We start from the raw sequence: 43545 nt of genomic DNA, 5'->3' as shown, positions 1-43545 counted from the left end.
GCCCCTGGGTGACAGCGACTTCTCAATGCGCAACAACAAGGTTTCATTAGATAATTTTTGGGAAGGCTGCCAAAAGGTTGGCCCCGGCTGCGACCACTGCTACGCCGAGACGCGCAACGCCCGCTTCGGAGGTGGCGTGGCCACGAACTGGGGACCCGGGGCACCACGGCGCCGCACTTCGGCCGCCAACTGGAGAAAAATGTTCCGCTGGAACGCCGCGCACGCAGCTTTCGCCGCCGTACACGGCCGACGGCAGCGCGTCTTCTGCGCGAGCCTTGCCGACGTCTTCGACAACGAGGTGCCGATCGAGTGGTTCATCGACATGCTGGACGTCTGGCGCCAAACGCCAAACCTCGACAAGCTGGTGCTGACCAAACGTATCGGCAACGCCACGAAGCGGATGGGCGAGGCTTTTAACGCCTTGATGGCGCGCGAGGATTTCGCCGACAACCCTCTCGTACCTTGGCTGGCGACCTGGATCGCTGGTAACGCCCCCGCTGATATCTGGCTGGGTGCAACGATCGTGAACCAGGCCGAGGCCGACCGGGACATCCCGAAGCTACTCCGTACACCGGCAAAGATACGCTTTCTGTCGATGGAACCGTTGCTTGGCCACGTGGATGTCTTCTCCACGGCCACGAGCGAGCTGCTGCATACATCGGGCAACGAGTATGACCCGGGCGCCATCGACTGGATCATCGCCGGGGGCGAGTCCGGGCCCGGTGCTCGCTACATGCTGCCCGCGTGGCCCCGCAGCTTGCGCGACCAATGCGCGGCCGCCGGCGTACCTTTCCTCCTGAAGCAATGGGGGGAATGGCACACGAACGCTGCGCTGACGACCACCGGTGAAGCCACTTTCCGGACCTTCGAGACGTTCGACCAATGGGTGAACAAGGCCGATACCTGGATTGCTGGCGGAAACTGCCTCGACACGCTCGGCCAGCAACTGACCAACGGGAAGGATTTCATGCAAGCCAGGGATGAAGGTCGCTTCCCTGTGACCGTCATGCACCGTGTCGGCAAGAAGGCGGCTGGCCGCCTCCTCGATGGGATCCTGCACGACGCGTTCCCAAGCCCTGTCGCAAGATCTGCCCTGACTTCGAATAGGAGCTTCGCCTGATGCACACAGTGGCATGCGCTTGCCCGCCGACGCCAGCGAATCCCAACTGGCGGCCCCGACAGCCACCCTGATAGCGCGTGATAGGCTTTGGTCCAACGAAGAGTCCAACGGAACTGCCATGAAGTTATTTACCGATGTCACCGCAGCCAAGTACGGCACGGCCGTGGCCGAGGCCATCTTCCCTGGAGATGACTTCCACTCCCAGCAACTCCGGGCGACGATTTTCGAGCTGTTCGATACGATGATTGACCAGAACATCGACCTCACACTGGTCAACATTGGAGACCATCTCTCCCAATTTGTCCCGATCAGGATCGCACAAACGACCCCTGATTGGGCAGTGCACGATGCCAAGCAATGGGGCTTCGAACGGGCTCGCATCTTCGATGCCCTCTCCGGGTACTTTATCGATGGAGGCCATGACGAACGCGCCAAAAAGCAACAGGCACTACTGGACACCATTGAGCTGGCAGGCGTCCGGATCGAGGGGCGCGAAGTGCTGAACGCCAGGTTGCCGTGGGCCGGCGACTGGCCGGCACTTCTCCTCAAGTACGCCACGACCGGACGACCACATGGCGTCCGCTTCCAACGCGAACATGCCAGTGTTACTGCACTGAAGGAGATCCTCTCTTCAGCCGGATTCACGCATGAACAACTACAGGTTTTCCTCGCTTCCTCATGGACGAGCGAAATCAAACCACCACCACAATGCACGACGAAATAGCCCAAGAGTATCCCGAGCCCGAAACCATCCTCGCCATTCGCGGCGCCATCTTCACTGGCCAGACCGGCGGGCCCATGGGCGAACCGGGCCACTGGCTCAACGAGTTCTGGCAAATCGGTGCCGCGCTACGGGATCATGCTGGAATGCTCCAAGGTTTCCAGACCACCGCGTGCAGGGATCTGCTGGACACAACAACCCAGTACCTCGCCGACGCCAACCGGTGATCGAACAGTCAAACACCCGGATTGAGCGGGTGCAGGCCGCCAGCGGGCATAATGCTGGCATTTTCAGCACCGAACCTTTGCTATGCCCAGCGGCCTCCTCCAATGCGACCATTGCGACGGCGCTCCCCTTTACATTGCCGGCCGGCTGCAGGCGGTAATCGTTTGTGAGGAATGCGGCATATCCACGCCGCCAATCCGAACGGACACGGAGAATGCGGATACCGCCTTTGCCCAGCTCAGTGCTATTTGGAACAACCGCGTCGAACACCGGCCTGCGGATCAGCAAGCCATTGCGATGACGGCGCGGCGCACGCTCACTGCATCCGATATCCCGTACTTCCTGAACCTGGTCGCTTCTACGAACACCGACTGGGAAACGAACGGCCCCAAGTTTGCCGCGATGGCCGCGGCGCTCGCTCAACCTGGCTATGTCTTTAAGCACGTCGACCCACCAGAAACCGTCGTCTCGCAGGCGGCCCGCTATCAGAAGCTTCTGAAGCACGCCAAGATTATCTACATCGATGGCGCACCGATGATCCGCTTCGACCATGTGCCCGCAATGTGCGCAGAGATTGCCGAAGAGTCGCTAGTCGACAAGGTTTGGCCGCTGCTGGACCTTCAAGAGTTCATCGGCAAGGCCATCGATGGCCTGCCGGATCATTGGCAACCTTGACTTTGTCGTGGTGCGGGCAAGCTAGAAGTGTCTCCCCTTCTCAAGGTACTTCCAGCATGATCCGCCATCTCGCAGTTGCACTCGCCCTGGCGCTCGGCACGACAGCAGCGTCCGCAAAGGACACTGCTCAGTGCGCGCACGTTCTCGCCGCCGGCACACCCTCGGTTGCCCAGGCAGCAAGCAATACCCGACTACTTTGCTATCGGGCATACGCAGTTCTCTATTCGAACCAGACCCGCACTGCCGTGTGGTCGGCCGAGCGCCTCACAGCCGCAGCCGTGGACGCCGCCCGCAAGCTGCCGCGAGACAGCGACTTCTACGAAGAAGATCGTCTGCCTGCTGCTGATCGGGCACGGCTGGCGGATTTCGCACGATCTGGCTGGGACCGAGGCCACCTATCGCCAAGCGGTGACTTTGCGGACAAGGCATCGCAGGCCGAGAGCTTCAGCCTGGCCAACGTCGTGCCGCAGAACAGCGCCTCCAACCGTCGCACGTGGAGCCACATCGAAACCTCGACGCGTCGGCTAGCGCGTCAATATGGCGCTATCCAGGTTGTCACCGGCCCGGTTTTCTCGCGCGATAGCGGGACCCTCAACGGCCGTGTGCGAATCCCCGATTTCCTGTGGAAGGCCGTCTACGTGCCAGGCGTCGGGGCCGCCGCCTACGTTGTCCGCAACGACGCAACGCTGGCATACAGCGCGATCAGCATCGACGAGCTGGCGCACTTCACTGGCGTCGATCCCTTCCCTGCGCTAACCCGCGCGCAGCGCGCTTCGGCACTCGATCTGCCAGCGCCGACGCCGCATCCGGGCGAAAAGACTTCCCGCCGCGTGGCCTTCGCATGGCTCGTATCCGGCGAATCTCTGAGGGACAGAACCGCCACACCGTCACTCAACCGCCTTGTCGGCGATGCCAGTGCGCTGGCCACGTTGGTACTCGCCTACGCTCGATAGACACCCACCGGCCGGTCGGGAGGAACATGTTCCTCTCTAAAACGACGAAAGGCACGCCCAGAGACGTGCCTTTCGCGCTATTGCTCCCGGTTTCCCCTTCAGCGGCGGGGCCAGAGCCACGTCCCGAGGCCGAAGTAGAACGACAGCGGGATACAAGCCCCGGCCAGCGAAGCAAGGATAAAACGAAGCCGGGAAGGACGGATGCTCGCCCGGGCTAGCTCTACGGCGCGCCAGCGGACGCTGTCCACCATGTCCCGTACCGCCTGGTCCACCAACGCCTCGTCGAAGCCCGCCAGCCATACCATGTCCGAGTTGTGGATTTCACCCACAAACAGGGAAATCTCGCTGGCCCCGAGCACCCGCGCCCGCTCCACTGCAAATTCAAGCATGAAGACGCTTCGCAACGGAATGTTCAGTTCGGGCTCGATCATGGCGAGCCAGCGCCAGTCCGGATCGGGAAACACTGGCCCGCTTCGGTCGCCCACACCCGCCCGGCGACGACAGTTTTCAACGAGATAGGCGTAAGGCTCGGGAAATCCGGCGAGCCTGCGGCGTTCATCGGGCGACAGAGCATGGAAGGCCGCAGATCCACCAATATCCTGCAGACGACGAACGCCATTCGTCCCGAAGCGATCCGTGGCTGTTCGCCGCTCGCGCCGCATGCCGGCAGCCACCATAAACATGCGCATCGGCGTTAGGGCCGCTTTGAACTGCATCCGGAAGGCATCGCGCAACGGGATCTCGGTCCAATCGTCCATCTCAACCTGGATGCCGCGGTACAGCTTCCCGAACTTCGTCTCGCCAAAAACGAGTTCCCCGGGAGCATTCTCGATTGCCTGCTCCACCAGAGACCTGTACTGCCGGTTGGTACCACCGGTCAGACCATGGAGGACGCCATACACGTGACAGATCACGCCTCGATAAGTGAGCGCCGTGGCGTCGATGCGCTGCTCGACCTCCGCTGTTTCGTTCAGCAGCTGGGCAATCGGAACGTATCGGGGCAACGATTTCGCCGCCGCTTCACTGCTCACCGGCGCCACCATTGACTGCGGCCTTGAAGCGCTGGCCTGCCTTGAACTTCACGGTCTTCGCTGCCTCGACCCGAATTTCTTCGCCCGTACGCGGGTTGCGCGCCGTGCGCTCTCCACGCTCGCCCTTGCTGAAGGCGCCGAATCCCACCAAGGTAAGGGTGTCGCCCTTGGCCACCGCGTCCATAATGGCATTCAGTGTTGCATTGAGCGCCTGCTCGGCCTTGGTCTTCGACAAGCCTTCCACGCCGTTAGCAATCGCGTCGATCAGTTCAGATTTGGTCATGACAGTAACTCCTTAGGGGTTGGACATGCTCGATATTCAAGCACGCTGTCCTGTCGAATGACCGGCAAAACGAACCGCCATAACCGCGTGCTTTCTCACCCAGAGCCCGCTTGGTTCGGTATTGGCCGAGTGGGCGCCTCAGAAAAGTCCTTCAGCCCTTCCAAATATGCAATGCCTTGGCACGCAATACAGAGATGCTCAACGTTGGCGCGCAGAATGGCCGTGCCGAGAGCCTTTCCCAAGCGCACACTCTGCGCCTCGTCGAGCGTTGGCACGGCAGACGACACGCGAAAGATCCGACCGCCCTCCTTGTCGTGGTTGTCGAGACACCAACCTGCACGGGACAAGGCACCACGAGTGATCCGCGCAAAATGCATTGAGACCAGGTCACTCAGAAATGTCCCCACGGTCGAGTCGCTTCCCCACAGCTTTCCAAGATCAAAGAAGGGGTCCTCACTGATATAGCCTTCGACCCCAACTTCCAGCGTTTCAAATTCCTCGTAGGTATAGAGTAGAAGCTTGCCCCAAAGCGTGCGAAAGCCCCGTCGACGAACAATCGCATCACCCTGACAAGGCGGCGACAACCACGGCCACTCCGCAGTAGCGCATGAGCCGACACCATTTACCAGCACCCGGCGAATGACATCGTCGGGATACATCTTGTCTACATACATATGGGATTTGGATGCCTATCCTTAAAACACGCTACGGAAATAACGTGTTACCGCGGAAATAGGTTGAGCATGCTCACACTATTTGCATGTGCCCGCAATGGGCACTCAGCTGGACATACTGTCTGCAGCCTCAATGCGACGGTATAGGCTTTGCCGGCTGATTCCCAACTCGGCAGCAGCCCTTGCTTTATTGCCATCATGTTTTCGCAGTGCTGCTTCGACCATGTGCCATGTGACTGTTGGCCTGTTCTCACGAGCCATGGCGACGAACGTCGAAAGGTATGCACCGCTTTTCGAAGCTCTGCTATGCCCGGCAGCGAGCACAACGGCCTGTATCGCTTGACGATGCGCTTCCAGATCCGCAGGTAAGCCACCTTTCACGGGTGCCGGAGTGCCGGCCAAATCTTCGTACATCTGGTGTATCCAGCCGTGTCGGAGGCCGTGGCTCGTCACCCCCAGGCCCTTCTTGCAGACGCCATGCTTACGTAGAACGGCGTTGTAGTGGTCACGCCATCGTTGGATGCTGTATGAGCCAGGGGTTGTCGAGCCACTTAGGGGATCAATAAGCTTCGCCGCCTCCTCCAGCACCTCGAGCCGCAAGCGAATGGGTACCTCGCGCGCTCTGCCGCCTTTCGTCCCATCCACGATGCGCAACGTATCGAGATTTCTTAATGCAGTCGCAATCTTCAGCGACCAACTTTCCTCAATTCGTAGCCCGAACGCTGCCTGCAGCTTTAGCTGGACTGCAACATGGGGGGCTTCCTTAGCGATGTTCGCAATGACGGACACCGCGTCGACGCCATTTCCCTCCCACGACTTGTCCCGTGTCGTCACATACGATCGAACCAGTCCCTGCGCTTCCCGATCGGCGTACTCGCCCAGCGGCCGGATCAAATCATGCTTACCGAGCCACCTGCAGAGTGCCTTCAGGTGACTAAGCTTGTTCTCAATGGTCCCACCGGTCTGACCCTCCTCTATCCATCGGTCCACAAGAGTCTGGATGTGCTTATGCCGAAGCGAATACGGGCTTTCGATCATGAGCTTCTGCTCACGCAGCTCCACGAAGGATCTGCAAATTGTGTACATCCGACGCTCTTGCGTTTTTAGCGAGGAGTGCTTGAGACTCTTCCTTGTCTCGCTAAGGACCTTTCTTAGGTTCTCAGCCAGGACTGCCGCCAACTCGGCTTTCATACGTGTGGGTAGATCGTACTTTGCCAGCAGCTCTGTGATGTTGAACACCGCGCCTTGCCGCATTTACTTCTCCATTCTCGAACTCGTTTTGGCGGCACGTTGGCCTTGGCGTTCCCCGTAACGCCCATAGGCCGCGTCCCGCGCGATTCTTTGCCGTTTAGCCATCGGCGATGGTCTTTCCCTTCCGGGTCCGTAAGCGATTCCCTTGGCTGGTCAGCCCTCACGTGGAAGAAGACGTGCATGACTGTCCCGACAGAGCCGATGCGCATTCGCGCAATCCGACTAGCCGGGCTACCCGGTTGCTGGAGGAACCGCTCTCCCGCACGAACGCATCCCGGTGCAAGCACCGAACTACGCCACCCGCGTAACTCTTGTTGCGCTGTTCTTTTCTACGGCCGCGCACGCCGTTCGATATGGTGTTGGAGCGTCAGGTTGATTCGTTCAACCTACGTCCTGCCCGTCAGGTAGTGACATCTAAACCGCAGCGTGTCGGGTCTAGCGTTCACGTACCCCGCTCTTCGCAGCTGGGCAAGTGTGATGGATGGAGGAGTGCATGTGTCCGGGTGTCCGGCCTGCACATGTCCTCATTCTGTGTCATTCCCCAAAACCGACCGCAAAGCCAATTGGTATCGCAGTGTCCGGGGTCCTCAGTGTGGGCCAGTATGTACTTGAGCCAGTTGAAAAAAATGCCGCGACATTGTGCGGCGTGGACAGTAGGCAGTGACCTGGCACTTGAATCTGCGTGCCGGCCGCTCCGGAGGGGCCACGAAATGTGGCAAGTCGATGCGTCGGGGACGCGGTAGGAGTTCACAGAATAGCCCATCGCCACAAAAATCGACAACACAAACATGCTGGATTTTGCGAGCGTTTGCGGACTTGACTTCAAATTTCCGCCGGTAGAGTTGAAGGCATAGGGAGGCATTTAGAGGCCCTCACGGTGACCATCTGTTAGTTACTCACCGTGAGTTAGACCGCCGAGCTGATCCCCTCTATCAGATTTCGGACGAAAGTTACCGATTCTGTCAGTTTGGGTACTTGGCGGGCTATGGCATCAGCTCCCTGCGAACATCACATCAACCATCGCAACATAGTGTGGGAGCGACATCATGCAACAGCAATTCGGCGAATCGACAATCGTGAAGGCATCGACGCTGGCGGTCGACGTGGGCTATGGCAACACCAAGACGGCGTTCGCCATGGGATCGGAGATCAAGACAGACATGTTTCCGTCTCTTGCGCCGCAAGCGGCCACCTCGAACCTGACACCTGAAACTGGTACCCCATTTCAGGCACGCAGGGTGGTCAATGTAGTAGTGGATGGCGCACGATACGAAGTTGGTCCCGGCGTCTCGCTCAGCGGCGCCTACAACACCGGCCGTGCCCTGGCGGAGGACTATGTCACGACGCCGAACTATGCGGCGCTACTGGCAGGCGCGCTCTTCTATTCCGGCGCCTCCGAAATCGATCGCCTCGTGCTGGGCCTACCAGTACACAACACGCAAAAGTATGCGGGCTATCTACGCGAACGCTTCACTGGCCAACTGGACTTTGGTTGGGGCCCCATTGAGGTCAAATCGGTAATGCCGTTGCCGCAACCGCTCGGCACACTGCTTACCTACATGCAGCAGAGCGGAAAGCAATATGATCCCGATAACTCGTACCTCGTCATTGATGTAGGCTACTTCACCACGGACTGGATCGTGGCGCGTGGATACACGATGGACGACACCCGAAGTGGTGGTGTGCCGGGAGGCGCTGCGCGCGTGTACCAGCAGATCGCCAGCCTCATCTCATCCGAACAGGGACAGCCGTTTGACGCCATCGAACGCGTCGACCACGCACTGCGCACGACTGGCTCGCTGCTGTTCTATAAACAGGATCTTGATTTGAACCGCTACCTCCCTGAGGCCATGGCGGTCACCCATCAGTCCATCAAGGAACTGCAATCGAAGGTGGGACGCACCGACGATATCCGCGCCATCATTCTCACCGGCGGCGGTGCGGCGCTTTACGCGCCTACAATTCGCGCAGCGTTTCCGCTGAACGATATCCATATGATGGACTCGCCGTGCTTTGCGAACGTTCGTGGCTTCTACACCATTGGAGCCGCACGACACAAGAATAAAGCTGCCGCATAACACGGGGAAAAAATGGACAAGCTGGAGATCAAGCTGACGTTGACAGCCGATTCCACGCCGGAGTTGCTGCGGTACTTGCGCGGTATCTCCAGCGCCCGGGATCGGGCATTCATCCTGAAGCGGCTGGCAACGTCTGGCCTTTCTACCTTGAACAGCGGGATTGGGGGAGATGCGATATTGCTTCCATCGCCGACTTCCACCAAATCGACTTCCCCGTCTGCGGGCGATTCTGCCGCTAACTTAGCGCCGACACTCACGCCGGCGCCTGAGTCCGCACCGACCGTCGTGCCGCTCCCCCCCGCGCTGGGACCCACAGCGGTCGTGGCCAGCGTCCCGACAACACCGCCCCCGCTCCAACGGCGCCAGGACGTTGGCCCGACAGCGCAGGCCGCCCCGTCATCAGGGTTCGAGTTCCTAGATCTTGACGCCCTCAATGCGGCCACGGCTCAGTTTGTGTAGTTGGTGACCTTGATGTCATCTCTTTTAAGGCAAACTGGATCCATCACTAAACACTACTGAGGAGCAATCAATGTTCGAGTACCTCTCCACCCCCGACGATGTCAGGCGCTTCATGCTCTACGTCGGCATTGGCTTCTGCGTTGTGCAGGCTGCTATCGAGATCTACAAGGCGGTCGACAGACGTGCCTGAGATTCAATTGTGTCAAGTCCTGAGATAGGTTGACAGGTTTTGATGGCGCCTACGGGCGCCTAGCCCGTCAAGGCAACAGACGCCCGATGAAGTTCATCGGGCGTTTTGTATTTCAGGGACAGATGGGGTCGTTCCTGGTTATAGATCCTTACGGACTCCCTCACCATACGAGCTGCCTGCTGCAGATCCTGCGGACGGTTCAAGAGGAACTCCCCTTTGAGGATGCCATTGATGCGTTCGGCCATGGCGTTCTGGTAGCAGTCATAGCCGTCGGTCATGGAGCAGGTCAGACCATGCCGTTGATGGATGGCCTGGTAGTAGGTGGAGCAGTATTGAACTCCACGGTCCGAATGATGTATCAGCGCCTGCCGCGTGCGTCGCGAGCGCAGCGCCATTTTCAAGGCTTGACTCACCTGCTCGGTCTGCAGGCTGTCGTGGACGTGGTAGCCCACGATTTTTCGCGAGTAGGCATCCGTGACCAGGCTCAGGTAGACCGTCTGCTGGGCGGTGGGCAAGTAAGTAATGTCAGCGACCCAGACCTGCTCGGCTGCGCTGGGCACTACCTTCTGCGGCCCGTCCTTGAGCAGGTTGGGATGGCGCCGGAAGCGGTGATGGCTGTGGGTGGTCTTGTGATAGGCCCGATGCGGCTTCACCAGCAGCCTGGCCGCACGCAGGATGTCGAACAGCCGGTCACGACCCACCTGAATATCCGCCTTCTCCAGCGGAGCTCGCAAGACGTGCTGCAGCTTGCGAGTGCCCATGCGTGGCTGGCGCAGTCGCACCTCTGCCACCAATGCGCAGATCCGGGCATCCCGGGCCGCTTGTCGAAGCTCGCTGTTGCAGCGCTTGTAGTAAGCCTGGCGGCTGATGCCGATGTAACGGCAAGCCCTGCTAACGCTTAGCCCTTGGACGAGCTCTTGCGCGAGGACTTGCCCAAAGGCTTTTTTACAATGCGAACCCCGTGCTCCTTCTGGATCACGTCGATCACCGCCTCAAACAACCGCGCTTTCTCCTGCGCCTCGCGCAACTGGACTTCTAGTTCCTTGATACGCTGCTCCGGTGTGCTGGGCTTGGCCTTCTCTTGATTTTTCATCCTGGTGTACCGGGCGCCCTGTGGCAAGGAGCCGCTCCAGTCCTGTAGTCCGTGCTTGCGTAACCATACCAGCACGGTCGACTTTCCCTGGATTCCATACTTGTCTTGCGCCTGCTTGTACGTCAGTTCGCCTTTTTCCACGTCCTCCACGACCGCTAACTTAAAGGCAAGCGTGTAGTCCCGTTGCGTTCGCTTTCGATCCATCTCCAAGGCACTCTCCTCATGACTGCGGGGAAAAGTGTCAACCTTATTCAGGACGGGTCATTGTTAAAAAAAAAAGCCCAGCAGATGCTGGGCTTTTTTTTTCAACGGAATGGGCGCCCGTCAGTGAAGCGTGCCAGGTGCAAGGCAGAAATCCACCGCCGAATCGTACGAGAGATTTCGTTCGAGCAGCGTCAAGCTGTCGCGCCCATCCTTTCTATAGACGTGAAAGAACTGCGCATCGGACTTCCATGCCTGCACATCCTGGGTAGGCGTGCTACGCATGGCGTGAATATGCAGTTTGTTGACGATCATCGTGAATCCTTTCTGTGGCATTGCTTTCTCCGTTGAGGCTGCCACAAGGGAACCCGCCCCTGTGGGCGAACCCACAGGGCAGAGGTAAAGAATTGCCGCTACATGCGGCGATGAAGAAACTAGGCAGCGACCGCCTGCTGCGATATCTCGCGCAACTGAAAGACCGTGCGCCATTCGTCGCAGAAGTCGCTGCCCCGAACCTTCGGTCGATGCAGCACTACGTTGAAGCCTTCGTGCCGCAGACGCTTTTGCAGCGTGAGCGCGTCGGCCATGCCAGGAGACTTCCCAGTCATCGCATCGACCTTGTCAAAGTCGGCGAAGATATGCACCGTGTGAATCCCCAGGTCGGGCGGTACCACGAACTTGCTCATCAGCACTCGGTTCAGGCAAGACCACGTCGGCACACGAAACAGCATGTACGCGGCGTAGGCATTCTCGATGCCTTCGGCTACACCGATCTCGCCATGGCGCGGCGACATCAATCGGACAGCACCACCATCCAGCGGAAGCGCACCTGTGTAGTTACGCTTGCTAGGCAGAATCTCGCCATCCTCCGACACGACCATCGCTTTCTCCGGCTTGTCCGGATGCAACGACGTACGATGCACAGTGGCGAGTCTGCCGTCAGCCAGCCGGTACTCGGCGACGATGGTCGGAAACTTCCCAACCACTTTTCGCTCGTGCCAATAGTCCTGCGCGGCGATACGTAGCGACTGCGGGATAGGAGCACGCAGGCCCGGCACCCTTGCCGCGAGGTAGCGCATGACTGCATCGCCGGGTTGAACCGGCTTCGATTTGCTGATTTGCTTCATGACGCGCCTCATCAGCTCACTTGGCGGCACGACTTCGCGTGCCGGCACCCGTGCCGCAACCGGTGGAAGCGGCTCGCTGCACTGTCCATTGAGCCGGCGCTTCAACTCCGAGTAGGACATGTTGGTGTATCGACGGATCAATTCCAGACCGTCACCACCAGCGGGGCTACCGGCATTGCATTTGCGACATACCCAGTCGCCGCGGCCGCGATTTCTGGTGTAGGAAAACCGGTCCTTGCCTCCGCATATCGGGCACGGACCAGGGCGACCGCGCCAGAAGGAATCCGTGAGGATGCCGGCTGGCAGATACTGAGCAATGAGGGCGTCCCACTGCTCTGCCTTCCAGCTCTTCACAATCTCACTGATATCTTGCATGGGATGACTCCTGAGGGAGTGGTTGGTCGATGCCTGAAACAGGCGAAGGAACGCTTGCTCAAAAGACATCCCGGCTTAACCAGAAGGTCTTTTCAGCATGGCGTCATGCGTAGTTGGAAGTTGGTGGATCGCGGCGAGGGCCGCACAGACAGGAGAGATGCCGCTACTTCTGCCGGATTCCGGCAGAAGTAGGGAAAAGATGTACAACGCAGCGTGAGCTGGAGGTCAAAGGGACTATCGCTCGCCCTTCGATCGGTGCGCCTTAGCGTCGGAAGGGAATTCCGTCGAGCGCCCTCCCCGAAAGGAACGGAATGTCGTCATCGAACCCGTCGAATCCATCACGCTGCGCGCCGCCACCGCCATAGCCGCCTTGTTGCGCATTGCGTGCACTAGCACCGCCGCTCGTCGAACGCTGCTGCTGACGTTGACCGTGCGACTGGTCTTCGCTAGCGCGACGGCCGGCGCCCTCGCTCGCGTCATCATCAGCAGATTGGCCGTTTTGGCGGCCGCCCAGCATCTGCATCTGATCAGCAACGATTTCGGTGCTGTACTTATCCTGGCCGGACTGGTCCTGCCACTTGCGAGTACGGATGCGGCCCTCGATGTAGACGGACGAGCCCTTCCTCAGATACTGGCCAGCGATTTCTGCCAGCTTGCCGAAAAATGCAATTCGATGCCATTCGGTTGCTTCCTTGAACTCGTTGGACTGCTTGTCCTTGTAGCGATCCGTGGTAGCGAGGCGAATGTTGGTGACAGCGTCACCACTGGGCATATAACGTGTTTCAGGATCGGCCCCGAGGTTACCTACGAGGATTACTTTGTTTACGGATGCCATGTTGCTTCCTTGTCAATGAATACGGTTGATCGACCAGACCCAACGGTCCCAGAGCTTTTGCTTACCGGTGTCTTTATCAATAATTTGACGACCGGTACTTTGGTCGAAAGCAGGAACTTTCTCTTTGTATAGGCGTTTGATGCCGACTCGTTCTCCGACCTCACAACGCGCTTCGGCCAGGACATCCTTGAGCCCTTCACCCTGCAGCGTCTTCATGCCGGAGTCCGTATCGAGCTTCACAGCAAACGACGTGTAGTTTGGTTTGCCGCCAGGCTTGCGGTTGGGGAACTGCATCTCACCCCATTCGACAAGCGTGCCTACAAGATAGGTTGACGATGAAGCTTCAGCCTGCGGTACCGCACGCGGAGTCGCCCTGTCATTACGCGCTACTGAATGTGCGCTCAGGTCCTGTGGATTGTGATCGACCCTTGACGCCTTGGGTGTTGCAGCAGCCGATTGTTGCCTGGCCTCGCGAACTACCTTTTCGGCAACAGACTGAGGCGTGTCGCCCTTGTCCTCATAAACGTTCACCTTGCTCCAACGCGGAACCACCTCAGGGAGGACCTTGTTGCCGAATGCCGTTTGCCGAATTTGCCGGTCAAACTCGGCTACGAAGTGGACGACGCGATCGCCTTCGTCTCGGAAAAGATGTGGGACGCCGTTGATGTAGATCTGAAACTCGTTGTCCGCGCCGGTGCCAACTTCGACCTTGTCTGCGCGTGAAGCGCGATCGTTGAGCCCGAATATGGAATCGGCCACGTGCTTGATGAAATTTAGCAGTGACATATGGAATTAGAGAAGAGAGCCGCAGCACTGCCGCCTGACCTCATAGAGATCGGCTTTCAAGCGGGCATTATTGAGGACCACGTCCTGCAGTACTTCGGGGCTGACCCCGCATACCGCACAAACGTATGTGTAGGGCAGTGCCCCATCCCAGTAACCGAATATCCAGCCGAGGGTCATGGAATACTCTTCCAGTTCAAGCGGCTTGTTTCGGATGCGGGCGCGCAGCAACTCTGCGCAGTCAATTAGCGATTCGGGCATGTTATCGCCACGACGGCTATCACAGGCCAGGCTGATGAGCGCATCAACCATCAACTCCCGAACCGACTCGCTCCATAGCGATGGGTCAGGCAGTGGTTCGACCTTTTGAGGAAGCACTACGATGGCGGCCGCTTCACCGAAGAAGTCCAGCTGCCATCCTGCTGTCTTTGTTTCCATGGTGGTCTCCGGAACGGATATCCGAAGACCCACCTGTCGGCGGGTATCGGATACCCGCGACAGGTGGAAGGAGCCGCCCGAGAAGTCGGGCGGCAATGGTTCAGGAACGATCGTACGTTCCTGATCGGCGAAAAGGCGTCACAACCGCGGAGCGTTCGTATTGCTGCTCGGGATGCTCTTCCGGTTGAGGCTCATGAGGCTTCGATTTAGACGTGTAGTCCGGCGTCGAGACCTTCGGTGCTGCAGGGACGGTGCGATTGAATGAGGCAACTTTTTGGTACAGAAATGAAGCTCCTACGATCGCTACGAACAGACCAACAACGAGGGACTTGCTCGCAAGATAGAGAACCATGCAGAGCAAAAGCAGTTTGATGGGACGCTTGATGAGGTCCGAAATGAATTCCACGGTTTCTCTCCAGAAACATTGCAAGGGGTTTCCCGGCGGATGCCAGGCGATTTTTCGATGCTCAAAGAGCAAGGAATCCGTGGAGGGCGCGCGAGAACGCGCTTGCGGCATGCCGATGCATGGCGCAAACACGCTGGCCTGAAGTGGGAATGAGAGATGGGCGGACAGCAAAGCCAATGGCTCTACTTCGCTGATCGATGCGCCTAGACGCGGGTGTATGTGGATCGTAACTGACGAAATATCCCACCGGCAGCCTGAAAGCTCATCAAAAATCTATGTCTTTTCGGGGAAATAGGCTGAGCATGCTCAGGCGGTTTCACGATATGGAAGCAGCGGAGAGATATAACTATTATCTACTTCTGACTTTACTTTTACTTAAATTGACCCCGTAGCGTAGGGGTAAGTACCTAAATTCCCTCCGGCCAGCCCCGATAACACGCACACAAGCAACCAGCTTTTCGCAGGGCCCGGCAAAAGCTACCCCAAAAAACGTAGCTTTCTGACCCCTCCAACCTTCGTGCGTTTCGTAATCTCCTGACTGAGACTTGACAACGCGTTCCGGTCGATACGCTGGTTGTTATGTCCTTGTTTGAGTGAGCGAAACATGCCTGAAAAGAAAAAGAAACAATCCAACGCACTGGTGCCTAACGCGGTGGCACCTAAAGCCGACATCGTCGACTTCCCTCTCCAGCCTGAAACGTCTCGCATGGAAGCGCGTCTGCGCGAAACCATGGGGTCCACCCTCAGTGAGGACCAGTTCAGCCGCCTCTGCGAGAACATCCGGAATATTCAGCGAACCCGCGAAAAGATCGAGCGGATGCTGCTGGACATGGGCGCCGATCTTCAGCATGTTCACGACCTGGCGATGGAATCAGCCATCAACGAGTTCGGCGAAACACGCGGGGCCCGCATGCGAGGCTGGGAGAGATTCAACCAGATGGCAGAGGAGCATCTCGGTCTGCATCCCAATCAAGCGAAGCTGTACCTCGGCCTTTATCGGCGTTTTCTCAGCCACAACGGCGCGCTCACTAAACTAAACATTGGCGAGTTGATGATTCTGCGGAGCAGCGACTACACCACTGAAGAGATCGATGCCGTCATCGAGTTCAAGGAAAACGATCCGTCTTACAGGAGGCAGAACATCCGGGACTACGTCGAACAGTTGCGAAAAAAGCAAGAGCAGGTGATTGACGTCTCCGCACGGCTCGATATGGCCACCTCTGAGCTCGCGACCACGGTCCAGGACAATGCGGACAAGGACATCGAGATTCGCCGGCTTACCGAAGAAGTGTCCAAGCTTTCGACAGAGCGCGACGCAGACCGAGAGGCACTGAGTCATACCCGGGAAGAGCTTACGCGGCATAACCACGCGCAAAGCATGCAACAGATGCGTATCCAGGATCTTGAACGCGAGACTCGCGAGTTGCAGGAACGTGTCGCTAACGCCCGAGCCAACGCCCGAACAGAAACGGTTGAAGTACCAACTATCCCACCCGGATACGCGACGTTGGAGGAAGCCCTCACAGCAAAGAACGTAGCACTCGACGCGGCCAGGGCCGAGCTGGCCGACATTGAAGGGCGACGCGCAGGCATCGAGCAGGAGATCGACGAACGGACGGCGGTCCTTGACCGACGCACTAAGGCCGGCGACGCCCTCTCAATGCTAGTTGACCAGTTCGAGAAAACGGTAGCCACGTTTGCGACTACGCAGATGGCGGTTCAGATGGACGGCAGCATCGAGCAATTCAAGTCAACTCTCACTGTCCTCGACAGCATTGTCGCGCGCCTGCATGCCGACATCCGAGCCGCCCTCCAATCTCGCTGATACCTATGACCATGCAACAACAATCCCTCACTGCTGAATTCGAACGCCTTCAACTGACCCGGATGACCTGCGACCGCATTCGGTCGGCCAATTATCACCTTACCGATCACCTTGCCGAAGCGCTCGGCGCCCACCCCCAGCTTGATGCAGTTCTGCAAATCGACCGAGCACACATCGACAAGATGCGCAAGGCTGTCGCCACACAACGCGATCTGATGGGCACGCCATTCCTCGTGGTCGTTCCCACACTTATGGACGTTCACGACTGGAAGTGCTTGACCGAGGGGACTACGACTACTGTCGCCGTGGACAAGCTTCGCGGCAAGCTGCCGGCATGGAGCAACGATGACAAGTTGCGACTGTTCTATAACAACCGTCACTACATCTGGCTGATGGTTGAACTACTGCATGTGAGCATTCTCGCTGCGCCCCTTCTTGGCATCAGCAAGGAGTTGGCGCTCTATCTACGTTCCCTCCCGCAGCACGTACTGGACATGGCCATCGCGAAGGTCGACTTCCCGATGTTCCGGTGGCGTTTGGATAGCAAACGGTTCTGGATCGACTTCGAGACTGCCCGCGTTTCTCCCGACGTTATTGGCCATCACTTCCTTGCAACCGTTCCAATGCGTGTGGATCGCATCGAGGCGAAGCAAAGCTGGTCCAACCTGCGCTTAGACCCACTCAAGAAAAAGGTCTACAGCGAGATGCTGATCCGGCAGTACTGCCGAGCATCGACCGTAACCTCACTGCTTGGTATCAACTCCACGAAGACTCGCCAGCTCTTCCAGGCAATCCACGGTTCGTCCTCGCCTACGGGCCAACTTCCGACATCGACGGTGTGGTACTTCGAGCAGCCTCTTCACCGGATGCAGGCAACGATGATGGTTACTCTCTATCGTGTCGGTCTAGCGTTCGGCGCGAATGTCCCCGAGGCGTTTATTGCTGCCTACGACATGTTTGAGAAGTTCTTTGGCCCGGACTCGCGCATTACAGCTGATCGGGCATGCCATCTCTGCAGGTCGATGTCGACGGACGCGCAACTGGATGTCGCGCCATGTCGAAGCTGCCGTACACCCTACCTCATCGCAAACACCGCGCCGAAGATCGAATTGAGCCAAAACTTCTCATGCCCTGGTTGCAGCGGCGCTCTGGGTAACGTCCAGCTCGGCCGGCGTCGCAAGCAGTAACGGAGGCCCACTCAATGTTGTTCGCTTTCAAGAAATTTTTGGAAATTGCCATCCTGCACGTACTGCCCTGCTACTTAGCCTTTCGCTGGGCCAACAAGGTGAACAAGAACCCGTGGAAGTGGGCCACGATTTGCTTCCTGCTTTCGTACTTTGGCTTGCTGATGTTTGGCTACTTTCTCAACCGGAAGGGCCTGGTCACATTCGAGCAATACGCTCGTGACAACCCTGCCCACGCCGGTCGAAATGGCGTCGCCTGCAACCAGTGTGGATCGCGCAGTATCCGTCTGTGGCGCCATCAGCCCTTCTTCCGGGTTCAACAGTGGCACATCTGCAACCATTGCGGAACCACGCTATACCGGTCGCTCTAGTCCCAACCCCACTACTAGGGGGTGCAGAACAACGATCCAACCGCCGTTGTATTGGCGGTCCGGATTCTTGTATCCTTGCGACTTTTGTCGGATTTGACACATTTATGCGCCTGATTCTCGCCATCCTGCTGCCCTGGTTCCAGTTTTTCACCATTGGTCGGCCCTTCGCCGGCGTCATCTGCCTGATCCTGCAATTGACGATCATCGGCTGGATTCCGGCTGCTATCTGGTCGACCTACGCCCTGAGTCAGTACAAGACCGACCAGAAGATCCAGGCAGCGCTGAACTCCCGTGACCGTTGACTTTTCCCGAAACAAAGGCATGAAGACCAAGTTCGCACATTCGATCATTGCAGGATGCGCATTGATCGCCCTCGTGGGGTGTGGAAGCAAGCAGGACGCCAACAAGGGCAACTTCAAGGCTGCCATTCAGGACTATTACGACAAGAGCAACGGCGTTTGTGTAATGGCTCCCGCAAAGGCATTCCCCTACAAGATTGAAAAGAAGGACGGGCTCCGTTCCTTGAGGAATCCCGAGAAGGCTGCAGCGCTCGTAAAAGCAGGACTGCTTTCAGAATCAGAGGCTGAGATGCCAAGCGAAAGCCAATGGAACAAAGAGCCCATTCCAGCGAATGAGTACGCCCTGACGGAACTTGGCAAGAGATACTTGGTAAAGGGTGCGGGCGGAAACATCAGCAATTGGGATGGCTTCTGTAGCGGCAAAGCGAAGGTGGTCGAGGTGGAAAGCTTCACGGAACCTGCTGACCGATTCGGCATGAAGATCTCTCAGGTGAACTACACCTACGAGATCCCGGATGCTCCAGACTGGGCAAAAGTTCCAGAGATGCGCGCTACGTACCCCCAACTTCAGGCCGCCAGCGAGAAGAAGCGTGACAAGACTGTCTTGATCGCAACGAGCGAAGGCTGGGTGCACGAGCAGCTCTTCAGAAACAGTATTAGTAAGTGAATACCGCGTCTAGATCGCAAGTGGCACCACAAGTAATCGGTCACGTATTTTTGGGCCGGCTTGACATGCGGATCAAGTCGGTAGGATGGATTTAGCGATTCGATTCAATCGCGGTCCGTCCTGAAAAACAGAGGAAGAAGAAAGAAAATGCAAAAGACCAAGTTCGCACTCTCCATCGTTTCTGCTGCTGCACTGCTGACCCTGGCCGCCTGCGGTGGTGGGGGCGGTGACAGCGGCACGTCGACGCAACAGCCGAGCAATCCGACGCCTCCGGCACCTGTGATCACTGTCCAAGGCAGTGCCCCTAACGTTTCCGCGGATCCCTTGGCTCTGATCTTTGTGCCCCAAGACGCGGTTTCACGCGGTGTATCGTCGCATGCGTATGTGACTGCGGCAGTCGCCGCCTCTGCGCAAGCCAAGACGACTGCTGGTGCGTACACGACGCTTGGTGCAAACGCGTCCGTTAATGTAGTGCTGACGAGCGGGACTGTCGCCGATCTGGCAGGCAATGGTGCCTTTGCACTAGGCCGATGGACGAATGGAGCAACGAGTCAAGGCAACGTCAGTGTCAATCAAGGCAGCCACTATGTGGTTGGCACCCCGCTCACGGTAACGCCGGATCTTACCGTCGGTGCGCCCGACGTGAAGGCTTCCTGCACTTTAGCCGCGGCGACTCAGCCGACTGCGGTTAGTGGGAACTTCCCCGTAGGCAAACTGAATGCTGCTACGGCAACTGTCGGTCTCACGTTCGCAACTCTTGACTCATTCTCACTTGACGTGGCTATCGGTTCTGACACCCACATCACGTCTTCCATCACCAGCGCACCGCTCAAGGGCGTAAGTCTCGGAACGGCCAGCACCCCTGGTACTTACCTCATCCAGACACTTGGTACGGATGCGAAGAAGCCATTCCTTGCCATCGGATATACGATCCCCACTCCTTCCAGTGGGGACGTTTCCGGTGTGGTTGTCCTCTCCTGCCAATAATGGCGCTTAGGCGGATGAAGACGGCCGGTTAGCCCGGCCGTTTTTCTATTTAGCCGCCGCCACTTCCCGACGTGTTGTACGTGCCGCCAATAAACCCGACTGAGCCGGCCGGACAAGGATAGTCTGAGCCAGGCATGTTGTTCGCGCCCGGCCACGTAATGCAAATCCCGTAGTCTGTAAACGAATTTGCGCTTCGCGACCAGAATGAAACGATCTGCCCCTGGGATGCCCCGCTGGCCGCCCTCCAGACGCCATTCTGACACGATAGAGTCTTACCATCAGGATCGCTTCGGATCGCTCCCTGCGGATCATTACATCCCCAGCCTGCCACCACCTTTTGGCTGGGGTCCACTGACGGAACTATAGCTCCGGATGTGTAAACGTACCCACTCGCGACCAAAGAGCCCGAAGCGTTCACGTTGCCATAGGATTGAATTCCAGACGCGTTCACCTGCGCTGCGCCTAGGGTGCCTGCAATTGACGCATTCCCGTAAGACTGCAGACCATTGCCAGCCAGCACGTTACCCGTAACGTTACCGCTCGCGGCCACGTTTCCCGACGCCGATACCGAGCCATTCGACTGCAAATTCCCCACGCGATTCATCGCCTGGTTATTGGCGTCCATCGCACCGGTCAGGTTCAGCGAACCATCTCGCTTGTAGAACTGGTTCATGGACTGGGCGAGCAACGAACTCGACCCTACGCGCATCGCCAAGACGCCTACGGGCTGTCCCATCACAGGGTTCGGCGCCTGCCAGGTTGCCGCCATCCCGGTAATGGTCGCCGGCGTTTCGGCAAATGTCACACCCGCGTCCTGACCAGCCTTGACCACTGCGGCACCCATCAGATCCGTGCGAATCCGCCCGAAAGCATCGCGATAGCCCTCGGTGGAGTAGACGAGCCCCGGGATCGAGCAGCCAGAGATATCGCCGGCGCAATTCGTGGGCGTGAGATCGATCCTGAACGACAAGCCAAGGGGACTAATGTCCGAGTACCCAATCGGCAGCAACCCGAAGTTGATGAAGTCCTGCACCGTTGGATGCAGCGGGTCGGCCACACCAATCGTCTTGCCACCCACCGTCAGGTTGGTCGAACCCGCCGGACTTTTCGCAAGCGCGGTGAACGCCTCAAACGTGTAGGTATTCGCCGCCTGTGCGATGTTGGACATGTAGTTGCCTGTCCCGATCGCGAGGTTCTCCTCCTGATCCGCATACGCCCAGGCCACCGATCCCACCAAGGCAATGCTGCCTACCAGCAGGCCCATCGAGTAATTGCTCAACAACATAATCCGCTCTCCTATGCCAAAGCCCGGCCATTAGGCCGGGCATGTCTATTCGACTCGCGTCTCATCAGGACATGAACAGATCGAGGGTATTGCTGTCGCCCGAACACTTCACCTTGCTGGGGTCAACCGAGCCGCCGACATCCTTGATAATCTTTCCGTTCACGAGGATCCGTCCCGCGCTGCTCTGAAAGGCCGCCACGATCGCCGGGCACGCCGCATCTGGCTGGTTGGGCACCGTGTACTGCACGCTGTCATTACCGCTCAGCAGCTTGCCCGGCGCCACGGTCAGAATGCCGCCGCCCGGTTGAACCGAGATCGTGCCGCCGGTGTCCGTCATCGTGGTCAGGTCACGGAATACGCCGTTATCGATCAGCGACGTGACAGACACCTTGCTGTACTGGCCACGATAGTTCGTCTTCACCTTGCCCATGACGTTGTTCAGCTCCGTCGTCAACTGCTGAACTTGCGTATCCACCGAGTTGTGCGAGAACAGCACCAGGATCGCAACGAGGGTCAGTGCCGCGAGCAGCAGGTAAAAGCCGTACTCGTCGAGAATGCCGCCATGCTGGCCGCGCATGCGCGGGTTGCTGCGAATGCGCTTCCATTGCTCGTCGCGGCTCAACTGGTTAAGCGGAACGGTGGAACCGAAGGCGTTGTCTTCGGTGGCCGCGGCGTTGTATTGCAGGTTGCGAGTGTCCATGTTTCGTTGTTCCTTATCAGTTGGATGGGAGGGCGGATGGGTTGATGCTTTTCTGATGCGTGCGGATGCTGTTGGTCTGCATGCTGGACTTCAGCTCACGCGCCATGAAGGCAGGCATGAAGGCTAGGCTGGTAATGAGGATGATCAGCAGGATGGAAGCCTTGCGATTGAACGACGACGCACGCTGTTCCAGTTCTCGTGGCGCCGTCTGAAGCAGCGTGTTCGAGACCGTCGACAGCATCTTCGACAAATCGTCTTCGTATTCCGCGACGTCCTGAATTCGGAAGGACGTGTCGCGGTCGAACAGTCCGGTATCGAAGATCTTCCCGCCAGCGTTGGGGCTCTCCTCGAGCGCTACCTGAATGCGGTCGATGTGCTGCGCCAAGTACGGGTAGGCGTGCTCGCGCATCAGGTCCAGCGCCGGCGACAGGTTCTTGGAATCCCCGCCAAACCGCTGCGTCACTGCCGACATGGCTGACAGAAACTGCGCCCCCTGGAAACGCCGGAAGAAGTCGAACAGGATGACCTTGTTATCCAGCCACTGCCGGTACTTTCCGGTGTAGCCTTTCAGCGCTTTGAGTACCCAGTAGCCCAGTGCGAGCTCACCGGCCAGCACAAGCCAACCCCAATTACGCAGGAACTGCGCCGCGTAGTGGAACGTCTTGGCGATCGGCCCATAGGCATCCACCGGCAGCAGACTGGCAAAGCTGCGGTCTAGCATCGGGGCCACGAGGAACGCCATGGCACCCACGTACACGTGCAGGATGATGAGCGTAAGTCCGACACTCGCCAGCATGATCACGATGTTCGCCTTGGCGTCGTGCATGGCGCGCAAGTTCTCCGCGAGCTTGAACAACCCCTCCTTCAGGTCGCCACCCTGCTCCGCAACGGCCAGGATCGCGAGATCCTCGTCCGGCACGGTCCCGCGCAGGATCTCGGCGAGGCGCGATTCCTGCGTTTCGCCGTCGAGCCCCTCGCTACGCGATAGCCACAACGCCGCGAGAATGCCAAGTGGCTCGCCGGCGCGGCGTGCCGCATCCTTGGCAAAGTGGTTCGAGATCGGCTCGCCAGGCATCTTCTCGATGCGCATGGCCAGGTCGTAGTAATAGTCCGCCCGCTTCGCACCAAACTCAAAACGCGCACGCCAGAGCTTGTCGGGGAACCGGCCCACAGCCGTGTTGGTTCTCGCGGCCACAGAGCCGGGCGAGCGCTGCCGACCAAGAAGCGCTTTGATTCGAGACATCATGATGCGGCTCCTTTGACGCGGTTCAACATGCGTTTGAGGCGTTGCTCATAGCCGTCCAGCGAGAGGATCCGCTCGGCCTCCCGAGGATCAACCGTGCCGGCATGGACGTGGTACATGGCGACTTCGAAGACCGACTTGCCAGTGCAGTCCGGAATGTCGAACCCTGTCTCCCGCTTCTCGCGCTGATGAGCCTGTAGCTCTATGGCCCGTGCATCGCGGATATACATGAGGTCCAACTCGTCCGGCTCGAACATCTCGGCGGCCATGACACGCCCGCGGATACCGTTCAGATCCGGAAGATTGGCGCGTCTGCACTTGTCGCAACCTTCGAGGCGGCGCAGGCGGATGCCGTCGACGTTGAACTGAAAGAGCTTCTCGATCTGGTGCAGCTTCGCCGCCCCCAGGATCTGTTTGGCCTCGTCGCCGTGGTGACCACAATCGCAGGTCTTGGGCAGCAGCGCCTGATAGACGTACAGGTTCACGAAGCCCGGCGTCGCCAGGACACTGCGCGGAATCCGCAACTCGCTGTCGGCAAGGCGGTCCGTCGCTGCGACGGCTGAAGGCGCGTGCACCGTCGTCAGCGCGCGCAGGCCAGCACCTGCCACGTCGCGGAAGAGGCCGGCAGATTCGAAGTCGCGCACCTCGCCAATCATGACGAAATGCGGGTTCATCCGCTTCAGTTGACGCTTCGCCACGATGAATGGATCGTCTTCGCGGTTTGCGCCGTCCAGTTGCCGCGACACCGAGAAGTGGTGCGTGCCACGAGCCATCAGTTCAACCGGGTCTTCGATCGACATCTTGTTCATCCAGCCTGGCAGGCGCTGCATCACGGCATGCGCCGTGGTCGTCTTGCCCGAGCCGACGGTACCGACCAGGACCACGCCGCCGCCCATCTGCATGGTGCAGCGGTCGATGACATCGGCCTGTTGCTGGAAGAAGCCAAGATCCTTGACGAACTCCACCTCGCATGTTGCCGCCTTCTCCCGGTTGACCCGCATGACGGTCACGTGGCCATCGGCGCTCTGCATCGAGGCCCACCGGAACACCAGCGGCACGCTGTCGACCTCCGCACGCACGCTAGTCTGCTGAGGAAGGATGCGGCTGAACAGGCCTTGTGAGCCGCCTTTGCCCTTTTGCCAGACGTACCCGAGCATATCCAGCAGGTCACCCGTCCGGATCTCGAACTCCGGGGGCGACACCAGGTGGCCGTCGATGGCAAATCGGATCTGCGAGAGATCGCTGTTGTCTTTCGCCTCGAAGTGGATATCCGATGCCTGCTCGCGCAAGGCGAACTGGGCCGCGGCAAGGAACGTTTGCCACAGAGCGTTGGCGTTGCGGGCGCCCGGGACGGCGGTCGCGGTGCGGCGGGCCTTTCCCTCTACGCCTCGCGACAGCGCGGTCATCACCTGCGGCGCCGCGGTATAGAAGAACGGGGTCGCGGCCTCGTAATGCAGGCGCGATTGCCGAAGGATTTCCTCCGTCACGTCCGAGTGCTGCATCTCCGCAAGCAGGATTAGCGCAAACTTGCCGCGGGAACCGGCGGCGCCCTCTTCCACCAACACCGGACAGAGCTGGTGCCGCAGGGATTGCGCCATGCCCAGTTCATCGTAGATGACCCGTACGAACGAAGGCAGATCGTCGGTCGTACGGATCTCCGTGGTGGGCGAGGACTGCGGCGCGGCTGAGGCGAGCACAGGCTCAACCGGGGCCGAAGGTTGAACAACGGAACCCGTCCCCGACAGCACGGTAATGCCACTACTCGACGCCGGCATGAGCGACTTGGATTTGCCTAGGAATCGCATGTTCGCCCTCAACCTTTGACCGGTGCTGCGGCCGGTGCAGGTATCGAGCCGACTTGCGCCGGTAGCGCTGGAGCGGCCGTGGGCGCGGGAAGCGGCATCACGCCCGGCTGCGTTGGCGGCATCATCAGAGGGAACGGAGCAACGCTGGAAGGGGCACCCGCAGCCGGCAGCGAGCCGGCAGGCAACGGGCCGGCAGGCTTTGGCGTCGTGCGCTCACCACCGGATTGCTCGCCCACCAGAATCACCGCATCGTCATCGGCCCTGGCTGCATTGAGTGTCTGCTTGCCGCGCGCGAGCTTCGTACCCGACTCGGTAATCGAGACCACTTTGTAGCCGCGCACGGACCCACCGATCTTGGCTGCATAGACCTGATCGCCCCACTTCACGTAGCTGCGCAACGTCAGCGACAGACCGGCGGCACGCCCATCCACGCCATAGAGCGCAATCGTCTTGGGCGATTCATCGCGTGCATGCTGTGACACCGGCACGGCGGCAATGGACGTCGGCGTAGGATTCCCCTTCGCGAGATCCTGGTCCAGCTTCTGCAGCGCCAACTGCGCATCCTTTTCCAGAAGCTGCTGCGTAACGGTCTTCACGCCGTCAGCATGCGCAGCGCCGGCGGCAAGGCAAACAAGAAGAGTGCTCGAGATTCGTTTCATTGGTTACTTTCTCCTAGTCCCGCGCGTACGCGTCGCCCTTGGCTTCAATTATGAATTTGGAGTCGTTGATGGACGGATCGGCGTCCAGCTTGACCGTGAGGGTCAGTTCACCCACCGACACATTTGAGGGGAAAGCCCCGACCATGCCGGCATTGCGCAACGGTCCATGGATCTCCCACGTCGCAATCCGATAGACCGCAGGTACCGATCCGAGTCCCTCAGGCGGGATGGCCCCAAACGGCACCATTTCGTTGAGCACTGCCTTCGTCGTGGCAGGCCGCATCAGTTGCAAGGTCGAACCCAGGTCGGTGCGCAGTGCCATGCTCGTGGGCAGCGATTCCAGCAGCTTGCCAAGCGGCGTCGGCGGGCCAAACGGCACCTTGGCGGTCACCGTCACGTCGTTGTCGTCTTTCCCGAACCGGGGATTGGCGAAAATGTCCGGCATCTCGGCCAGGAAGGTGGCGTTCGTCGCTCCGCGCGTGCCACCCCCGCTCTTGCTTGCGTCCAGGCTGTAGACCGCGTCGCACTCGGCCACCGGCGAAACAACCGTCTTGCACGTAATCGTGGCCAGCTTCCATCCGCCCACGACGTTCGGGACGAATTCGGTAAACCATCGGGCAAATTGCGGGATGGCCACCGCAGCCTTGGCAGACGGTGCGACGGATCGCGCCATGATGTCTTCGGCATAGCGCTCGGCCGGGCTCTTCTGTGGCGGCGGCGGATTCTTGCGAATCTGGTACGCCTTGTATTCGGCCATGCCGTACTTGCCGCCAACCGTCGCCAGCAGGCCGATGACCGCCAGCATCGCCAGACGTTTCTTCGTTGCTGCTGCACTCGGCTTGCGCAATGCCGCGTGAGCATCTGCCGCAGCAGCGATCGCATCGAGATGCAATTCAACAAAGCTGAGTGCCGACGCCCCCGAGACCAGTTGCGTCAATTCCGGCAGGTTTCCGGCCAGGCGAAACGAGCCTCCGGCTTTCTGCGCGAAATCCCTGACCACTTCCGAAAGCGTTGCCTCCTCTGTGATCACCCGATCGAAACCCACGCGCGGGCGACCTTTCAGGATGCCGCAAACGAAGTAGCCGACGTGCGCGCCAGCGTTCTCCAGCCGGTAGGCAAAGAGCACGTTCGGCAGCAGGTCCGGGATACGGGCGATCGCGACCGCCGCCGAGTAGATCTTGTCCTTGACCTTGGCCTGCGCGTCCTCCGGCGCGAGGTAGCCCATGTGCAGCGCTGCGCCGTCGTGCCAGATCCGTCCAGCCTTGACCTCTTTAGCCACTTTCGCGGCCAGGTCCAGTGCTGGCGCATTACCGGTGAGGGTCCGCCAGTTCATCCCGAAGGCCAGCGTCTTGCCGTGGATGTTGACGATCATCGTGCTCCCTCCCCCGCCCCGCTCGCGGCGTCGCCGGCCGCGGCGCGCCGTTGGCGCAGGAACGTCCGGAATGCCTTCCCCTCGTCCGCAAACACGACTTGATGATCTTCGATGCGAGAGAGCGTGATCTCACCGAGCGCATGCACATTCAGCCGACGACGCAGCTCGTGCTCCCATGCGGCACGAAACTCGCTGCGAATCCCAAGTTGGCGATGCATCAGCAGCAGGCCGATCATCGCTGACCAAACCAGCGTATAGGACAGCCATTGAGCGACGGCGACTGCAAGGTTCTCGGGCTGCAACTGTGCCGCAACCAGGATGGTCTTGATCGCAGCGACTGTTCCGGTCGCGTCAAGCAACAGTCCGACAAGTGCCATCCAGAAGAGAATCAGCGGCACATTGCGGATGAGCCAATGCACGAACGTCAGCCCCCCCGATACGAGGTTGACGGCCTGACGCAGGTAGGTGCTTACGGAGAACATGGCCCGTTCACGCATTGCAGCGTACTCAGCGTCGGAGATCGCCCCTTTATCCACGCCATGCACCTGAACGATCCATGCGTTGTCGTCCAGAACAATCATTCTGCAGCGCAGCGAGAGGCTATAGGCCGCAAGCAGGGCCTGCCCGAACACGGTCACGACAGCCATCACCAGCCCTACCCAGAGCATGTCGGCGCGAGGCTGCATGGCAACGATCACCACGAGCGGCAACCACATCACCATTGCGACAGGGCGGTGCCGTTGATACAGCAGCGCGATATCCGAAGCAAAATGTCGAAGTGCTCGCATGAGTTACCTCGCCTCGCCCTGGTCCTGCACCATCACGGTTGCCAATAGCAACGTGAACGTGCGCGTCTTGGATACCGTCTGCGAGCCACCAAGGATCATCGGCAGGGACTCCCCCAACGTGCGACGCGTGTTCTGCGTGTCATCCTGGTCCAGTGCGGTCATGAGGACCGTCTGGCCATTGCGCACTATCAGGTCCTGCTTGGGGATACCCTTGCCAACGAGATTGATCGTCTGCACGGACTGCTGGTTGTCACCCGAGCCGGATGTGAACTTTTCAAGCGGGCCGTCCTGTTTGGACTGGTCCAGTGCAATCGTCAGGTTCACGTCGTCGCGCGACGTCGCGTCGGCATAGACGGCCAGCTTGAAGCCGACGGTTGCCGTCGACGTCGTGATACCGGGAACGCCACCCGTGCCGCCCACGCTCGATGCGGCCGGCGTGGTACCGGAAACGTACGAGAACGTGCGGCGATTGTTGTACTGGAACCCGTGCCGGTTGCGCATCGAGACGGGAATCGTCATGTTCGATGTCACCGTGCCGTATTGCTTGAGCGCGCTCACAATCGCTTGCGTTCCGCTAAAACCGCCCGAGGTCAGGGTCATCCCGAAGCTGCCCGCTGACGACGACACGAGCGTGGCGGGAGAGAGAGCGGTCGCGGTAAATCCCGGCAGATTCTGCAGAGCTTTGGTTAGCACGACGTTCCAGTCGACCCCTGCTTCGCCGCTGTCCGAAACGGTCAGGTCGATCATCTGGAACTTCAATGTCACCATGCGCGAGTAGATTGCCACCTGACGACGAACAATCTCGTCGGCGGCATCGACCGCTTCCTTGGTGTCACGCATCGTCAAGAGACCCGTCGCAGGGTTAAGCTCGGCGTTACCGACCAGCGTCATGGCCGGCTCGATGCTCTTCTTCACGCCGGCCAGATCGTCCTGATCCTTGATCTCTGACTTGGCCACCGCGTCCACCTGATTGCTCTGGCCGCCACCCGTGGTGCCGGAACTGGAGCCTTGTGCGGATTGCTTGAACTCGGTGGTGAAAGAGTTGGTTCCTGCCTGCATCGGCAGTTGCCAGGTCTTCGTGACCAGACGGTAGAAGCGGATGATGCCCTTCTCGCTATTGAACTCCCAATTGATACCAAGTCGAGTGGCAACGGTATCCAGCATGGTGGCCAGGGGCATCTTCTCGCTGTTCTTGAACTCCACGTTCAAGGCGTTATCCAGCAACGGCGTGGCTTGCGACGCGGCCGACATGCTTCCACAGGCGGTGAGAGCGCCGGGCAGCGGACCGTTCAACGCCGGTGCGGGTCCCAGGCCCTGAGCGAGCGGGTTTACAGCACCTTGGCCCTGTGTGGAGCGAAGCTGCTGAGCGGCTTGTTGCCCAAGGCTACGCGGCAGCAGCAAGTTCGGCGGCAGGTAGACATCCGATTCGATCTTGACTGGGATGTTGGTCGACATCTGGATGCGCTGCGCCACCACTGCGAGCGACATCGACCGCTCGGGGAACATCACCAACGTGTCGACATTGGCACGCAACGCAACGGGAAGCGTCACGTTCCGTGCGACGGGTACGCGCTTGCCGGCGAGATAGGGGCGTGCCACATCTTGTTCGGCCTCGACTGCGGCCCGGTCGCGGCGAATGCGCGCGTACAGTTCGTCCGTCGTCTGCATGGACTGCGCGGTGGTCGCGTCGGTCGCCTGCCGAACGTCTTTGAGGAGGGTTGGCGACACGCAGCCCGCCAGGGTGGAGCAGACGAGTGCGGCGCCGGTTGCCGGTCGAAGAATTCGGGTCAACTTCATTTTTTGCTGCCTCACTTGGACGGGTCGCACTTCGTGGTGAGCTTCACCACGCGCACATAGTTGTTGGAGTAGAAGCAAGGCTTCAGGCTGTAGTCGGTCATTTCCGTGGCAGAGAGCACGCGGCGCACCGCACTCTTGAAGTCGCCCGAAAACGCATCCGACGCATCGATGGGCACGTCCTGGTCCACTTCCCATTGCGCCGCAGTCCAGCCCGCCTCGCGCGCCCATTTCTCAATCAGGACGCGATAGTTCGCGTCTGCCGGGGACACGGACCAGCTGCGTTCCAGCGGCGCCGACGGCACGATAGTTGCCAAGGCTGCCGGCCCCGCAATTGCGGGAGTGCCCGGAGCAGCCGCCACAGCTACCGGCACGGCAGTCGCCTGTGCGGTGGCCGCCGTACTCGCCACAGACGGGATATTCGCGGCCAGCGTTGTCGGCTTCGCGCGCTCGCCAGCCAGCACCTGCCACCCACTGCCGGCAAGCGGCTTCGACGGTTCAAAGTTACCGAACGGCTCCGCGCCAAACGGGCCTGCCGCCGGAACGGCTGCATGGGCACATACCCCGAAGGCTGCGGCACCGGACAAAAGGATCCGGCAGAACCGGGCGGACATTCGAGACTGGTACATGGCTGATTTCCGTTTGAATTCGGATGGGTTACTTGGTAGTGGATTGCAGCTTCTGGTAGACACGGTTGGCGTACCGCAATCGCTTGTCAGGTGCGCCGGCGTTATAGCAACCGACCGCCGTCCAGGTGTTGCCGTAGCGGCTCAGGCAATCGGCGAGGATCCACGTCCCGACGTAGGCATTGGTACAGGGATCGAACAGGCTCTGCCGCGTAATGCCAAACTTCGCCAGGCGCGGCAGGTGCACCGAGTTAATCTGCATGAGTCCAATGTCCTCGCTGCCATTCGTGTTGGTATTCGTTACCCACGAACGCATGCCGGACTCGACCTGCGCGATGCCCCGCACGAGCATCGGGCTCACACGATGGAAGGCGGCAGCTTCGTCAAGGCAGTCGGCCCGCGCAGCATTGGCGAGAGACATGCCGGCAACGAGACAGGGCAAGAGAACGCGGCGCATCACGGTCATTGGACGCTCGCCGGACGTTCGTAGAACCGAACCTCCGGCAAGCGATCCACGCGGACGACGTTCCCGTCGGCAATGACCGTCAGATGGTCGGAGACGCCGTTGTATTTGTAGTAACGGTCCTTCTGCTCGCCGCCGCCCTGATGGTTGTCGCCGAACACCGAGATGCTGGCCATCGACTTCGCAAAGCTCAGGTAGGTCACGCCATCCTTCTCGAAGACGCGCTCCAGCCCTGCGCCGTTCTCGCGGGGGAACAGAAAGTTGATGCCGGCGACGCGTGCGACTTCCACGCGCTTGCCGCTGCCCGATGCCGTGAACTGGTCGACCGTCGGGAACGACAGCACCTTCTCGGTGTCGTCCCATTTCGTACGCAGCTTGTCGCCGGCCGTATCGCGCAGCTCCAACTCTTTCGGCTCGGCGTCAAATCGGACTTCGATACGACCATTCTTCGCATCACGAATCGCCAGGGCGTTGAAAGCCGACGCCAATGTCGGACCTTCGGGCAAGGCGGTGCCGGTAGGCGACGCTGCCTCGGCGACGGGCAAACTGGCCACGGCTGCGGACGTACGGATCATCCCCGGCGCCGACACCTTCTCGGTCTCAACCGCGAATGCCTTTGGCGGCGTAGCACGCAGCGCGATGTTCCGGCGGCCGAAGTCGATTTCTGCGTACAGGTTGCGTTGCTCCAGGACACGCGCCAGCGCCTGCAGCCAGTTTTCGCCGCCGCGCACGTCGAGCGAGACATCGTCTGTGAGCGGAATGTCTTTTGCTGCGGTACCGCTCCAGCCAGCCGGTGCGATCGACTTCACCATCTGTGCAAGCGGCAAAGACGAGCGTCCGGCACGCATGAGCGGCAAGTCCGCATAGCTGCCGATCAAGGCCAGCCGCCCTGACACTACCGCAAGACTGCGTGGCATGTCGCCGGCCGGATTCGCGGGTTCGGACGTGAAGCCATTGGCGCGCTTCCAGCGGGCAACAACTGGCTGGCCGTTGACCGAGTAACGTACGACGTCGGGCACCCCGTCGAGCACCCAGTACGGCCCGCTCTGGATCGCGCCATCCGCCTGTACCATTTGGCCGAAGCGCGGCTGGATGTAGGTCGACAAGCCATCGTTAAATACCATGGCCGGTCGATCTGCCGCGCGCGCTACCACCTGGTAATCGAAGTCGAGCGGATCGGTGTCAGCCGCGAATGCGTGTGTCGCTATCAGCGCGAGAGCAGAAAGGATGAGCGGCCTGATCATTGGAATGTCGCGACGTGTTTCATGAATCGGGTGAAGTAGGGTCCGCCGCGTTCGGGATTGGCGCTGTGGTACCAGGCCACAGCCTTCATCGGCGAGCCGCTGCGTTGCAGGTTCTCTGCAAGGATGTCTTCGGCGACACGGATGTTGGTCGCAGGCGCAAGCGCTTCCCACGGCGAGGCAAAGCGTTTGCCGTGATAGCACCAGTTCACCTGCATAAGGCCCACGTCAAAATCGCAACGATCGTTCGCCAGCAGCCGACTAACAGCCGCATAGGCTTCTTCGCGCGTGGCGAAGAACATGCCACGTCCTGCAACGTTCAGTGTCCACGGCCACGGACGACCGCGGTACGACGATTCATTCATGGCGATGCCCGCCGTGATCTTGGGATCGACACGATTGCCCATCTGCACGAACGGTTCAGTCTTCGGAGCACAGGCCCAACCACCGCGGCGCTCGGCCAGAGCCTCCTGTGCCCCATCATTCAACACGACGGGTCGCAACCAGCCTTCACGCACAAGGAGTCGCGAGATCGGTTGTGTCTTGCCGGCCAACGTGACCACCGGCCCCTCTTCGGCACCCGGTTCGATCTGGGCGCCGAGCAGGCGAGCCGACCAACCAAGAAAAGCGTCCAGTCCACAAAAGAGAACGGGCTTGCCGTCCAGGGTATGTACTCGGGCCTGCCCATCTGCCTTGACGACGATGGCGTTAGGACTGATGACGGCCTCGATCGTCGCCGCCTGCGCCGCCAGTGAGGCTGCGCCAACAATCAGGAACATCGCGAGGTACTTAGTCACGATAGGGCTCCAGGACGATGTCGTGCTTGACCTGCACCATCATCTTTTGCCCCGGCTCAGTCGTGATCGTCGGGCGAATGTTCTGATTGCGGTTCAGGATTGTCTGCGCCGTTTGCGTCGCCACCTGCCCTGCCGCATTGCCGTAGGCGACAAGGCCTGCCGGGCCGACCGTAGTGGTCGTCGGGTTGTCGTTGAAGCGCAACGACAGTGCACCGATCACCAGCGCACCGCCGAAGATCTTAAGGAAGTGGTTGTTGACGTCGCCAGTGTTGCCTGCGGTACCGTCGGGGTCAGCGCCCTGCATACCCATGAGCGGCACAGTTTTCCCGTTCGGCAGTTGCATGCGAACGAATGCGGTCAGAAGGCGCTCCTGGCCCACGGCGATATCGGCGCTATACATGCCCACCAGCGTGGTTCCTGCCGGGATGATCTTGCAGGTACCCTTTACGGTGTCGTAGACATCCTGCGAGACGGTTGCACGGAACTCTCCCGGCTTGTCCGAGTTGAGGCCACCAGCAAAGTTGGCAGGAATGATGAAGCCGCGGCTCAGTGTGCATCGCGGCAGCTTGCCGTCGAAACTCGTGCGCAGCGTAGCCGTGGCGCCGGCGTCCCGAAGGAATTGCTTGTCAGATGAAACTGCCTGCGTGCCCGCGTCCTGACCTTGTGCCGCCGCAGCAGCGGCACTAGCACGAGCGGCGGCGGCTTGCTGCAGCGCACGCATCTGCGCAGGGTCAGTCACGTCCGCCACACCCGCCCCGCCCTTATTCTCGATTTGGGATTTGCGTAGGCCGCTCTTGTAGACAGGCGCGGTGAAAATTGAGTCCTGCTCGTTCTTCTTGGCGTCCGGCGCTACCGGCTTGCTCCCTGAGGTGAGATCGTTCGCCGTCAGCAGCGGTGTCTTCCCCGTGTCCGCCGGTGTAGCAACCTTGCGCTGACGCTCAGCTTCCTGCCTGGCCTTCTCCGCTTGGTCGCGAATTGTCTGTTCGAGATTCTGCGCACCTTCTGATGAACCAGCACGCGCTCGGATTTGTTCAGCACGCTCCTGCTCCGCCTTCTCGTCGTGCTGCGCCTCGCTGATCGACTGGAAGTAGTAGCCCAGTGCGCCAACCAACACGGCAGCGACACTGCCAAGTGCTACCACGATGTTGCGCGGCAGCTTTCCTTTGACCGCCCGCTGCTGCGCTTCAGTCACGTCAGTAACATTGGGATCCTTCTTGGATTTTCGCATCAGAACAGTCCCAGAATGCGACTGCGGCCCCGCTCGATCCGGACCTCATCGGAACCGGAACGCAGAACGACTGTATCGGCCAATCGTTGAACCACTAGGTACCCGCCGCGGCGGATAGCATTGACCACCACGAAGTCGCTGCCGTCCTTGACCAGCGCAACGGGCCAGTTCTGTGAGGCACCCGAAGGTAAGCGCAGCCATAGCGCCTTACCGTCATCAAATGCCGTCTCCGGCTTGAAGTTGGCGCTGCCAGAGATCGAATACTCGAAATTCAGCTTATCGGGCGAAACACCAACCGTATCGACGTTGCGCTCATCGCCGCCAGCGGGCCGTGCTTCATCGCCAGCCTCCGCCCGCGCTTCGTTCCGCGCCTTCACTTTCGCCGCGATAGAGGTCGGGATACGGAATCGCACCTTCTGATAGAAGATGCCTCCTAGTGGGGAAGAAACCAGGGTGAACTCGTAGCTCCGCTTGTTCGTATTCACGGACAGCGTATTGACGAGGCCTGCAGCTTGCGGCTTCACATACAGGTGATTCGCGCCATCTGTCTCATAGTCCCAACGCACGCTTTCGCCCCAGGCGGGCTCGCCGACGATCTGCTCATCGTCCGGGAACTCGATCGTGGTCATCTTCAACGGCGCGCTCAAGACACGGAAGATCTGGTCGCGACTGTAGTTGAAGACTACAAGCCTGGAGTCGCCGGGCAGCGCCACGGGATCAACGCCGCCATTGAACGGGTTGGACGGGTTCATTGCGTCGCTGATGTCGCCAACGGCCAACCCCGCGAGGCCGGCTCCAATGCGGTGCGCCGTCTTCTCGGCTGCATGGCCTTCGGGGGCAGAGAGGATCAATGCCAGCGCAGCAGCGATGGCGAACGGGAAAAACCGGGAGGGCTTACTGGCTTCCATGGGCACTTAGCGCGGCATTACGCCTGCGACTTTTGGATGCTGAAGAACACGGGATAGATACCGAACGGGTTGGTGCCAAGGATGGCGTCGCTGTTCGGCGGCTTGACTTGGTATCGGACAGTAATGGCGTAGCGCTGCTTACGCGGCTTGTATCCGTCCTCGCTAGTCGCCGTTATGAACTCCACGGCAACGGTGCTGTCAGGCAACACAGCGATATTTAGGATCTTTGGCTCACGGACGAGGGTGGGCGACGAGATGACCTGACGAACGGGTTGATCTTCATCGACCCAGTCCTGGAACTGTGCACGGCTTGAGCCGACCATTTGCTCGCGCACGGAGCGCAGGTTCTGTGCCAGGCGGGAGCGCTCCACGTCGGTACTCAGAATCGGCTCGATCGTGAACCAACGAGTGATCAGATCCTTGATGGCCCATTTGAGGGCCATGTCGTCAGGCCGGTAGTCCACTAGTTCGCGGACGTACGGCTTGCCTGTCGCATCTGCCGATACGCCAACTGTCTTGACCATCGGAGGAGGCGCCTCACGGGTCATGATCGCCGCCAGCGCAATGAACCCGATACCGAGGCTTGCGATCTTCCAGTGGTTTCGCTCGACACTCAGACGTGTCGTGCGATCGAAAATCAACTGCTCGGGACTTTCATTGCCATACATCCCCGGCGCTACTGTCAAAGGATTGGCATTCTCGGATTTTTTGGGAAAAAGACGCATGCGGCGTTCCTGTTGGATGCCGCCAATTGAAACAGCTATCCGCGCTTCATAGAGGCTGAAAAGCTATGCGATTTTGCAGAGCTTTCCGCTGAACGCACGTTCTCGTCAGTATTCTTCGTTTCCCGTCATCGCGGACTTTCTGCCGCGCTTTGCAATGGCATTTCCCCGAAAAGCTCATATAAATAGGTAAGCTTTCTGGGGAAATAGGATGAGCATGCTCACGCCTTCTGGCGACAAAAGCGAGCACTGCCGAACATCGTTCGATTTAGAGGTGGAGACCAGAAACGGCTGAATCGACATGTAGAGCCCCCTCTCTCCGCCGCTAGATGTCTTCACCGTGTCCCGTTGGATCGGAACATCCCAGAAAGCTCACGAAAATCGCATAGCTTTCTGCCCTCCACTGCCGCCCGCCGCCGCCAACAATAGCGGGCATGGATTCCTCCGCCAATCACCCCCTCCTGCAGCTCAGTCAGCTCGAAGAAAGCGCTGTCGGGATGTTCTTCGAATCGCTGGCTCCGATCCGCGGCTTCATGGACGCCCCGGACGTGGCCGAAGTGATGATCAACCGCTACGACAATGTATGGGTCGAACGACGGGGAGTCATGACGCGGTTAGACGTGGTCATAGAGCCCGCGAAGCTGGAAGGCGCCATCCGTTCGCTGGCCTCCTCTGTACAGAAATCGGCCGTCCGCGGCACCTCACAGGGGATCATCAATGCTGGCCACAAGGGGTTGCGTATCGCCGCAGTGATGCAGCCAACGGCTATCGGAGGCCACGCGCTTAGCATCCGCCGGCACCAGGAACGAAATCTATCCCTCAGTGATTACGTCAAGGCTGGTGCGTTCTCCGCCAAGCATGCTCGTAACGTGGACGCGGAACGACCCATCTTTACGGGGCCAGTTGAAGATGAGTCTCTGATGGAAGCGCTGTCACAACTCGTGCGCCAGCGCAAAAACATCCTAGTCGCCGGCGGCACGTCGTCCGGCAAGACGACGCTTTTGAACGCGCTAGTTGAGGTCATTCCCGATGAAGACCGGGTCCTTACTATTGAAGACACGATGGAACTCAAGCCGCGTGTTCCTAACGTCGTCCGATTGCTATCCAACACAGACAAAGGTGTCAGCACCCAACACCTGGTCGCGCTGTCGTTGCGTTTCCGACCGGACCGAATCCTTGTTGGTGAGGTACGCGCGGGCGAGGCCTACGACATGCTCCAGGCGTTCAATACCGGTCACGACGGAGGCATGGGCTCTCTGCACGCGCCGAACGCACGCGCTGGTCTCTCCCGTCTCGAAAGTATGGCTCTTCTCGGTATTCCTCCCGGCTCAGGCTGGAAAGTCGAAGACATGCGCAAGCTCATTGCCGACTGCATCCACTACGTCATCCACATGAAGCGTACGGGCGAAATGCGGCACGTCTCCGAAATCATCGAGGTCAAGGGCGTCAAAAACAACGACTACGTCGTTCAACGCGTTTTCTAACAGCCGGAGCTCCTCCAATGTCATTCTCGTCAGCAGTTCGCATCGCCCTCGCTCGAAAGAAGCAACTACCAAAAGCACTGACCATGATCGGCCTGATGGCCGTTGCAAGTTCGGCTGCCGCCGCCGAGATCGCAGCATTCTCTGCGCTTGGCGAGTTCATTTGCGGAATCGCCACGTTCATCAACACGAAGTACCTCTTTGTCGCCGGCCTAATTCTTATCGTGCTGGGTGCCGTCGGTATCGCGAACTCCGAATCGACCATCATGAAGTTTGTCTCTGTCATCTGTATCGGGGTGGGCCTAGCTGCGGCCGCACCGTCGATCATGACGATTCTGGGCGTCGCAAAGGCCTGCACGGGATTCTGATATGCGTGAACACCACGTAAGCATCGGACTTTCCCGACCCCGCCAGATTGGCGGCGCGGTCCGCGGACTCGCGATCGCCAACGGGACGATAGTTGCACTGCTGGTCTATGTGACGTTCCGAAGCGGTTGGAAGATTCCCGTCGTCGTCGTGCTAATGGGAATGGCTTCTCATGCCCTGTTGCGCTGGCTTACGTCCCGAGACCCGTGGTGGAACCAGATCCTCAGCGTCTACAACCACTACGGCGACGTGTATGAAGCGCGGCCATGGCACGGCAAGCTCCACGCGCTCTTTCGCCGCCCCTACGGCTTCGACAGCGATCTTCCATGCTGAAACTCAACCGCCGCCCGCTCTATGAAGTGGCGCCATGGCTCACGTCCATTACACCCGAGTTGATCCTGAACAAGGATGGATCCCTCCTTGCGAACTTCGAGTTCCTCGGCGTAGACGCTGACAGCCCCAATAGCGGCGATATCGAGTCCGCACGCAACCAGTTGGACCAGGCCTGCAAGTCGTTCGACAACCGGATCACCGCATGGTGGAAGCTTAGCCATCGCCGCACCCATGGATATGTGGGCGGCGATTTCTCGGAAGCAGCCGATGCGCGTCTCGACGCTCTAAACAAGGCAAATATTTCGTCGGGCAAGTACTTCCTGAACTCCCATTCGCTTGCCGTTGCCTACACGCCAGAGACCGGCGTCGCAAGATTCTTTGACAAGGTAGGCCACCACATGACGGTCGGCGGACGATCTGTCTATGCATCCATCTTCGAGGCAACGAAGGACACGGTGTTCGCACGCAGTGCCTTCGCGTTCGACTTGGAGAAGCTGCAGGCAGACAGCCGGCGATTCGAAGCAATGCTTGACGCCTTCAGTGGCGGCGTTCCTCGGCTAAAGCTGAACCGATTGGTGATGCAGGATAGCTATGCTGCGTTACACCAGGCAGCGAATCCCAGCGTCCCTGCACGGAGGATCCGCTACCCCGTCACGCTCCTGGACACGCATCTTACCGAGTCAGAAGTGACAGTTGGGGCCGAACGGTTGCTTTTCGAATCGGCCCACGGCAAGAGGTACGCAGGAATCGTCTCGGTCAAGGAATGGCTGAGCTTTCAAGAGGCCGCGCTGGACGGCCTGATGCAAGTCGATGCGGAGCTCGATGTTTGCATCATGTTCCGATTTCTCGACACCGCGCGAGCCGCTGCATACATCGAGAAGGTGCGACGCTTCTACAAGATGGCAGCGCTTAACGTTCGCGCCATACTGAAACAGTATTTCGGCAAAGAAGAGGCAGAAAACGACGAGGGACGCGAGGAACTCGCCAAGGAAGCCGGCGTGGCACTCAAGCGCCTGACCGCCGACGGCACACAGCATGGCTTTGCCAACATCTCCATTCTCGTCTACGGAGATACAGAAGCCGCCTGCGAGGACTCGATCAGTGAGGTCGTCGGTGCACTTACCAACGCAGGATTTGGGGCCATCCGCGAGAAGGCCAACCTCATGGCCGCGTGGAACAGCACCCTCCCTGGCCGGTGGGACAAGCAACGGCGTCTGCAGTTCGTCGAGACGCCCGCAGTATCGGATATTGCCCCCGTATGCTCTGTGATGCCTGGCCCGACACGCAACAACTGGCTGTCCGAAAAAGCTGGCCGTGACGTTCCGCCACTTACTTGCCTGCCCACGCGCCACAAGACAGCACAGCGTGTAGACCTCCACCAGCCGGGCGGCAACGGCCACCTCCTCGTAATCGGCCCGATTGGCGCTGGTAAGTCGGTGTTTCTGAATTTCCTCGTCTCTCAGGCCGGGCGACATGGCGCGCGCCGGATTCGCTTCGATAAGGACCGTTCGACTCGAATACCGACTCTCCTGAGCGGAGGCGCATTCGTAGATGTGACCGGAAAGTTTCAGTCCGCCACACATGCGAACCCACTGTCGCTATTGGGCGACTCGTCAAACTTTACCTACGTGACACAGTGGGTCTCTCTCGCACTCGAAGACGAGCATTTCGCTCTCTCTCCGCAACAGACCCAAGACGTCTTCGAGGCCGTCAAGATCCTCTCGACCTATGGCCCCGATCGCTGGACGCTCAGCAACTTGTCGACGCAGCTTCATGACGAGCTACGCGAGCGCCTTCAGATATGGCTCACGGGCGGTCAATATGGGCACTTCTTTGACCATGCCGAGGACGCCTTCTCAGTCAGCGATAACTTGTCTATCGAGATGGGTGACCTGTTCGAGAAGTATCCACGAGCAGCGGCACTCTTCGTCGACTACGCGTTCTACCGCATCAGCCAATCCATGGATGGCCTGCGGTACACAATTATCGAAGTTGAAGAAGCAGGCTTCTTCTTCCAGCACCCTCGCTTCTATAAGCGACTCGAGACGTGGATTACGACCATCCGGAAGCTGAACGGTGCAATCTGGATGGCCACCCAGTCGCTTCGTCAGATCGAACGCATCCCTGATTTCGAGATTCTCAAGGACAACGTCGGCAACTTGATCTATCTGCCGAACAGCCAGGCCAACACGAGTAAGGACCTCTACAAGGACAAATTTGGTCTGACCGATGACCAGATACAGATGATCAACGACGCGGTGCCAAACCGTGACTACCTCTGGATCACCCGCTCTCAGACACGAATGCTCCAAAGCACCTTCTCCGACGAGATGGTCGCAATGCTGCGCTCCGATGGTGTCGCCCAATCGATTCTCGATCGCCACCACGCTTCAGGTGCGGCCGACTGGCAGCAATCCTACGTGCGCGAGATGCTCGCGCGAACCGCTTAATTAAGGAGAGATGACATGAAGAATTTTTTCCTCAAGGCCGCTGCGGCTAGCGTTTTCGCGTTCGCCGCGAATGCGCATGCCGCGGGCCTACCGGTAATCGACGTCACGAACTTGATTCAGAACACGATGACCGCGCTTCAGTCGGTCAAGGACGAGGTTTATCAGAATACCAACATCACCTATCAGTACAAGATGATGGCAAACCAGTTGCTTCAGTCGACTGGTCTGGACGCGACTCAGCTCACCGAGCAACTCGGTTCACTACAGAGCGAGATCAGTAACAACGAAGTCTATGGGGGCGTCCTCAAGGATCTCTACGGCAGCATTTCAGGCAATGCCGATTATCTGAACCGCGTTCAGAGCATGATGGTGTCGTCCGGCAAGACACAGACTCAGTGGTTCGATGATCAGCGCACATTGCTAACCAACGGCGATAAGACGGCAAAGAACTTGTTTAGTCTCGGTACAAATGTGTTCAACAATACTGACGCCCTCGCCAAAAGGAGGGAGAAGATCCAGAAGCAGATGAGGCTGTCCCCTACCGCCCAGGCAACTGCGCAAACAACGAACCAGATGCTCGATGTTCTGGCTAGTCAGAACTCGGACATGCTGCAACTGATGAGTGCCAAGGTCCAATCAGACGCTGACAAGGACCAGAAAGCGGTTGCAGTCGAAACAGAATCGATGGAGCTTTCCCGAAAGCTGCAAGCGGACCGTGACGCACAACGCCAAAAGCTCTTGAACCTCAAATGACGGCGTCTCGATCCTTGGTCCATCGCGTATTAAATGTCATGGCCGGCGCGCTGCTTGCCTGTGTCATGCTGACAAGTCCTATAGCGCGCGCCGACGACTCAAACACCGGTGGCCAGACTTCGGCATCCGCCGTGGCGGGGCTGGCGACGTCCGCAGGTAAGCCGGGAGACCTAGCCGCCGGTGTCCAGAAGACGCTCAACAAGCTGGATGGACTTACACGCGGTCTGATCCAGGGCGCAACAGCCATCAGCGACCGCGTGCGCAATGATTCGGACAAGGTTGCCTTTGGCCTGGGCGTCATCGCCCTTGTGCTTGCGGGCTTGCGATGGGCAGCGACCAGTGACGCCGTTTCGGCATGGACGGACTTTATAGAGGCCATACTGATTCTGGGGATTTTCGCGTCGCTATACGTCAGCTACACGAGCTTTGCGCCCTCAATCTTCATCTGGTTCCAGAAGATTGCTACCGCAATCAACAGTGGCGACGACATCTATAGCTTGCCGTCTACACTCGCCACGACCGCGGGAAAATTCTTCGAATCCATTGGAAGAATGCTGATGGCGGTCTTCACGAGCAATGTCAGCCTCATCGAGGCCATTGGTGGTGTCGCCCTTCTTTTTCTAGCGTTCCTGTGCGTACTTGCAGCGGCACTGATCTATTCCTGGTTCATCATGGTCGGGCAGTTGATGGTCGCCATTGGCATCGTCCTTGGCCCACTCGCCGTTGCCTTCGGAATGCTGGACCTTACTCGCAAGTACTTCACCGCGTGGCTGGACTACATGGTCACCGGATCGATGTACATGGTCGTCTCGGCCACCATCGCACAGCTGGTCAGTGCGCCGCTGCTGACCGCAGTCTCGGACATCGGGGCCATCGGCACCGATACCGTCATGGCTGCGGGTTATGCCCTATCTATCTCGATCGTTCTGATCTTCATAGCACTTGAGATTCCCAAGATCGCCGGCTCCATCTTCGGCACCGGTGGAGGCATCAGTGGTACTGGCGGCTTCAAGGGACTTGGCCGCGGCGCATGGAGCATTGGCAAGAAGATGGCAGGAAAGTAATGATTCATCATTCAACGAATACTATGGAACTGATGCAAGGCCATATCAAGCGCATCGACCTCATTCGCCAGTATGCCAACGAGTCCGACCCGGCGGTTTTCGAGGCAAAGTGGTTGTCAGTACTCGAAGCTTGCGCAAACTGGTTTGGCTCGATGCCATTGCGGCCTTCGGAGCACGCAGAGCCGGGCGGCGCCATGCGCGCGACCGTGGAGGCCGCCTACTTCGCCATGCGGCTCTCGGGAGCACAGAAGTTCGGCGCGGATCAACCGTCCGAGCGACGACGGTTATTGGAACCCCAGTATCTGTACGCGCTCTTCCTAGCTGCATGCTGCTCGCGACTGGACGAGCCATGCCGCCATTTCAAATTCCACCGCGATAGCGATGGGACCGAATGGATCCCGGCCGCCCACGGTGCGTTTGGTACGTGGCTCGGCGAGGGTACATACCAGGTCACGCGCCGGGAAGAGGCCACTCCGGTAGAACGCATGAGAACCGCCCTGCTCACTCGGGAGATACTAGGCGCCGAGCGCCTGGCCAGCTTCGATCCGGTAGTGCTGTCGGATCTCTTCGGCGCCATCAACCCTGATCCACGCCCTGCCGGCATGGAAACGTTGCTGCACAAAGTAGCTCGTCAGGCCATCGAAACCGCGACCGAGTTTGAGGTGAAAGCACGCCGCGCCTCGTTCGCGCCCGACACCACGCCGGTACCCTCCGCGAGCGAACTCGCCGCTTCCGGCAGCACAGCTGCAAACTCGCGCGGGGTTGTTGATGGCCCGACGCTAGCCACCACTGCTTCGGATCCCGCAACTGCAGCAGTCGCGCCCATGAATGCGTCGACGCCTGCATCGGCAACGGAATCCGCGTCGGCCGTCCCTATGGAAGCACCGGAGGGCGCCAATCGCGCTAGCACCGCTACAGCATTGCCAGTCAATGCCGTTCGTACGACGCTCAAAGACAAGAAAGCTGACCCTTTTGCCGAAGTCCTTGCAGACACATCCAACCTGATGCGGGACTTCTTTCGCGCGCTCTCCCAAGACGTTGCAGCCGGCAAGGCCAAAGTAACGTGGGTCGACAACAAGCTTGCCATCAGTAAGCGGATGATCGGCAATTACGGCATGGCATCCGATTCACTAGTGGACAATTTGCGCAAGTTCAACCTGCTCTACAAGGTAATCGGCCAGGAGATCCTGCTTATCGATAAGGTAGCTGCGTTGAT

The 43545-nt window shown here is 59.3% G+C and carries 45 protein-coding genes (1 of these 45 running past the window's edge); 19 read left to right on the top strand and 26 right to left on the bottom strand.

Annotated features, from left to right (window positions below):
* Nucleotides 1-25 precede the first annotated feature (25 nt).
* The 5 genes from ACO550_RS26715 to ACO550_RS26695 all read left to right on the top strand — a co-directional run bounded on the left by ACO550_RS26715 (nucleotide 26) and on the right by ACO550_RS26695 (nucleotide 3694).
* Nucleotides 26-1120, top strand: a complete 1095-nt coding sequence (locus ACO550_RS26715) for a phage Gp37/Gp68 family protein (RefSeq protein WP_315595589.1) — start codon at nucleotides 26-28, stop codon at nucleotides 1118-1120.
* A gap of 118 nt (nucleotides 1121-1238) precedes the next feature.
* Nucleotides 1239-1844 (top strand): hypothetical protein, encoded by a 606-nt coding sequence (locus ACO550_RS26710; RefSeq protein WP_315595588.1) that lies wholly within the window; start codon nucleotides 1239-1241, stop codon nucleotides 1842-1844.
* Nucleotides 1829-2068 (top strand): hypothetical protein, encoded by a 240-nt coding sequence (locus tag ACO550_RS26705; protein ID WP_315595587.1) that lies wholly within the window; start codon nucleotides 1829-1831, stop codon nucleotides 2066-2068. The genes ACO550_RS26710 and ACO550_RS26705 overlap by 16 nt, the downstream gene beginning before the upstream one ends.
* A gap of 82 nt (nucleotides 2069-2150) precedes the next feature.
* Entirely contained in the window at nucleotides 2151-2741 is a 591-nt protein-coding gene (locus tag ACO550_RS26700) for a hypothetical protein (RefSeq protein WP_315595586.1), read from the top strand.
* Nucleotides 2742-2797: 56 nt separating this feature from the next.
* Nucleotides 2798-3694 carry a DNA/RNA non-specific endonuclease gene (locus tag ACO550_RS26695; RefSeq protein WP_315595585.1) on the top strand — a complete coding sequence of 299 codons (897 nt, stop codon included), beginning with the start codon at nucleotides 2798-2800 and terminating at the stop codon, nucleotides 3692-3694.
* A 98-nt stretch (nucleotides 3695-3792) separates the two neighbouring features.
* On the opposite strand, the gene ACO550_RS26690 is transcribed toward ACO550_RS26695, so the two are convergent.
* The 4 genes from ACO550_RS26690 to ACO550_RS26675 form a co-directional block, all read right to left on the bottom strand.
* Nucleotides 3793-4725: a hypothetical protein gene (locus ACO550_RS26690; protein ID WP_315595584.1), complete on the bottom strand. Its 933-nt coding sequence runs from the start codon at nucleotides 4723-4725 to the stop codon at nucleotides 3793-3795.
* Nucleotides 4715-5008, bottom strand: coding sequence for an HU family DNA-binding protein (locus ACO550_RS26685; protein WP_315595583.1), 294 nt, complete (start codon nucleotides 5006-5008; stop codon nucleotides 4715-4717). Before ACO550_RS26685 ends, ACO550_RS26690 begins: the two co-directional genes overlap by 11 nt.
* Nucleotides 5009-5103: 95 nt before the next feature.
* Nucleotides 5104-5667: a hypothetical protein gene (locus ACO550_RS26680; RefSeq protein WP_315595582.1), complete on the bottom strand. Its 564-nt coding sequence runs from the start codon at nucleotides 5665-5667 to the stop codon at nucleotides 5104-5106.
* Between the two features lie 120 nt (nucleotides 5668-5787).
* Nucleotides 5788-6936, bottom strand: a complete 1149-nt coding sequence (locus tag ACO550_RS26675) for an integrase domain-containing protein (RefSeq protein WP_315595581.1) — start codon at nucleotides 6934-6936, stop codon at nucleotides 5788-5790.
* Between the two features lie 1043 nt (nucleotides 6937-7979).
* Here ACO550_RS26675 and ACO550_RS26670 point away from each other — a divergent pair.
* Complete coding sequence (locus ACO550_RS26670) at nucleotides 7980-9011, top strand: PRTRC system protein D (protein WP_315595580.1); 1032 nt, start codon at nucleotides 7980-7982, stop codon at nucleotides 9009-9011.
* Nucleotides 9012-9719: 708 nt separating this feature from the next.
* Here ACO550_RS26670 and ACO550_RS26665 read toward each other — a convergent pair.
* From ACO550_RS26665 to ACO550_RS26635, 7 genes are all read right to left on the bottom strand, one after another.
* Nucleotides 9720-10963, bottom strand: a protein-coding gene (locus tag ACO550_RS26665) for an IS3 family transposase (RefSeq protein WP_485995021.1) whose coding sequence is annotated in 2 segments (ribosomal slippage) — nucleotides 9720-10609 and nucleotides 10609-10963 — 1245 coding nt in all. Because the reading frame shifts where the segments join, the coding sequence is not laid out codon by codon here.
* 114 nt (nucleotides 10964-11077) lie between these two features.
* Complete coding sequence (locus ACO550_RS26660; protein WP_315595578.1) at nucleotides 11078-11290, bottom strand: hypothetical protein; 213 nt, start codon at nucleotides 11288-11290, stop codon at nucleotides 11078-11080.
* Between the two features lie 98 nt (nucleotides 11291-11388).
* Complete coding sequence (locus ACO550_RS26655; RefSeq protein ID WP_315595577.1) at nucleotides 11389-12456, bottom strand: primase-helicase zinc-binding domain-containing protein; 1068 nt, start codon at nucleotides 12454-12456, stop codon at nucleotides 11389-11391.
* A 262-nt stretch (nucleotides 12457-12718) separates the two neighbouring features.
* On the bottom strand, nucleotides 12719-13291 hold the full coding sequence (locus ACO550_RS26650; protein WP_315595576.1) for a single-stranded DNA-binding protein: 573 nt from the start codon (nucleotides 13289-13291) through the stop codon (nucleotides 12719-12721).
* A 12-nt stretch (nucleotides 13292-13303) separates the two neighbouring features.
* A complete protein-coding gene (locus tag ACO550_RS26645; RefSeq protein WP_315595575.1) occupies nucleotides 13304-14077 on the bottom strand; it encodes a hypothetical protein in 774 nt (257 codons plus the stop codon).
* A 6-nt stretch (nucleotides 14078-14083) separates the two neighbouring features.
* Nucleotides 14084-14512: a hypothetical protein gene (locus ACO550_RS26640; RefSeq protein ID WP_315595574.1), complete on the bottom strand. Its 429-nt coding sequence runs from the start codon at nucleotides 14510-14512 to the stop codon at nucleotides 14084-14086.
* A 100-nt stretch (nucleotides 14513-14612) separates the two neighbouring features.
* The gene (locus ACO550_RS26635; RefSeq protein ID WP_315595573.1) at nucleotides 14613-14918 is read right to left on the bottom strand and encodes a hypothetical protein; all 306 of its coding nucleotides are present in this window, start codon (nucleotides 14916-14918) and stop codon (nucleotides 14613-14615) included.
* Between the two features lie 604 nt (nucleotides 14919-15522).
* Here ACO550_RS26635 and ACO550_RS26630 point away from each other — a divergent pair.
* From ACO550_RS26630 to ACO550_RS26605, 6 genes are all read left to right on the top strand, one after another.
* Nucleotides 15523-16743: a hypothetical protein gene (locus ACO550_RS26630; RefSeq protein ID WP_315595572.1), complete on the top strand. Its 1221-nt coding sequence runs from the start codon at nucleotides 15523-15525 to the stop codon at nucleotides 16741-16743.
* Between the two features lie 11 nt (nucleotides 16744-16754).
* Nucleotides 16755-17930 carry a FlhC family transcriptional regulator gene (locus ACO550_RS26625; protein WP_485995020.1) on the top strand — a complete coding sequence of 392 codons (1176 nt, stop codon included), beginning with the start codon at nucleotides 16755-16757 and terminating at the stop codon, nucleotides 17928-17930.
* A 14-nt stretch (nucleotides 17931-17944) separates the two neighbouring features.
* Nucleotides 17945-18298: a hypothetical protein gene (locus tag ACO550_RS26620; protein ID WP_315595570.1), complete on the top strand. Its 354-nt coding sequence runs from the start codon at nucleotides 17945-17947 to the stop codon at nucleotides 18296-18298.
* Nucleotides 18299-18402: 104 nt separating this feature from the next.
* Entirely contained in the window at nucleotides 18403-18600 is a 198-nt protein-coding gene (locus ACO550_RS26615) for a YqaE/Pmp3 family membrane protein (RefSeq protein WP_315595569.1), read from the top strand.
* 19 nt (nucleotides 18601-18619) lie between these two features.
* Complete coding sequence (locus tag ACO550_RS26610) at nucleotides 18620-19264, top strand: hypothetical protein (protein ID WP_315595568.1); 645 nt, start codon at nucleotides 18620-18622, stop codon at nucleotides 19262-19264.
* Between the two features lie 147 nt (nucleotides 19265-19411).
* Nucleotides 19412-20251, top strand: coding sequence for a hypothetical protein (locus ACO550_RS26605; RefSeq protein WP_315595567.1), 840 nt, complete (start codon nucleotides 19412-19414; stop codon nucleotides 20249-20251).
* 49 nt (nucleotides 20252-20300) lie between these two features.
* Here the strand turns inward: ACO550_RS26605 and ACO550_RS26600 are convergent, their stop codons facing one another.
* The 15 genes from ACO550_RS26600 to ACO550_RS26530 form a co-directional block, all read right to left on the bottom strand.
* A complete protein-coding gene (locus tag ACO550_RS26600) occupies nucleotides 20301-21536 on the bottom strand; it encodes an adhesin (protein ID WP_315595566.1) in 1236 nt (411 codons plus the stop codon).
* A 64-nt stretch (nucleotides 21537-21600) separates the two neighbouring features.
* Nucleotides 21601-22236, bottom strand: coding sequence for a type 4 pilus major pilin (locus ACO550_RS26595; RefSeq protein WP_315595565.1), 636 nt, complete (start codon nucleotides 22234-22236; stop codon nucleotides 21601-21603).
* A gap of 16 nt (nucleotides 22237-22252) precedes the next feature.
* Nucleotides 22253-23482, bottom strand: coding sequence for a pilus assembly protein TadE (locus ACO550_RS26590; RefSeq protein WP_315595564.1), 1230 nt, complete (start codon nucleotides 23480-23482; stop codon nucleotides 22253-22255).
* Nucleotides 23479-25284, bottom strand: a complete 1806-nt coding sequence (locus tag ACO550_RS26585; protein WP_315595563.1) for an ATPase, T2SS/T4P/T4SS family — start codon at nucleotides 25282-25284, stop codon at nucleotides 23479-23481. Before ACO550_RS26585 ends, ACO550_RS26590 begins: the two co-directional genes overlap by 4 nt.
* Before the next feature lie 8 nt (nucleotides 25285-25292).
* The gene (locus ACO550_RS26580; protein ID WP_315595562.1) at nucleotides 25293-25943 is read right to left on the bottom strand and encodes a hypothetical protein; all 651 of its coding nucleotides are present in this window, start codon (nucleotides 25941-25943) and stop codon (nucleotides 25293-25295) included.
* A gap of 13 nt (nucleotides 25944-25956) precedes the next feature.
* A complete protein-coding gene (gene pilO2 / locus ACO550_RS26575) occupies nucleotides 25957-27315 on the bottom strand; it encodes a type 4b pilus protein PilO2 (RefSeq protein ID WP_315595561.1) in 1359 nt (452 codons plus the stop codon).
* Nucleotides 27312-28031: a hypothetical protein gene (locus ACO550_RS26570; RefSeq protein ID WP_315595560.1), complete on the bottom strand. Its 720-nt coding sequence runs from the start codon at nucleotides 28029-28031 to the stop codon at nucleotides 27312-27314. Before ACO550_RS26570 ends, pilO2 begins: the two co-directional genes overlap by 4 nt.
* A gap of 75 nt (nucleotides 28032-28106) precedes the next feature.
* On the bottom strand, nucleotides 28107-29900 hold the full coding sequence (locus ACO550_RS26565) for a protein PilN (protein WP_315595559.1): 1794 nt from the start codon (nucleotides 29898-29900) through the stop codon (nucleotides 28107-28109).
* A gap of 11 nt (nucleotides 29901-29911) precedes the next feature.
* Complete coding sequence (locus tag ACO550_RS26560; RefSeq protein WP_315595558.1) at nucleotides 29912-30526, bottom strand: TcpQ domain-containing protein; 615 nt, start codon at nucleotides 30524-30526, stop codon at nucleotides 29912-29914.
* A 28-nt stretch (nucleotides 30527-30554) separates the two neighbouring features.
* Nucleotides 30555-30944 (bottom strand): transglycosylase SLT domain-containing protein, encoded by a 390-nt coding sequence (locus ACO550_RS26555; RefSeq protein WP_315595557.1) that lies wholly within the window; start codon nucleotides 30942-30944, stop codon nucleotides 30555-30557.
* A 41-nt stretch (nucleotides 30945-30985) separates the two neighbouring features.
* A complete protein-coding gene (locus ACO550_RS26550; RefSeq protein ID WP_315595556.1) occupies nucleotides 30986-32230 on the bottom strand; it encodes a pilus assembly protein PilL in 1245 nt (414 codons plus the stop codon).
* The gene (locus ACO550_RS26545; protein ID WP_315595555.1) at nucleotides 32227-33024 is read right to left on the bottom strand and encodes a transglycosylase SLT domain-containing protein; all 798 of its coding nucleotides are present in this window, start codon (nucleotides 33022-33024) and stop codon (nucleotides 32227-32229) included. The genes ACO550_RS26550 and ACO550_RS26545 overlap by 4 nt, the downstream gene beginning before the upstream one ends.
* Nucleotides 33017-34252, bottom strand: coding sequence for a TrbI/VirB10 family protein (locus ACO550_RS26540; protein ID WP_315595554.1), 1236 nt, complete (start codon nucleotides 34250-34252; stop codon nucleotides 33017-33019). Before ACO550_RS26540 ends, ACO550_RS26545 begins: the two co-directional genes overlap by 8 nt.
* On the bottom strand, nucleotides 34252-35160 hold the full coding sequence (locus ACO550_RS26535; protein ID WP_315595553.1) for a TrbG/VirB9 family P-type conjugative transfer protein: 909 nt from the start codon (nucleotides 35158-35160) through the stop codon (nucleotides 34252-34254). The genes ACO550_RS26540 and ACO550_RS26535 overlap by 1 nt, the downstream gene beginning before the upstream one ends.
* A gap of 17 nt (nucleotides 35161-35177) precedes the next feature.
* Complete coding sequence (locus ACO550_RS26530) at nucleotides 35178-35885, bottom strand: VirB8/TrbF family protein (RefSeq protein WP_315595552.1); 708 nt, start codon at nucleotides 35883-35885, stop codon at nucleotides 35178-35180.
* 431 nt (nucleotides 35886-36316) lie between these two features.
* On the opposite strand from ACO550_RS26530, the gene ACO550_RS26525 reads away from it, so the two are divergent.
* The 7 genes in view from ACO550_RS26525 to ACO550_RS26495 are tightly spaced (at most 38 nt apart) and all read left to right on the top strand, a layout consistent with a single transcriptional unit that may run on beyond the window.
* Nucleotides 36317-37366: a TadA family conjugal transfer-associated ATPase gene (locus tag ACO550_RS26525; protein WP_315595551.1), complete on the top strand. Its 1050-nt coding sequence runs from the start codon at nucleotides 36317-36319 to the stop codon at nucleotides 37364-37366.
* A 17-nt stretch (nucleotides 37367-37383) separates the two neighbouring features.
* Entirely contained in the window at nucleotides 37384-37731 is a 348-nt protein-coding gene (locus tag ACO550_RS26520) for a prepilin (RefSeq protein ID WP_485995019.1), read from the top strand.
* Between the two features lies 1 nt (nucleotide 37732).
* A complete protein-coding gene (locus ACO550_RS26515) occupies nucleotides 37733-38062 on the top strand; it encodes a VirB3 family type IV secretion system protein (RefSeq protein ID WP_315595549.1) in 330 nt (109 codons plus the stop codon).
* Nucleotides 38056-40512 carry a VirB4 family type IV secretion/conjugal transfer ATPase gene (locus tag ACO550_RS26510; protein WP_315595548.1) on the top strand — a complete coding sequence of 819 codons (2457 nt, stop codon included), beginning with the start codon at nucleotides 38056-38058 and terminating at the stop codon, nucleotides 40510-40512. Before ACO550_RS26515 ends, ACO550_RS26510 begins: the two co-directional genes overlap by 7 nt.
* A 15-nt stretch (nucleotides 40513-40527) precedes the next feature.
* Nucleotides 40528-41265: a conjugal transfer protein TrbJ gene (locus ACO550_RS26505; protein ID WP_315595547.1), complete on the top strand. Its 738-nt coding sequence runs from the start codon at nucleotides 40528-40530 to the stop codon at nucleotides 41263-41265.
* A 38-nt stretch (nucleotides 41266-41303) separates the two neighbouring features.
* A complete protein-coding gene (locus tag ACO550_RS26500; RefSeq protein WP_315595546.1) occupies nucleotides 41304-42329 on the top strand; it encodes a type IV secretion system protein in 1026 nt (341 codons plus the stop codon).
* Between the two features lie 23 nt (nucleotides 42330-42352).
* Nucleotides 42353-43545 carry the 5' portion of a TraI domain-containing protein gene (locus ACO550_RS26495; RefSeq protein WP_315595545.1) on the top strand. Its footprint extends 34 nt past the window's final position, so only the first 1193 of its 1227 coding nucleotides appear in the window; the start codon lies at nucleotides 42353-42355; the stop codon falls past the right edge of the window.

Source organism: Cupriavidus sp., assembly GCF_057315035.1.
The sequence above is the reverse complement of the archived record's forward strand: the minus strand, read 5'-3'. Positions and strand labels throughout refer to the sequence as shown.

Excerpts from the sequence above, each read along its gene's own strand:
- ACO550_RS26610 (WP_315595568.1), top strand. The coding sequence starts at position 18,620 with ATGAAGACCAAGTTCGCACATTCGATCATTGCAGGATGCGCATTGATC.
- ACO550_RS26715 (WP_315595589.1), top strand. The coding sequence starts at position 26 with ATGCGCAACAACAAGGTTTCATTAGATAATTTTTGGGAAGGCTGCCAA.
- ACO550_RS26680 (WP_315595582.1), bottom strand. The coding sequence starts at position 5,667 with ATGTATCCCGACGATGTCATTCGCCGGGTGCTGGTAAATGGTGTCGGC.
- ACO550_RS26675 (WP_315595581.1), bottom strand. The coding sequence starts at position 6,936 with ATGCGGCAAGGCGCGGTGTTCAACATCACAGAGCTGCTGGCAAAGTAC.
- ACO550_RS26655 (WP_315595577.1), bottom strand. The coding sequence starts at position 12,456 with ATGCAAGATATCAGTGAGATTGTGAAGAGCTGGAAGGCAGAGCAGTGG.
- ACO550_RS26580 (WP_315595562.1), bottom strand. The coding sequence starts at position 25,943 with ATGAAACGAATCTCGAGCACTCTTCTTGTTTGCCTTGCCGCCGGCGCT.
- ACO550_RS26695 (WP_315595585.1), top strand. The coding sequence starts at position 2,798 with ATGATCCGCCATCTCGCAGTTGCACTCGCCCTGGCGCTCGGCACGACA.
- ACO550_RS26630 (WP_315595572.1), top strand. The coding sequence starts at position 15,523 with ATGCCTGAAAAGAAAAAGAAACAATCCAACGCACTGGTGCCTAACGCG.
- ACO550_RS26600 (WP_315595566.1), bottom strand. The coding sequence starts at position 21,536 with ATGTTGTTGAGCAATTACTCGATGGGCCTGCTGGTAGGCAGCATTGCC.
- ACO550_RS26620 (WP_315595570.1), top strand. The coding sequence starts at position 17,945 with ATGTTGTTCGCTTTCAAGAAATTTTTGGAAATTGCCATCCTGCACGTA.
- ACO550_RS26670 (WP_315595580.1), top strand. The coding sequence starts at position 7,980 with ATGCAACAGCAATTCGGCGAATCGACAATCGTGAAGGCATCGACGCTG.
- ACO550_RS26530 (WP_315595552.1), bottom strand. The coding sequence starts at position 35,885 with ATGCGTCTTTTTCCCAAAAAATCCGAGAATGCCAATCCTTTGACAGTA.
- ACO550_RS26605 (WP_315595567.1), top strand. The coding sequence starts at position 19,412 with ATGCAAAAGACCAAGTTCGCACTCTCCATCGTTTCTGCTGCTGCACTG.
- ACO550_RS26555 (WP_315595557.1), bottom strand. The coding sequence starts at position 30,944 with ATGTCTCTCGCCAATGCTGCGCGGGCCGACTGCCTTGACGAAGCTGCC.
- ACO550_RS26565 (WP_315595559.1), bottom strand. The coding sequence starts at position 29,900 with ATGAAGTTGACCCGAATTCTTCGACCGGCAACCGGCGCCGCACTCGTC.
- ACO550_RS26625 (WP_485995020.1), top strand. The coding sequence starts at position 16,755 with ATGCAACAACAATCCCTCACTGCTGAATTCGAACGCCTTCAACTGACC.
- ACO550_RS26515 (WP_315595549.1), top strand. The coding sequence starts at position 37,733 with ATGCGTGAACACCACGTAAGCATCGGACTTTCCCGACCCCGCCAGATT.
- ACO550_RS26590 (WP_315595564.1), bottom strand. The coding sequence starts at position 23,482 with ATGATGTCTCGAATCAAAGCGCTTCTTGGTCGGCAGCGCTCGCCCGGC.
- ACO550_RS26640 (WP_315595574.1), bottom strand. The coding sequence starts at position 14,512 with ATGGAAACAAAGACAGCAGGATGGCAGCTGGACTTCTTCGGTGAAGCG.
- ACO550_RS26615 (WP_315595569.1), top strand. The coding sequence starts at position 18,403 with ATGCGCCTGATTCTCGCCATCCTGCTGCCCTGGTTCCAGTTTTTCACC.
- ACO550_RS26645 (WP_315595575.1), bottom strand. The coding sequence starts at position 14,077 with ATGTCACTGCTAAATTTCATCAAGCACGTGGCCGATTCCATATTCGGG.
- ACO550_RS26705 (WP_315595587.1), top strand. The coding sequence starts at position 1,829 with ATGCACGACGAAATAGCCCAAGAGTATCCCGAGCCCGAAACCATCCTC.
- ACO550_RS26660 (WP_315595578.1), bottom strand. The coding sequence starts at position 11,290 with ATGCCACAGAAAGGATTCACGATGATCGTCAACAAACTGCATATTCAC.
- ACO550_RS26585 (WP_315595563.1), bottom strand. The coding sequence starts at position 25,284 with ATGCGATTCCTAGGCAAATCCAAGTCGCTCATGCCGGCGTCGAGTAGT.
- ACO550_RS26595 (WP_315595565.1), bottom strand. The coding sequence starts at position 22,236 with ATGGACACTCGCAACCTGCAATACAACGCCGCGGCCACCGAAGACAAC.
- ACO550_RS26560 (WP_315595558.1), bottom strand. The coding sequence starts at position 30,526 with ATGTACCAGTCTCGAATGTCCGCCCGGTTCTGCCGGATCCTTTTGTCC.
- ACO550_RS26570 (WP_315595560.1), bottom strand. The coding sequence starts at position 28,031 with ATGTGGTTGCCGCTCGTGGTGATCGTTGCCATGCAGCCTCGCGCCGAC.
- ACO550_RS26540 (WP_315595554.1), bottom strand. The coding sequence starts at position 34,252 with ATGCGAAAATCCAAGAAGGATCCCAATGTTACTGACGTGACTGAAGCG.
- ACO550_RS26520 (WP_485995019.1), top strand. The coding sequence starts at position 37,384 with ATGTCATTCTCGTCAGCAGTTCGCATCGCCCTCGCTCGAAAGAAGCAA.
- ACO550_RS26535 (WP_315595553.1), bottom strand. The coding sequence starts at position 35,160 with ATGGAAGCCAGTAAGCCCTCCCGGTTTTTCCCGTTCGCCATCGCTGCT.
- ACO550_RS26650 (WP_315595576.1), bottom strand. The coding sequence starts at position 13,291 with ATGGCATCCGTAAACAAAGTAATCCTCGTAGGTAACCTCGGGGCCGAT.
- ACO550_RS26510 (WP_315595548.1), top strand. The coding sequence starts at position 38,056 with ATGCTGAAACTCAACCGCCGCCCGCTCTATGAAGTGGCGCCATGGCTC.
- ACO550_RS26700 (WP_315595586.1), top strand. The coding sequence starts at position 2,151 with ATGCCCAGCGGCCTCCTCCAATGCGACCATTGCGACGGCGCTCCCCTT.
- ACO550_RS26685 (WP_315595583.1), bottom strand. The coding sequence starts at position 5,008 with ATGACCAAATCTGAACTGATCGACGCGATTGCTAACGGCGTGGAAGGC.
- pilO2 (WP_315595561.1), bottom strand. The coding sequence starts at position 27,315 with ATGATCGTCAACATCCACGGCAAGACGCTGGCCTTCGGGATGAACTGG.
- ACO550_RS26505 (WP_315595547.1), top strand. The coding sequence starts at position 40,528 with ATGAAGAATTTTTTCCTCAAGGCCGCTGCGGCTAGCGTTTTCGCGTTC.
- ACO550_RS26710 (WP_315595588.1), top strand. The coding sequence starts at position 1,239 with ATGAAGTTATTTACCGATGTCACCGCAGCCAAGTACGGCACGGCCGTG.
- ACO550_RS26500 (WP_315595546.1), top strand. The coding sequence starts at position 41,304 with ATGGCCGGCGCGCTGCTTGCCTGTGTCATGCTGACAAGTCCTATAGCG.
- ACO550_RS26525 (WP_315595551.1), top strand. The coding sequence starts at position 36,317 with ATGGATTCCTCCGCCAATCACCCCCTCCTGCAGCTCAGTCAGCTCGAA.
- ACO550_RS26550 (WP_315595556.1), bottom strand. The coding sequence starts at position 32,230 with ATGATCAGGCCGCTCATCCTTTCTGCTCTCGCGCTGATAGCGACACAC.